Raw genomic sequence first — 55,067 nt, 5'->3', positions numbered from 1 at the left:
AGCTGGCCGTCGAGCGACTTCAGCTGCTCGATCTGTTCCGGCGTGCGACGCAGGATCCAGACCGGCTTGCCGCGCCATTCGACGGTCACGCGGTCACCGGGGGCCAGCTTGCTGATGTCGACTTCGACGGGAGCGCCAGCGGCGCGGGCCCGTTCGGAAGGCGCAAAAGTGCTGACGAACGGAACGGCGACCGCCGCGCCACCGACGGCACCAGCGCCGCAGGTGATGGCGATCCAGGTGCGTCGTCCTTGGTCGACGGCAGCGTCACTCATGGATGTCCTCGGGTGTTGCTCGGGAGGGGGGATTCGGGTCAACCCGTGATTCTAACCGACGCCGAAGGGACATCCTCCGCTCACCGGCGTGCTTGACGAGGCCAAGGCCCCGACCTACCGTGCCCGGGGCCCCGAAAGACCTTCGCGACCGAGGGCCGGACCACTTCAACGACAAGCAGGAGGGGGCTCGCATGAGCTTCGCATCGGAATTCAAGGAGTTCGCCACCAAGGGCAACGTCGTCGACCTCGCCGTCGGCGTGATCATCGGCGGCGCGTTCGGCAAGATCGTCGAGTCGCTGGTGGGCGACGTCATCATGCCGCTCGTGGGCAAGGTCTTCGGCGGGCTGGACTTCAGCAACTACTTCATCCCGCTGGCCGGACAGGCCGCCACGACGCTGGCCGAGGCCAAGAAGGGCGGCGCCGTGTTCGCCTACGGCAGCTTCATCACGGTGTCCGTCAACTTCGTGATCCTCGCCTTCATCATCTTCGTGATGGTCAAGCAGATCAACCGCATCAAGCGCAACGCACCGCCGCCGCCGCCCCCGGCCCCCGCGCCGACGCCCGAGGACGTGCTGCTGCTGCGCGAGATCCGCGACGCGCTCGCCCGCAAGGCGTAATCCGGGAGAGGGATGCGGCAGTTGCCGCATACTTGGGGACTCTCGTCGCGCGCATGAATCCCCACCCCGTCCACCGCCTGCCCGCCCCGCTAGAAGCCGCCGTCCAGCGCGTCAAGCTGGCGGCGCGGCAGGCCACCGAGCGCACCATCGAGAGCCTGGGGCTCGCCGCGCTCGCGTCGAACAACGCCTTCCAGCGCGACGGCCTGCTGGGCGCGCAGTTCGAGCTCAACCGCAAGTCCGCCGTCTTCGCGCTGGCGTTCAACGAGGAGTTCGACCGGCGCGTGCTGCGCGAGGTCGCGCCGCGCGCGAGCGAGGACTCGACGCAGAGCGCGAGCTGGGAGTCGCTGCGCCTCGTCGAGGACCGCGAGCTCGAGATCGAGGTCGCCGCGGAACGTTTCGGCCTGGAGACCGCGCACGCCTGCGAGTGGGAACTGCGTGAACTCGGCGCCTACGTCGGCGCGCTGCTCGAGGGCGCCCGCGGCGACCGCGAGCAGCGCAACCCGCTGCGCCCCGAGATCGTCGGCCACGCGATGTACCAGGCCATCGAGACCGTCTCCGAACGCCCCGAGGTGCGCGCCGCGCTGGCCAAGGAGATGGCGCGCTCGCTGGCGACGCTGCTGCGCACGGCCTATGCCGAGATCGTCTCCGACCTGCGCCGTGCCGGCATCCAGCCCGCGGGGCTGACGGTGCGCAACGCCGACTCGCGCAGCGGCGCGCCGAGCACCGGCTTCGGCGCCTCGGAGCGCTGCACCGAGTCCGAGCGCGCGGCCTTCTCCCCGGACGCCGACAGCCGCTGGAGCAGCCGCCGCGCCGGCGCCAGCCACTTCGCGCCGAGCACACGTTCCGGCGGCGCCGCGGCCGGCCGCGGCACGCCGCTGGGCGAGGTCGACCCGGCGATGATGGCGCTGATGCGCCGCATCGCCTACGCCGAGGCCGCGGCCATCGGCGAGCCCGCCGACGCCGGCGCCAACGGCGCCGCACTGCCCAACCTGATCCACGTCCACCGCGAAGAGCTGCGCCAGGCCGCCGCCGGGTCGCTGGACCTGACGGTCATCGACGTCATCGGCAGCCTGTTCGACCAGATCCTGTCGGACCCGAAGGTGCCGCCGCAGGTCGCGCGCCAGATCGCGCGGCTGCAGCTGCCGGTGCTGCGTGCCGCGCTCGGCGACCCGAGCTTCTTCTCGTCGCGGCGCCATCCGGTGCGCCGCTTCGTCAACCGCATCGCCTCGCTGGGCGCGGGTTTCGACGACATCGGCGACGACGGCGCGCAGCGTGTGCTGGCGCGCATCCGCGGCCTCGTCGACGAGGTCGTCGAAGGCGACTTCGACCAGCTCGAGGTCTACCAGAGCAAGCTCGCCGCGCTGGAGGCCTTCGTCGCCGAACAGGGCCGCGCCGAGGCCGGCGAGCAGGGTGCCGCCGATCTGCTCGCCGCCAAGGAAGACGAGCTGCGCCTGCGCCAGCTCTACGCCCAGCAGCTGCACGGCGAGCTGAAGGACCTGTCGGCGCCGCCGTTCCTGCGCGACTTCATCAGCCAGGTCTGGAGCCAGGTCGTCGTCGCCGCAAGCGCACGCGACGGCGCCGAGGCCGAGTCGGTGCGCCAGCTGCGCCAGGTCGGCCGCGAGCTCTTCATGAGCGTGCAGGCCAAGACCTCGTCGGCGCAGCGCAAGACCTTCCTCGCCGAGCTGCCCAAGCTGATGAAGGAGCTGGGCGAAGGGCTGGACCTGATCGGCTGGCCCGAAGCCTCGCGGCGCGAGTTCTTCGGCCGCCTGCTGCCGGCGCATGCCGAGTCGCTGAAGGCCACGCCGCTGCGGCCGCTGGACTTCAACCTGCTCGCGCGCGAGGTCGAAGGCGCGCTGCAGCGCCCGCTGCCGACACCCGAGGAGCTGCGCGGCGCGCCGGCCAACCTGCCGGTGCTCGACGACGTCATCGCCGAGCCGCGCTTCAGCCCCGAGGAAGCCGCCCGCGTGGGCCTGGTCGACGAGAGCCAGGTCGACTGGGACGGGCAGATCGACATCGTCGTCGGCGAGGACGCGCCGGTCAGCGCCGCCGACACCGCGATCGGCGGCCTGCCGCAGCCGTCGGAGCCGGTCGAGCCGACCGAGGGCCGCGCGCTGGCCGAGCACGTGCAGGTCGGCTTCGCCTACCGCATGCACATCGCCGATGCCTGGCAGAAGGTGCGCCTGGTGCACGTCAGCGCCGGGCGCACGTTCTTCGTCTTCCACCACGGCTCGCGCCACAAGGAGACGATCTCGCTGACCCACCGCATGCTGGTGCGGCTGTGCGAGACCGGGCGGCTGCGCGCCTTCGAGAACGCCTACCTGCTCGAACGCGCCACGGCGCGCGCGCGGCGCCAGCTCGCCGGCGTCGGCGGCGGCGCCTGAGTCAGCCGCCGCGCGCGGCCAGCGCCGCACGCGCCCAGCGGATCGCCGCCACGAGGCTGGCCGGGTCGGCCCGGCCCCGCCCCGCGATGTCGAACGCGGTGCCGTGGTCGGGGCTGGTGCGCACGAAGGGCAGGCCCAGCGTCACGTTGACGCCGTGCTCGACACCCAGGTACTTCACCGGGATCAGGCCGTGGTCGTGGGTCATCGCGACGACCAGGTCGAAGGCGCCGCGGCGCGCGCGCATGAACACCGTGTCCGGCGGGAACGGGCCCTGCGCGTCGATGCCTTCGGCGCGTGCGGCCTCGATGGCCGGGGCGATGATCTCGATCTCCTCGCGCCCGAACAGCCCGCCCTCGCCGGCATGCGGGTTCAGCCCGGCCACCGCGATGCGCGGCGCGCGCTGCCCCCAGGCGGCGGCGGCGGCATGCGCGATGCGCAGCGTGCGCAGCACGGCGTCGGGGGTGACGAGCTCGATCGCCTGGCGCAGCGCGACGTGGATCGTCACCAGCACCACACGCAGCTCCTCGTTGGCCAGCATCATGCGCACCGGCGGCAGTTCGCCGCCGTCGGCGGCCAGGGCCTGCAGCATCTCGGTGTGGCCCGGAAACGGCACGCCGGCGGCCGCCAGCGCCTCCTTGTGGATCGGCGCGGTGACCAGGGCCGAAGCCTCGCCGGCACGCACCCGGCGCACCGCCTCCTCGATGCAGGCCGCCGCCGCCGCTCCGGCACGGGCGTCGACACGGCCCCAGGGCAGCGCCGCCAGGCCTTCGGGCAGCGCGGGCGGCACCAGCACCGGCAGGCATCCCGGCGGCACCTCCGCGAGATCGGCCGGCGCGTCGATCACCGCGACCATGCCGGCGCCGGCACGGCGCAGCACCGCCGGGTCGCCGACGACGACGCAGCCGTCGGCCTCGCCCCGGCGGAAGGCCGCGGCGACGATCTCCGGCCCGACGCCGGCGGCGTCGCCCATCGTGATCAACAGCGGCGTGTTCATACCGGGTTGTCGATCTCGATGAAGCGGTGCTCCAGGCCGAAGTGCGCCGCCACCGCGGCGGCGGCGGCCGGCGCACCGTAGCGCTCGGTGGCGTGGTGGCCGCAGGCCAGGAAGGCGACGCCGGTCTCGTGCGCCAGGTGGGCCTGCTGCTCCGAGACCTCGCCGCTCAGGAAGGCGTCGGCGCCGGCGGCGATCGCGGCCTCGAAGTGGCCCTGGGCGCCACCGCTGCACCAGGCGATGCGCCGCAGCGGCCGGCCGTCGCCGGGCAGCAGCAGCGGCTCTCGCGAGAGCGCCTGCTCGACACGCGCCGCCAGCGCCGAGGCATCGGCGATGCCGGCGGCCGGGCCGATGAAGCCGATGTCCTGCTCGCCGAAACGGGCGTCGGCCGCGAGGCCCAGGCGCAGGCCGAGCTGGGCGTTGTTGCCGAGCTCGGCGTGGGCGTCCAGCGGCAGGTGGTAGGCGACGAGGCTCAGGTCGTGTTTCATCAGCCGGCGCACGCGCTCGCCCAGCCAGCCGGTCAGCCGCCCGTCCTGGCCGCGCCAGAACAGCCCGTGGTGCACGAACAGCAGGTCGGCGCCGGCGGCGATGCCGGCGTCGATGAACTCGCGGCTGGCGGTGACGCCCGAGACGATGCGCCGCACCTCGGCACGGCCCTCGACCTGCAGGCCGTTCGGCCCATAATCCCGGAACGCCTCGGGTTTCAGCAGCCCTTTGAGGAAGGCGTCGATCTCTTTCAGCTCGGCCACCGGCGCCGTCTCCTTCTCGTCCATGTTGCGCAGAACCTGGCTCGTATTCTCGCAGGCGGTCACCGTCGCGCTGGGCGGACTCTTCGTCGTCGAGACGCTCAAGCCCGACTGGCTGCCGCGCGGCGGCCCGGTCCTGCCGGGCGCGACGATCCTGCAGGCCCCGGCGCCGCTGAGCGCGGCCTCGGCCGCCGCCGGGCTGCACGCCGGCGGCTACAGCGCCGCGGCGCGGCGCGCCACGCCGGCCGTCGTCAGCATCGTCGCGACCAAGATGGCGCGGCGCAGCCCGCACGCCGACGACCCGCGCTTTCGCTTCTTCTTCGGCGACGAGGCGGCGCGCCCGCAGGCGCAGACCGGCCTGGGCTCGGGCGTCATCGCCTCGCCCGAGGGCTACCTGCTGACGAACAACCACGTCATCGAAGGCGCCGACGAGATCGAGGTCCAGCTCGTCGACGGCCGCCAGGTGCGTGCGCGTGTCATCGGCGCCGACCCCGAGACCGACCTCGCGGTGCTGAAGATCGAGCTCGACAAGCTGCCGATCATCGCCTTCGGCGACGCGCCCTCGCTGCAGGTCGGCGACGTCGTGCTGGCCATCGGCAACCCGTTCAACGTCGGCCAGACCGTCACCGCCGGCATCGTCAGCGCGCTGGGGCGCAACCAGCTCGGCCTGTCGACCTTCGAGAACTTCATCCAGACCGACGCCGCGATCAACCCCGGCAATTCCGGCGGCGCGCTGGTCGACGCGGCCGGCAACCTCGTCGGCATCAACACCGCGATCTTCTCGCGCAGCGGCGGCAGCATGGGCATCGGCTTCGCGATCCCCGTGGACATCGCGCGCCAGGTGATGGAGGCCATCGTCAGCGAGGGCCGCGTCACGCGCGGCTGGATCGGCGTCGAGCCGCGCGACCTGACGCCCGAGATCGCCAGGAGCCTGGGCCTGCCGGTGAACAACGGCGTGCTGATCACCGGCGTGCTGCAGGACGGGCCGGCCAGCCGCGGCGGCCTGCGCCCGGGCGACGTCGTCACCCGCATCGGCGACACCGCGGTGGGCAACACGACCGAGCTGATGTCGGCGGTGGCGGCGCTGCGGCCGCGCTCGGAGGCGCTGATCGCGGTGCAGCGCGGGGAGCGCGGGCTCGAGGTGCGGCTGGTGATCGGCGAACGCCCGGCGGCGATGCGCCGGGTGCCGCGCTGAAGCCCGGCCGGGCTCAGCTCGGCTTCTGGCTGCCGTCGGCCGCTTCCTCGGGCGCCTTGGTGTGCCGGATGAAGAGCTGCGCGGCGATGATGCCGGCCTCGTAGAGCAGGATCATCGGGATCGCCAGCGCCAGCTGCGAGATCACGTCCGGCGGCGTCACGACCGCGGCGACGATGAACGCGCCGACGATGAAGTAGCCGCGCGCCTTGCGCAGCTGGGCGATCGTGACGATGCCGATGCGCGCCAGCACGACCACCGCCACCGGCACCTCGAAGGCGACGCCGAAGACCAGGAACAGCGTCAGCACGAAGCCGAAGTACTCCTCGATGTCCGGTGCCGCGGTGATCGCGCTCGGCGCGAAGGCCTGGATGAACTTCGACATCCCCGGGATGACGATGAAGTAGCAGAAGGCCACGCCGACGATGAACAGGATGGTGCTGCTGATCACCAGCGGCAGCACCAGCTTCTTCTCGTGCGAATACAGCCCTGGCGCCACGAAGGCCCAGACCTGGTAGAGCACGATCGGCAGCGCCAGCATCAGCGCCGCCATCAGCGTGATCTTCAGCGGCACCAGGATCGGCGAGATGACGTTGGTGGCGATCAGCGTCGCGCCCTTGGGCAGGTGCGCGACCAGCGGCGCGGCCAGCAGGTCGTACAGCGCCGAGGGGCCGGGCCACAGGGCGAGCACGGCGAAGGCGATGCCGATCGCGATCAGCGCCCGGATCAGCCGGTCGCGCAGTTCGATCAGGTGGGAGACGAACGGGGCTTCGGTGCCGGCGAGTTCGTCGTCCTTGGGGTCCGGCGCGCTCATCGACGCGGCCCGAGACCGGGCGGACGGAAGCGCGCGACACGCGCCGCGCCGGACTGCGCGCGGGTGCGCACGCCGTGGCGCTGCTTGTACCAGAGCGGCGTGGCGCCGCGTTTCAGGCGCCAGTTCTTCTTCGGCGGCCGGTACTCGGGCACCGGGGTGGACAGCGCCTCGGTCGCCGTGGCCGGCGAGCCGCCGGACCAGGCGTCGGCGGCCTCGCGCCACTCGGACTCGACGGCGCTGCCGGCGGCCTGCACCTCACGCTGCACCGTCTGGCTGACGTCGCGCGCGGCGTCCTGGAACTGGTCTTTCATCTTGCGCAGCTCGTCGAGCTCGATCGAGCGGTTGACCTCGGCCTTGACGTCGGCGACGTAGCGCTGCGCCTTGCCGAACAGATGTCCGAGCGTGCGCGCCACCTTGGGCAGCTTTTCGGGCCCGATGACGATCAGCGCGACCGCGCCGATCAGCGCGATCTTGTCGAAACCGAAGTCGAGCACGGGATCAGTGCTTGGTCTTGGCGTCGACGTCGACGGTGTTGGCGTCGTTGCGCTGGGCCGTGGTCACCTGCTGCGGCGGCGCCGGCGGCGTGTCTTCGGCTTCGTTGGCGCCCTTGACGCCGTCCTTGAAGCCCTTGACGGCGCCGCCGAGGTCGGCGCCGATGTTCTTCAGCTTCTTCGTGCCGAAGATCAACACCACGACCAGCAGCACGATGAGCCAGTGCCAGATGCTGAAGGAACCCATGTCTTAACTCCTTTGGAGGAACCGCAAATTCTATGGCGAGTGCGCCGCGCCCCCCGGGGGGCGGCGAGATCAGCCCTTGGCCCAGGGCCGCGGGCCGCCCATCACGTGCATGTGCAGGTGGTAGACCTCCTGCCCGCCGTCGGGCCCGTTGTTGACGACGACCCGGAAGCCGTTGGTGACGCCCAGCTCACGCATCAGCTTCGGCGCCAGCGCCAGCATGCGGCCGAGCAGCGCCTCGTGCTCCGGGCCGGTGTCGGCCAGCGTCGCGACGTGTTCCTTGGGAATCACCAGCACGTGCACCGGCGCCCAGGGGTTGATGTCGTGGAAGACGAGCAGTTCGTCGTCCTCGTAAACCTTCTTCGCCGGGATCTGGCCGGCGGCGATCTTGCAGAAGATGCAGTTCGGGTCGTGCTTCATGCCGGAAGGGCCTGGTTGGAATTGAGCGCGCTCCAGCCGCGGACGATGCGGTAGAGGAACCAGATCGAGATCAGCATCCAGGCGATCCAGCCCGGAAAGACGAACAGCAGCCACAGCGGGATCGTCAGCAGGTAGGCCAGGCCGGCGAAGATCACGCTGCGGATGCGCCAGCGGAAGTGCGACTCCTGCCAGGAGCCCAGCGCGTCGCCGCGCTTGACGACGTCGATGACGAAGGCGATCAGCAGCAGCACGATGCTCGCCTGGATGCCGGGCACGACCGCGCTGACCGCGACGATCGCGTGCAGCAGGTAGCTCACGTGCCCCAGCGTCTTCAGCGAGGCCTCGCGCTCGGCGGCGGCCACGACATCGTTCGTCATCGTCATCCTCCTTCGGAACTCTCGCGCTGGCGCACCTTGCGCAGCGCGAACTCCTCCAGTCCGGAGAGTCCTTCGCGGCGCCGCAGTTCCGCCAGCACCTGCTCGGGCCGCAGCCCGAAGTGCGACAGCGCGACCAGGCTGTGGAACCACAGGTCGGCCACCTCGCCGACCAGGCGCTCGGGCACGCCGTCCTTGGCCGCCATGACGACCTCAGTGGCCTCCTCGCCGACCTTCTTCAGGATCGCGTCGGTGCCCTTATGGAACAGGCGCGCGACGTAGCTCTTGTCGGGGTCGCCGCCGTGGCGCGAGTCGATGACGTCGGCCAGCCGCGCCAGCGTGTCGTCGCCGGCAGCCGGCGACGCGGAAACGGGTTCGTTCATTTGTAGATGCTCTCGGGGTCCTTCAGCACCGGCTCCACCGTCTGCCAGGCCCCGTTCTCGTAACGCCGGAAGAAGCAGCTGTGCCGACCGGTGTGGCAGGCGATGCCCGGTTCGTGGCCGGTTTGCGTGACCTTCATCAGGATCACGTCGGCATCGCAGTCCAGGCGCAGCTCGTGCACGGTCTGCACGTGGCCCGACTCCTCGCCCTTGTGCCACAGGCGCTTGCGCGAGCGGCTCCAGTAGACCGCCTCGCCGCGGCGCGCGGTCTCGGCCAGGGCCTCGCGGTTCATCCACGCGACCATCAGCACGTCGCCGGTGGTCGCTTCCTGGGCGATCGCCGGCACCAGACCGTCGTCGCCCCATTTCACGCTGTCGAGCCAGTCCATGGGGGCAGTTTACGCAGCCGTGTGCGTCGGGCCGGTGAATCCCCGTTCCTCGGCAAACCACGCGAGCACCGGCACCGTGCCCGGCAGCACCGGCCTCACCTCGACCGGCAGCGTCTGCCAGGCCATCTGCTGGCGCTCGCGCATCTCGAACTCGCCTTGCCAGCGGTAGACCTTGCAGAAATGCAGCCGCACGCGGGCGTGCGGGTAGTCCATCAGCTCGATCTTCCAGGGCTCGGCCGGGCCGATCGTGATGCCGAGTTCTTCCTGCAGCTCGCGCCGCAGCGCCTCCTCGACCGTCTCGCCGGCCTCCAGCTTGCCGCCCGGGAACTCCCAGTGGCCGGCGTAGACCTTGCCTTCGGGACGGCTGGTCAGCAGGAAGCGGCCGTCGGGGGCCACGAGAACCCCGACCGCGACGTCCACCGGACGGCGCGGTTCAGATGACCCGCCGTCCACCGGCGTGCGCTCCGTCGCCTCAGCCATCGGCCAGCCTCCCGGCGTAGTCGCGTGCGAACTGCTGCGCGACACGGCCCGAGCGCGAACCGCGCTCCAGCGCCCAGACCAGCGACTCCTGGCGCGCCGCGGCGATGGCCTGCTCGCCGACGCCGAAGGCCTGCAGCCACTGCGCGACGATCGCCAGGTACTCGTTCTGCGAGAACGGGTAGAAGCTGATCCACAGCCCGAAACGCTCGGACAGCGAGATCTTCTCCTCGACGACCTCGCCCGGGTGCACCTCGCCGTCGTCGGTGTGCGTGTAGCTGAGGTTCTCGCGCATGTACTCGGGCAGCAGGTGGCGCCGGTTGCTGGTGGCGTAGATCAGCACGTTGTCGGCGGTCTGCGCCACCGAGCCGTCGAGCATGCTCTTCAGCGCCTTGTAGCCGGGCTCGCCTTCGTCGAAGCTGAGGTCGTCGCAGAAGACGACGAAACGTTCGGGGCGGTCGGCAACCAGGTCGACGATGTCGGGCAGGTCGACGAGGTCGGCCTTGTCGACCTCGATCAGGCGCAGGCCACGCGGCGCGTACTCGTTGAGGCAGGCCTTGATCAGCGAACTTTTCCCCGTGCCGCGCGCGCCGGTCAGCAGCACGTTGTTGGCGCCGCGGCCGGCGACGAACTGCTCGGTGTTGCGCACCAGGCGTTCCTTCTGGCCGTCGATCTCCTTCAGGTCGGCCAGGCGGATCGTCGCGACGTGGCGCACCGGTTCGAGCACGCCGGCGTTGCCGCGGCGGCGGTAGCGGAAGGCGGGCGACGCGGCCCAGTCGGGCGCGGCCGGCGGGTGCGGCAGCACCGACTCCAGCCGCGCGAGCAGCGATTCGGCGCGGGCGAGCAGCGCCTCCACGGAAGACGTCGGGATCATGGAACCGAGTGTAGGGGGCGCAGCGTGTCGTCGACGACGACCCAGGTCCGGTCGCCCGGGCGGTGCTCGACGGTGGCGCAGCCGGTGAAGGCGCCGAAGGCCGGCAGCACGCCGACCTCGGGCCCGAAGTGGAAACACGGCAGCCGCAGGCGGTCGTGCGCCGGGCCGCCGAGCGCCACCGCCGGGTGCAGATGGCCGCCGATGACGTAGGCGCCGGCGATCGGCTCGGGTTCGTGGGCCAGCGCCAGCGCGCCGACACGCAGCGGGCCGTCGACGCAGTCGATGCCCCAGTCCGGCGGCGGGTCGCCGGCGTGGCGGTCGTGGTTGCCGCGCACCAGCGTCAGCGCCAGGCCCGGATGGCGCGCGCGCCAGCGTGCCACGGCCTGCGCCGTGCCCGGCGTGCGCGAGCGCGACGAGTGGATCAGGTCGCCGAGGAAGACGATGCGTTCGGCGCCGGTGGCGGCGATGGCGGCGTCCAGCATCTCCAGCGTCCGGCTCGTGGTGCCCGCCGGCACCGGCACGCCCAGGCTGCGGAAACTCTGGGCCTTGCCCAGGTGGGCGTCGGCGACGAGCAGCATGCGCTCGGCTGGCAGGAAGGCACAGCGTTCGGGCAGCAGGACGAGCGCCTGCCCGGCAAGCTCGACGTGGACCACCGCGCGCTCAGGCGGCGAGGCGTTGCAGCGCCGGCTCGAGCAGCTCGGTCGGCGAGCGGCGGAAGCCCGAGCGTGCGTAGCGGTGCAGGCGGCCGACCGCGAACGCGACCAGCGCCGAGGCGATCGCGTTGGCGTCCACCGTGGGGGTCGCCGAGCCGCTTTCGTCGGCCGCGGCGCGCAGGCTCTGGCGCAGCTGCGACTCCAGGCGGTCGAAGAACTGGTTCATGCGCGCGGCCAGGCGCTCGTGCTCGAAGACCAGCGCGTCGCCGACCATCACCCGCGTCATGCCCGGGTTCTTCTCGCCGAACTGCAGCAGCACCGCGACGATGCGCCGCGCCTGCGCCGCGCCCGAAGGCTCGCGCTCGGCGATCTGGTTGACCAGCGTGAAGACGCTGGACTCGATGAACTCGATCAGCCCCTCGAACATCTGCGCCTTGCTGGCGAAGTGGCGGTACAGCGCCGCTTCGCTGACGTCCAGGCGCGCCGCCAGCGCGGCCGTCGTGATGCGTTCGGCGCCCGGCTGCTCGAGCATCTGCGCCAGCGTCTGCAGGATCTGCACGCGGCGCTCGCCGGGGCGCGGGCGCTTGCGCGCCGGCGCGGCGGTGGCGACCGCCGGCGTCACCGGCTCGGAGACCGTCGCCGGGGCCAGCGGGTCGGCGTGGGCGCTCTGGTCTTCCATTCGGGCGGCGAGAAGAGGATGTCGTGGGGGCGGGAGGGGACTTTGGGATTCTGGCATAGGGCCGCGCCGCGCTAGCCGCGCAGCAGCGTGGACAGGCGCACGATGCGCCGGTCGACGTACGGCGGCACCAGCGTCAGCCGCGAGGCGACCGGCATCGCCACGCGCGTGCGGCGCGCGAAACGCTGCATCCAGACCGTGCCCATGCCGATCGAGCGCGCCGCCTTCAGGTGGCCCAGCGTGTCCTCGACGAGGATGCAACGCCCGGGCGGCACCTTCAGCCGCGCGGCCACGCGGCGCAGCATGCGCGTATCGGGTTTGGGCCGCAGCTGGCCGAAGACACGCATGTCCTCGATCGGGATCACCCGCTCGAACAGGTGCGCGATGCCCAGCACGCCGAGCACACGCTGCGTGTACAGCGCCGGCGCATTGGTCAGCAGCACCTTGCGCCCGGGCAGCCGGGCCAGCGCGGCGAAGTCGTGAGCCTGGCCGCGCACCCGCTCCTCCAGCCCGGGCAGCCGGTGGGTCTGCTCGAGGAAGTGGGCGGCGTCGACGCCGTGGTGGCGCATCAGCCCGAGCAGCGTCGCGCCGTAGCGCAGCCAGTAGCGCCGGCGCAGCGCGTCGGCCTCGGCGCGGCTCAGGCCCAGCTCACGCTCGATGTAGTCGGTCATGCCGACGTTGAGCTGGCCGAACGCCGCGTGCGACGCGTCGTGCAGCGTGTTGTCCAGGTCGAACAGCCAGACCCGGTCGTGCGTGGCGCCGCTCAATGACTGCGGATCATCGTGCCGAAGGCCTGGTCGGTCAGGATCTCCAGCAGCGTCGCGTGCGGCACGCGGCCGTCGATGATGTGCACCGCGTTGACGCCGCTCTTGGCGGCGTCCAGCGCGCCGGCGATCTTCGGCAGCATGCCGCCGCTGATCGTGCCGTCGGCGAACAGGCCGTCGATCTCGCGGGCCGTCAGGTCGGTGAGCAGCGTGCCGTTCTTGTCCAGCACGCCCGGCGTGTTGGTCAGCAGCATCAGCTTCTCGGCCTTCAGCACCGTGGCCAGCTTGCTGGCGACGAGGTCGGCGTTGATGTTGTAGCTCTCGTTCTTCTCGCCGAAGCCGATCGGGCTGATGACGGGGATGAACTGGTCGTCCTGCAGCGCCTGCACCACCGAGGGGTCGATGGCGGTGATCTCGCCGACCTGGCCGACGTCGTGTTCGATCGACGGGTCGTTCTTGTCGAGCATCTTCAGCTTGCGTGCGCGGATCATGCCGCCGTCGCGGCCGGTCAGGCCCACGGCCTTGCCGCCGGCGGCGTTGATCAGGCCGACGATGTCCTGCTGCACCTCGCCGCCGAGCACCCATTCGACGACTTCCATCGTCTCCTCGTCGGTGACGCGCATGCCCTGGATGAAGGTGCCCTTCTTGCCCAGGCGCGACAGCGCCTCGTCGATCTGCGGGCCGCCGCCGTGCACGACGATCGGGTTCATGCCGACGAGCTTCAGCAGCACGATGTCCTCGGCGAAGTCCTGCTGCAGCGCCGGGTCGGTCATCGCGTTGCCGCCGTACTTGATGACCAGCGTCTTGCCGTGGTACTTGCGGATGTAGGGCAGCGCCTGCGCCAGGATCTCGGCCTTCTCGCGCGGGGTGATGTGGGCGGTGGGGGTCTCGGCGGTGGACATCGGCGGCTTTCCGTCGGCAGAAACAGGGGTGGCGGGCATTGTAGGGACGCGGTCCGCGCGCTGCCGGTTGCCCCGGAGGGCGCCCCACCCGGGCGCGTCGTACAGTCGGGCGCCATGAGTTCGCACCACCAGGATCTCTCGCCGTTCCTGCACCCGCATGCCTTCGCTGACGAAGGTGTCGCCCGGCGCGAGAAGGCGCTGCTGCAGGTCACCGTGCTGACGCTGGTGACGATGGCCGTCGAGGTCGGCGCCGGCTGGTGGACCGGCTCGCTGGCGCTGCTGGCCGACGGCTGGCACATGGGCACGCACGCGCTGGCGCTGGGCGGCGCGGTGCTCGCCTACCGGCTGGCCCGGCGCGCCGCGGCGCACGGCAGCTACGCCTTCGGCGGCTGGAAGATCGAGGTGCTGGCGGCCTACACCAGCGGCCTGCTGCTGCTGGCCGCCGCCGCCGGCATCGCCTGGGACGCGATCGGCACGCTGCGCGAGCCGCGCCCGATCGCCTTCGGCGAGGCGATGGGCGTGGCGGTGCTGGGGCTGGCCGTCAACCTCGTCAGCGCCTGGCTGCTGGCGCGCGGCGGGCACGACCACCACGGGCACGACCACCACGGGCATCACCACCGCCACGACGATCACGACGACGACCACGATCACGACGAGCATCCCCACGGCCATCCGCACGGCCACCACCACCACCACCACCACGACGCCAACTTCGGCGCCGCCTACCTGCACGTGCTGGCCGACCTGATGACCTCGGTGCTGGCGATCGCCGCGCTGGCCGGCGGGCTGTGGTTTGGCTGGCGCTGGCTGGACCCGGCGGTGGCGCTGCTGGGCGCGCTGGTCATCGGACAGTGGGCGCTGGGCGTCATGCGCCAGAGTTCGCGCGCGCTGGTCGACGCCACCGCCGACCCCGAGATCAGCCGTCGCATCCGCACGCTGATCGAGGCCGACGGCGACGCCCGGCTGTCGGACCTGCACGTCTGGCAGGTCGGCGCCCAGGCCTGGTCGGCCGCGATCGCGATCGTCGCCGACCGGCCGCTGCCGGCGGCCGTCTACCGCGCGCGGCTGGCCGAGATCGCGCCGCTGCGCCACGTGACGGTCGAGGTGCACCGCTGCGAAGGCTGCGGCGACGGCTGCCCGCGTGGATAGAGCCGTCTCACTAGAGTTATCGGATGCAGGCCGCCCGCCCTGCGTCCAAGATTGACGAGGGCACCCACGAACGACGACGAGGAGCGACGATGGCAACCAGGAAGGCCCCCACGGCAGCGAAGAAGGCCGCGGCCAAGACGGCGAAGCCCGCCCGCAAGACCGCAGCCGCCCAGCGCAGCGACAAGGCGATGGCCGGCGCGGTGCGCGACTCGGCGCAGCAGATCTGGCTGGCCGGCATGGGCGCGTTCGCCAAGGCACAGGAAGAAGGCGGCCGCGTCTTCGAGGCCCTGGTCAAGGAAGGCGTGCACCTGCAGCGCAAGACGCAGGCGGTGGCCGAGGAGAAGCTCGGCGAGGTCACCGACCGCATGACGGCGATGGCCGGCAGCGTCACCGCGCGCGCCGGGCAGAACTGGGACAAGCTCGAGGCGATCTTCGAGCAGCGCACCGCCAAGGCCTTGTCGCGCCTGGGCGTGCCGACGGCCAAGGACGTGCAGGCGCTGGTCGACCGGGTCGACGCGCTGGCCGCCGCGGTCGAGCGCCTGAACGCCGCCGCAGCCCCGGCCAGGCCCGCCGCGCCGCGCAAGACGGCGCGCAAGGCCGCCGCCAAGCCCGCGCCGGTGGCCGAAGCCCCGGCCGCAGCCGCCCCCGAAGCGCCCACCGAGGCGCCGGCCCCGGCGAAGAAGCGCGTGCGCCGCACCAAGACCGCCTGATCACCACCTCTGAACGGAGCGGGGCGCAGGCCCGCCACGGGCCGCATCGCCCCGGCAAGCGATGACGACACCCGACTCCAAGCGCATCGGCCTGGCCCTGGCCGGTGGCGGCCCGCTGGGCGCGATCTACGAGATCGGCGCGCTGTGCGCGCTCGACGAGTCCTTCGTCGGCGTCGACTTCACGCGGCTGGACGGCTACGTCGGTGTCTCGGCCGGCGGCTTCATCGCCGCCGGGCTGGCCAACGGCATCACGCCGCGCCAGCTCTGCACCTCGTTCATCCTCAACCAGGGGCCCAACGACGACGTCATCCACCCCGGGCTGTTCGTGCAGCCGGCCTGGCGCGAATACGCGCGCCGGCTGGCGATGCTGCCGGCGCTGGTGGCGCACGCCGCCTGGGACTACGCCTTCGAGCGGCGCTCGCTGCTGACCGCGCTCGAACGCCTGGGCCGCGCGCTGCCGGCCGGCCTCTTCGGCCACGAGGCGCTGGAGCGTCAGGTGGCGCGCATGCTGTCGGCGCCGGGGCGCAGCAACGACTTCCGCCAGGTCGCGCGGCCGCTGGTCATCGTCGCCACCGACCTCGACAGCGGCCAGTCGGCGCCCTTCGGCCGGCCGGGCTGGGAGCACGTGCCGATCTCGCGCGCGGTGGCCGCCAGCGCGGCGCTGCCGGGGCTGTTCCCGCCGGTGCCGATCGACGGCCGCTGCTACGTCGACGGTGCGCTGAAGAAGACGCTGCACGCGCGTGTGCTGCTCGACATGGACATGGACCTGGTGCTGTGCCTGAACCCGCTGGTGCCTTTCGAGTCGGGCCATGTCGGGCGCCACGCGACGCCGACGGCCCGCGCCGGCCAGCGCATCCCGCGCCTGGCCGACGGCGGCCTGCCGGTGGTGCTGAGCCAGACCTTCCGCACGCTGATCCACTCGCGGCTGGAGCTCGGCATGCGCGGCTACGAGCAGACCCATCCGAGCACCGAGATCGTGCTCTTCGAGCCCGACCAGCGTGACCCGGAGATGTTCCTGGCCAACACCTTCGGCTACTCGCAGCGCCGGGCGATGGCCGAACACGCCTACCAGCAGACGCGCGCCGACCTGCGCGCGCGCCGCGACGAGCTGGCGCCGCGGCTGGCCGCGCACGGCATCCGCCTGGACGACGCCGCGCTCGACGACGAGACGCGCCGGCTGGTCCCGCTGAAACGCCGCCGGCGGCCGGCGCGCGGCGCCACCGCGAAGGCGATGCGGCGGCTCGACGAGGTGCTCGACGATCTCGAGCGCCGGCTGGCCGCCGCGCGCTGACTCAGACCAGGTAACGCGCCTCGAGGTGGGCGCGGAAGTGCGCCGGGTTCAGCGTCTCGCCGCTGGCGCGGCGCGTCAGCTCGTCGGTGCTCCAGCGGCTGGCCGGCAGCCAGATGTTCTCGCGCAGCCAGCCGAAGACCGGCGCCAGCTCGCCGGCGGCGATGCGCTCGTCCAGGTGCGGCATCGCGCGGCGCATCGCCGCGAACCACTGCGCGGCGTACATCGCGCCCAGCGAGTAGCACGGGAAGTAGCCGATCAGCCCCAGCGGCCAGTGCACGTCCTGCATCGGGCCGTCCTTGAAGTTGCCGCGTGTGTCCACGCCCAGCAGCTCGGCCATCTTGGCGTCCCACAGCGCCGGGATGTCCTCGACCTCGATCTCGCCTTCGACCAGCGGGCGCTCGATCTCGTAGCGCAGGATCACGTGCGCCGGGTAGGTGACCTCGTCGGCGTCGACGCGGATGAAACCCGGCTTCACGCGCGTCAGCAGCTTCTGCAGGTTGGCCGGCGCGAAGGCCGGCTGCTCGCCGAAGGCCGCGGCGATGCGCGGCGCCAGGCCGGCGACGAACCCGGGGTGGCAGCCGAGCTGCATCTCGAAGGACAGCGACTGGCTCTCGTGGATGGCCATCGAACGCGCCTGCGCCAGCGGCTGGCCCAGCCACTCGCGCGGCAGGTTCTGCTCGTAGCGCGCGTGGCCGGTCTCGTGGATCGTGCCCATCAGGCTGCCGAGGAACTCGTCGTCGCGGAAACGCGTCGTCAGGCGCACGTCCTCGGGCACGCCGCCGCAGAACGGGTGCGTGCTGACGTCCAGCCGGCCGGCGTCGAAGTCGAAGCCCAGCAGGCGCATCGTCTCCTCGCACAGCCGGCGCTGCGCGTCGCGCGAGAACGGGCCTTCGGGCACCAGCACGGTCTCGCGCGACTGGCGCTCGACGACCTGGCGGATCAGCCCCGGCAGCCACTGGCGCAGCTCGCCGAAGACACGGTCGACCTGGGCCGTCGTCAGCCCGGGCTCGTAGCGGTCCATCAGCGCCTCGTAGCGCGACACGCCGAGATCGTCGGCCAGGCGCGAGGCCTCCTCGCGCGCCAGCGCGACGACCTCCTTCAGGTTGGGCACCAGGCCGGCCCAGTCGTTGGCCGGACGCTGCGTGCGCCAGGCGTGTTCGCAGCGTGCGGTGGCCATCTGCTGGCGCTCGACGAGCTCGGTCGGCAGCACGTTGGCGGCGCGCCACTGGCGGCGCATCTCGCCAAGGTTGGCGCGGCGCGCCTCGTCCAGCGGCTCGGTCTCGGCGGCTTGCAGGCGCGCGGCCAGCGCCGGGTCGGTGACCAGGCCGTGCAGCAGCGCCGCCATCTCGGCCATCGCCTCGGCACGCGCCTCGTTGCCCTTGGGCGGCATGTTGGCCGACTGGTCCCAGCTGGCGATGGACTGCAGGTGACCCAGGCGGTGCAAACGGGTCCAGGTGGCGGCGAGCGCGTCGTAGGCGGGCGTGGCGGTCATGCGGAGGTTCGGGAAACGGAGCGAGGCGTGATTTTCGCCGCCCGCGGTCAGTACGAGAGCTGGCCCGGGAAGGCCCAGACCAGCCCGGCGGTCATCACGAGGTAGCGCAGGAACTTGCCGATCGCCATGTAGGCCACGCAGGGCCAGAACGGCAGCTTCAGCCAGCCGGCCACCGCGCACAGCGGATCGCCGACGACCGGCAGCCACGACAGCAGGCAGGCCTTGGCGCCGAAGCGGCGCAGCCATTGCAGCGGCCGCGCCTCGCGCGGGCGGCGGTGCGTCGCGTGTTCGTAGGCGATCTCGCCGCCGTAGCCCATCCACCAGGTGATCGCGCCGCCGACGGTGTTGCCGGCGGTGGCCACGAGGATCGCGGGCCAGAACAGCGAGGGGTCGAGCTTGACGAGGCCGAAGACCGCGGGCTCGCTGCCCATCGGCAGCAGCGTGGCCGACACCAGGGCGACGACGAAGACCGTCGACAGGCCGTACTGCGGCAGCGCCAGCGCCGCCAGCAGCGCGGAGAACCATGCTTCCATCTCGGTGCGGATTATCCGCCGCCCTCGGCGCCGGCCCGGTGCCCCCGATGCCGACCGGTATACTCCTGCCTCCTTTTTCAGCACCCCCCGATGATGAGACTCGGCGCTTTCGAGCTGCCGAATCGCCTGTTCGTCGCCCCGATGGCCGGGGTGACCGACCGGGCGTTCCGCAAGCTGTGCAAGCGCCTGGGCGCTGGCTACGCCGTGAGCGAGATGATCACGTCGCGGCCGGACCTGCGCGACTCGCGCAAGACCTCGCGCCGCGCCGACCACACCGGCGAGGGGGCGCCGATCGCGGTGCAGATCGCCGGCACCGAGCCGGCGATGATGGCCGACGCCGCGCGCCACGAGATCGACCGCGGCGCGCAGATCGTCGACATCAACATGGGCTGCCCGGCCAAGAAGGTCTGCAACAAGTGGGCGGGCTCGGCACTGATGCAGGACGAGGCACTGGCGATCGCGATCGTCGAGGCCGTCGTCGGCGCCTGCGCGCCGCGCGGCGTGCCGGTGACGCTGAAGATGCGCACCGGCTGGTGCGCGGCGGAGCGCAACGCGCTGCGCCTGGCGCGGGCCGCCGAGGCCGCCGGCGTCGCGATGGTCACCGTGCACGGGCGCACCCGTGAACAGGGCTACCAGGGCCAGGCCGAGTACGACACGATCGCCGCGGTGAAGGCCGCGCTCGCCATTCCCGTCGTCGCCAACGGCGACATCGACTCGCCGGCCAAGGCCGCCGCGGTGCTCGCACGCACCGGCGCCGACGCCTTGATGATCGGCCGCGCCGCGCAGGGCCGGCCGTGGATCTTCCGCGAGATCGCGCACTACCTGGCCACCGGCACGCTGCTGGCGCCGCCGGCCACGCACGAGGTGCGCGGCTGGCTGCTCGAGCACCTCGAGGAGCACTACGCGCTGTACGGCGAGCACGCCGGCGTGCGCAGCGCGCGCAAGCACATCGGCTGGGCCGTGCGCGGCCTGCCCGGCGGCGAGGACTTCCGCGCCGCGATGAACACCATTGCCGAAGCCGGCGCGCAGTGGCGCGCCGTCGACGGCTTCTTCTCCGAACTGGCCGAACACCACCCGCAGCTGCCCTGCGCGACAGCCGCCAACGACGACCTCGCCGTCAGAAGCGCATGAGCAAGAAACACATCGACGAGTGCGTCCGCACGACGCTCGAGCAGTACTTCAAGGACCTCAAGGGGACCGAACCGCACGACATCCACGCGATGGTGCTGGCCGCCGTCGAGAAGCCGATGCTCGACGTCGTGATGCAGCACGCCGACGGCAACCAGAGCAAGGCTGCCGAGTGGCTGGGCATCAACCGCAACACGCTGCGCCGCAAACTCCTCGAACACAAGCTGATCTGAGACCACCGATGACCACCGCCCTCCTCTCCGTATCCGACAAGACCGGCATCGTCGACTTCGCGCGTGCGCTGCACGGCCTGGGCGTCAAGCTGCTGTCCACCGGCGGCACCGCCAAGCTGCTCGCCGAGTCCGGCCTGCCGGTCACCGAGGTGGCCGAGGTCACCGGCTTCCCCGAGATGCTCGACGGCCGCGTGAAGACGCTGCACCCGCGCATCCACGGCGGCCTGCTGGCGCGCCGCGACGTTCCGGCGCACATGGCGGCGCTGGCCGAGCACGGCATCGGCACGATCGACCTGCTGGTCGTCAACCTCTACCCGTTCGCGCAGGCGACAGCCAAGGCCGACTGCACGCTGGCCGACGCGATCGAGAACATCGACATCGGCGGCCCGGCGATGCTGCGCGCCGCGGCCAAGAACTGGACCGACGTCGCCGTCGTCATCGACCCGGCCGACTACGAGCGTGTGCTGGCCGAGCTGGCCACCGGCGCGACGACGCGCGCCACGCGCTTCATGCTCGCCAAGAAGGTCTACGCGCACACCGCGGCCTACGACGGCATGATCACCAACTACCTGACGGCGCTGGAACCCGGCGTCGAGGAGGCGCTGGAGGCCGTGCCGGCGAAGACCGAGTACCCGGCGGTCTTCAACCTGCAGCTGGCCAAGACCCAGGACCTGCGCTACGGCGAGAACCCGCACCAGAGCGCCGCCTTCTACCGCGACGCCCGGCCGGCCGAAGGCACGCTGTCGGGCTGGACGCAGCTGCAGGGCAAGGAGCTCAGCTACAACAACATCGCCGACTCCGACGCCGCCTGGGAGTGCGTGAAGACCTTCGACGTGCCGGCCTGCGTCATCGTCAAGCACGCCAACCCCTGCGGCGTGGCCGTCGGCGCCGACTGCGCCGAGGCCTATGCCAAGGCCTTCAAGACCGACCCGACCTCGGCCTTCGGCGGCATCATCGCCTTCAACCGCGAACTCGACGAGGCCGCCGCGCAGCTGGTCGTCAAGCAGTTCGTCGAGGTGCTGATCGCGCCGAAGATCACGCCGGAAGCGCGTGCGGTCTTCGCCGGCAAGCAGAACGTGCGCCTGCTCGAAGTGCCGCTGGCACGCGCGATGAACACGCTGGACTTCAAGCGTGTCGGCGGCGGCGTGCTGCTGCAGAGCCAGGACGCGAAGAACGTCGAGCCGGGCGAGCTGCGTGTCGTCACGACGCTGGCGCCGACGCCGGCGCAGATGGAAGACCTGCTGTTCGCCTGGAAGGTCGCCAAGTTCGTCAAGAGCAACGCCATCGTCTTCTGCGGCGGCGGCATGACGCTGGGTGTCGGCGCCGGCCAGATGAGCCGCATCGACAGCGCGCGCATCGCCGGCATCAAGGCCGGCAACGCCGGCCTGACGCTGCACGGCTCGGCGGTCGCCAGCGATGCCTTCTTCCCGTTCCGCGACGGCCTGGACGTCGTCGTCGACGCCGGCGCGACCTGCGTCATCCAGCCGGGCGGCTCGATGCGCGACCAGGAGGTCATAGCCGCCGCGAACGAACGCGGCATCGCGATGGTCCTGACCGGCACGCGCCACTTCCGGCATTGAGTGGAGCCCCCGGCCGCCTGGCGGCCGCCCCCCCGAGGGGGCCGAGCGGGGACGCTGCCCGTCCAGTGGACGGACAGCGCCACGCGAGGAGCCGGGCCACTGGCCCGGCGCGGCTTGCAAAGCTCCGAACCCGACCGGGAGACCCGGGTCGGGTTCGGCCCGCTCCGGAGGCGCCGCTCCCCCTGACCGCCTGCGGCGGTCTGTCCCCGGGGGGACCGTGCGGGCAGCTTATCGCCTGACCATCATGACCTGTACACGCGATGCCGTGATGCGCCCGTTCGCGGCGCCTGGCCTGCACCGCTAGCATCCCGCCATGGCCTCGAAAGCCGACCTGATGGGCTTGCTGCTGACGGCGCTCGTGCGGCTGATCACCGGCGCCCAGGGGCACTGGAAAGGCTGCCCGCCGAAGGCGGAGCAGCGCATCTACTTCGCCAACCACCAGAGCCACCTGGACTGGATGCTGATCTGGGCGGCGCTGCCCAGCGACCTGCGCGCCACGACGCGCCCGATCGCCGCACGCGACTACTGGACCTCGTCGAAGTTCAAGGCCTGGCTGACGCGCGAGGTGTTCCACGCCGTCTACGTCAGCCGCCAGCGCAGCGAGGACCAGGACCCGCTGGAGCCGCTGGTCGCGGCGCTGGACCACGGCGACTCGCTGGTCATCTTCCCGGAGGGCACACGCAGCAACAAGGGGCTGCCGCAGCCGTTCAAGACCGGGCTCTACCACCTTGCCGAACAGTTCCCGAACGTGCAGCTGATCCCCGCCTGGATCGACAACGTGCAGCGCGTGATGCCCAAGGGCGAAGTGGTGCCGGTGCCGATCCTGTGCACCGTGACCTTCGGCGCGCCGATCCAGCTCGAGCCGGGCGAGGACAAACGCGCCTTCCTCGACCGCGCCCGCGAGGCCGTCGTCGCGCTGCGCCCGCACGCCAGCTGACATGGGACATCTTCGAGCGCTCACCGTGGATCAGCAGGTCGGCCTGCTGTTCGTCATCCTGTTCGGCGCGCTGGTCGTCGTCAGCGCGGTCTCGGGGCTGGTCATGCTGCGCCGCTCCGACCAGGAGGGCAGCCACTGGCACCAGCGTGTCAAGGCCGAGCTGCGCGCGATCTGGGCCGGCGCGATCGTCTTCTGGCTGGCCTGGGTCTCCGGCGCGATCGGCGCGACGCTGCTGTTCGCCGTCTTCTCGTTCTTCGCGCTGCGCGAGTTCATCACGCTGGCGCACACCCGGCGCAGCGACCACCGCAGCCTGATCCTCGCCTTCTTCGTGGTGCTGCCGGCGCAGTACCTGCTGGTCGGCTTCCGGACCTTCGACCTGTTCACGGTCTTCATCCCGGTCTACGTGTTCATCGCGATCCCGGTGATCAGCGCGCTGGCCGGCGACCCGGAGCGTTTCCTCGAACGCAACGCCAAGATCCAGTGGGGCGTGATGGTCTGCATCTACGGCCTCAGCCACGCCCCGGCGCTGCTGCTGCTGGAGTTCAAGAACTACGAGGGGCGCGGCGCCTTCCTCGTGTTCTTCCTGGTCGTCGTCGTCGCCACCGCGCAGCGCACGCAGGAAGGCGCGGCGCGCTGGCTGCGCCGCCGGCCGGTGGCACGCCACATCGACCGGTCGTTCTCGTACCGCGCCTGGGCCATCGGCGCGACCACCGCCGCCATCGTCGGCGCGGCGCTGTACTGGACGACGCCGTTCAAGGCCGGCCAGGCGCTGGCGATGGCCTTCATCGCCGCCGGCGCCGGCAGCTTCGGCGACTTCGTCATGAAGGCGCTGAAGAAGGACGCCGGCGTGCCGTCCTGGGGCAACCGCAGCGCGATCACCGGCGCCGTCGGCCTGCTCGACCGTGTCGCGCCGCTGTGCTTCGCCGCGCCGGTGTTCTTCCATTCGGTGCGCTGGTACTTCCAGTTCCGCGGTTAGGCCGTGCCCGACCCCGTCTGCAGGCGGGGATTGGGCTGGCTACACTGCCGCGGGGCCGCCTTGGCGGCGGCGACCGAGGAGAAGCCGTTGATCATCCGCGTAGGCATCGTCGACGACCACGCCATCGTGCGCACCGGGCTGCGCCAGTTCCTGTCCGAGCAGGTCGACCTGCGTGTCACCGGCGAGGCCGCCAACGGCGCCGAGGCGCTGGACCTGGTGCGCCGCGGCGACGTGGACGTGCTGCTGATGGACCTGTCGATGCCCGGCCAGAGCGGCGTCGACGCGCTGGCGGCGATCCGCGCCCGCGCTGCCGAGCTGCCGATCCTGATCCTGAGCGGCTTCCCCGAGACGCACTACGCGACGACGCTGCTGCGCCAGGGCGCCAGCGGCTACCTCAACAAGGAGTGCGACCCGGACGAGATCGTCAAGGCGATCCGCACCGTCGCGCGCGGCCGGCGCTACATCACCAGCCAGGTCGCCGAGCTGCTCGCCGACACGATGGCCGGCGGCCTGGACAAGCTGCCGCACGAGGCGCTGTCCGAACGCGAGCTGCAGGTCTTCCTGCGCCTGGCCAAGGGCGAGACGGTGGGCCACATCGCCGAGAGCATGTTCCTCAGCGTCAAGACGGTCAGCACCTACCGCACCCGGGTGCTGGAGAAGCTCAAGCTCGCCAGCAACAGCGACCTCACCTACTACGCGCTGAAGAACGGGCTGATCCAGTAGCCCGGCCGCGGCCAGGGCGTCTGAGATACTGCGCCGCCGCCCGGCGGCCCGCCCCATGCGCATCCTCGGAATCGACCCCGGTCTCCAACGCACCGGCTTCGGCGTCATCGACGCCGACGGCCCGCGGCTGGCCTACGTCGCCAGCGGCGTCATCGACACCGCCGAGGCGCCGCGCGGCGACCTGCCGCAGCGCCTGAAGATCATCTTCGAGGGCGTCGCCGAGGTCGTCTCGCGCTACGAGCCGCAGGCCGCGTCGGCCGAGATCGTCTTCGTCAACACCAACCCGCAGAGCACGCTGCTGCTCGGCCAGGCGCGTGGTGCGGCGCTGGCGGCGCTGGTCTCGGCCGGGCTGCCGGTGGCCGAGTACACCGCGGTGCAGATGAAGAAGGCCGTCACCGGCCACGGTCTGGCGTCCAAGGAGCAGATCCAGGAGATGGTGCGCCGGCTGCTCGCCCTGCCCGGCGTGCCCGGCAAGGACGCCGCCGACGCGCTGGGCATCGCCATCGCGCACGCCCACGCCGGCGGCACGCTGGCCGCGCTGGCCGAGGCCACGCCGCTGGCGCGCCGCGCCCACGCCCAGTACCGCCGCGGCCGCGCCTACCGCGCCGCGCCCCACCGGAGATGCCGATGAGCCCGAACACCGCCGCAGACCCCGTCAGCACACGCTGGATCGACATCGCGCCCGGCTTCGCCGCCTACCTGGCGCTGCCGCCGGCGGGCCGCGGGCCGGCCCTGGTGCTGCTGCAGGAGATCTTCGGCGTCAACACGCACATCCGCGCCGTCGCGCGGCAGTGGGCGCTGGACGGTTTCGTCGTGCTCGCGCCCGACCTGTTCCACCGCCGCGCGCCACGCGTCGAGCTGGCCTACTCCGGCGACGACCACGCGCAGGGCCTGGCGCTGCACCAGGGCTACACCCACGCGGAGCAGCTCGCCGACGTCGCCGCCGCGATGGCCGCGGCGCGCGCCCTGCCCGAGGTCGCGGGCCGGCGCTGCGGCGCGCTCGGCTTCTGCATGGGCGGGCGGCTGGCCTACTTCGCCGCCGCGACCGCCGGCGCCGACGCCGCGGTCGCCTACTACGGCGGCCGCATCCAGGACCACCTGGCGCTGGCGCCGCAGGTCGGCGTGCCGATCCAGTTCCACTACGCCGGCGACGACGAGTACATCCCGCCGCCGGCCGTCGACGCGGTGCGTGCCGCCTTCGCGGGCCACGCCGGCGCCGAGGTCCACGTCTACCCCGGCACGCCGCACGGCTTCAACTGCTGGGCGCGCACCAGCTACGAGCCGCGTGCCGCGGCGCTGGCGCACGGGCGTGCGCTGCAGTTCCTGGCCGCGACGCTGAACGGCTGATCAGCGGCGGATCAGCGGCCGAGGCGCGGCTCGGCGTCGTGTTCGTCGCGCGCCAGCAGCATCAGCGTCTGCGGGCCGGCGACACCGTCGACCGCCAGGCCGCGGGCGCGCTGGAAACCGGCGATGCGCCGCGCCAGCGAGGCCGCGTCGGTGGCGGTCTCGGTGTCGAGCGCCTGCAGCAGCGCCGTCCACGCGGTGTCGGACGGCGGCCGCCACAGCGTCGTGAAGCCGCCGTGCCACCAGCGCGCCAGCTTCAGCAGCGGCACATGCTCGCGGCGCTCGGCGATCTGCAGCGTCGCCGTGTCCTCGTCCAGCGCCACCAGCAGCGCGTAACCCGGCCGGCCGCGTTCGTCGGCCAGATGCAGCAGGCCGGGACGGTCGAGCTGACGCAGCGTCGACAGCGGCACCCGGCCGCTCCAGCAGGCCAGGCCGGCCGCCGCCGCAGCCGCCGCGCAGGGATCGCCGACGACACGCCCCAGGCCCCACAGCCGGGCCAGCCGGCGCCGCGCGCCGACCTCGTCGGCACCGTCGCCGCTGAACCAGGCGTAGTCGTGCACCGCCGGCAGCAAGGCCTGCGGCGGCAGCTCGGCGCGTGCCGCCAGCGGGCTCGGGGCCGCTGCCGGCGACGCCGGTTCGGCCGGCGGCAGCGTTGGCGAGGGCGGCGCGGCCACCGGGGCGACCGCCGGTGCGGCCACGGGTGCGGAGGCGAACGCGGCGGGTGCGGGGGCCGCGGCCACCGTCGCGCCCGGCGCCCGAGCCGCCGGAGCCACCACGGCCGCCGCCGCCGGCGGCGCGGCATCGCGCCAGGACAGGGCGCCCAGCGCCGCGGCCAGCACCAGCCCGGCGCCGGCGACGAAGGCCCAGGGCGCCACACGCGCCGGGGCGCCGCCCGGCGCGGCGATCACGGCCGACGGCGGCGTCGCCGGCCGCACCGGCGGGCCGGCGACGTCGTGCGCGGCGCGTTCGAGCCGCACGACGTCGACACGCCGCTGCCCGGCCTCGGCGGCGAGCGCCAGCGCGCGGTCGCAGAGCACGTTGACACGCCGCGGCACGCCGCCGCTGAAGCGGTGCACCAGGCCCAGCGCCTCGCCGTCGAACGGCAGCGCCCCCTGCAGCCCGGCCACGCGCAGCCGGTGCTCGACATAGGCCGCCGTCTGCGCCTCGGTCAGCGCGCCCAGGTGGGCGCGCACGACGATGCGCTGCGCCAGCGGCTCGAGCTCCGGGCGCGCGAGCATGCCGCGCAGCTCGGGCTGGCCGATCAGCAGCACCTGCAGCTTGCGGCCGCTGGAGTCCAGGTTGGTCAGCAGGCGCAGCTGCTCCAGCACCTCGTGCGACAGCGCCTGCGCCTCGTCGATGACGATCAGCGTGCGCCGGCCCTGGGCATGGGCCAGCAGCAGGTGGCCGTGCAGCGCGTCGATCATGTCCACCGGGCCGTCGGCGGCCGGCAGCTCGACGTGCAGGTCCTCGAAGACACGGGCGATCAGCGCGTCGACGCCGAGCTTCGGGTTGACGACGCTGGCGACGTCGACGTTGGACGGCAGCTGCTCCAGGAACGTGCGCCAGAGCGTCGTCTTGCCGGCGCCGATCTCGCCGGTCAGCAGCACGAAGCTCGCGCCGCGCGCCAGCCCGTAGTTCAGCAGCTCCAGCGCCTCGCGGTGCTGCTCGCTGGGGTAGAGAAACCGCGGGTCCGGCGCGATCGAGAACGGCTCGCGGGACAGCCCGAAGAAGGACTCGACGATCATGGCGCGGCGAGCATAACCGCCGCGCCGAGCGCTACAGCATCAGCGCCAGGCGCTCGAGGATCAGCACCGCGAAGAAGCCGATCGCCGCCAGCACCGTCCACTTGACGATGACGATGCCGCGCCGGCGCCAGCCGGTCTGGCCGGTGGCGATGTACATCGCGAAGCACAGCAGCCCGGCCAGCAGCAGCAGGCCGAAGACGAGGCGGAAGATCAGCATCGGCCGCGTGTCACCAGGCCGGCGCCAGCTCGGCGAAGCCGCGCGGGGCGTCGCTCTCGCGCTCGAAGCTGACGATCTCGTAGGCCGTGCTGTCGGCCAGCAGCTTGCGCAGCAGCTTGTTGTTCAGCGCATGGCCGCCCTTGAAGGCGGTGTAGCTGGCCAGCAGCGGCTGGCCGGCGACGTGCATGTCGCCGATCGCGTCGAGGATCTTGTGCTTCACGAACTCGTCGTCGTAGCGCAGGCCGTCGGCATTGAGCACGCGGTACTCGTCGACGACGATGACGTTGTCCATGCTGCCGCCCAGGCCCAGCCCGCGCGAACGCATCATCTCGACGTCCTTCGTGAAGCCGAAGGTGCGCGCGCGCGCGATGTCGGTCTTGTAGCGGCCGCTGCCGAAGTCGAACTCGTGGCGCTGGCCGGTGGCGTCGAGCGCCGGGTGGTGGAACTCGATCTCGAAGCTCAGCTTGTAGCCGTGGTACGGCTCCAGGCGCGCCCACTTCAGCGTCGGGCCCTCGCCTTCGCGCAGCTCGACCGGCTTCTTCACGCGCAGGAAACGCTTGGGCGCGTTCTGCAGCTGGATGCCGGCGCTCTGCAGCAGGAAGACGAAGCTCGCCGCCGAGCCGTCGAGGATCGGCACCTCCTCGGCGGTGATGTCGATGTAGACGTTGTCCAGGCCGAGACCGGCGCAGGCCGACAGCAGGTGCTCGATGGTCTGCACCTTGGGCGCGCCGGGGTCGCCGCCGGGGCTGATCGTCGTCGCCATGCGCGTGTCGCAGACGGTGTCGGGACGCACCGGGATGTCCACCGGCACCGGCAAATCGATGCGGCGGAAGACGATGCCGGTGTCCGGCGGGGCCGGGCGAAGGGTCAGCTCGACCTTCTGCCCGCTGTGGACGCCGACGCCCACGGCCCTCGTGAGGCTCTTCAGGGTGCGCTGCTGGATCATGTCCGTATTGTCCCGCATGGCGCTCGCCCCGGGCCGGCACGGGTCAACATCGCCTCGATTGGCAACATTGATGAAATTGTTGACAACGTGCGCTCAAGCCGCTCGCCCCCCGGACCGATAGACCCGTTAGTTCCGAATGGTCGACGAGGGCTGGCATGACTGTTTTCCGTGATCTCCGCATCGGCGTGCGCCTGGGCGCCGCCTTCGTCGCCGTGCTGCTGCTGATGGTGGCGACGCTGGCGCTGGCCGGCTGGACGATGTCCGGCATGCACACGCGCACCGAGCACATCACCGTCACCGAGTACCGCAAGGTGGCGCTGGTCGGCGCGGCGCTGGACAACGTGCGCGGCAGCATCGGCCGCGTGATGCAGATCGTCGGCGACACCAGCCCCGAACGCCTGGCCAAGGCACGCGAACGGTTGGAGGTCAACGTCAAGGCCTTCGACGACGCGATGGCCGAGCTCAAGCCGCTGCTCGACGATGCCGAGGCGGTGGCCTTGTTCGACAAGGCCGAGGCCGCGCGCCAGCGCTACAAACAAGAGGTCGCCGAGGTCTTCAAGACGGTGGAGAACGCCGACGAAGGCGCCGCCGCGGCGCAGCTCTTCGGCCAGACCTACGACTCGCTGCACGCCTTCGCCGGCGCGCTGCGCGAGCTGCAGAAGTTCAGCCAGACGGCAATGAAGGACGCCACCGCCGAGGACGCTGCCGCCTACGACCGGGCGCGCGTGATGATGATCGTCGCGGCGCTGATCGCGCTGGCCACCGGCGCGCTGCTGGCCTGGCTGATCACGCGCTCGATCACGGTGCCGCTGAACGCCGCCGTCGCCGTGGCCGACCGTGTCGCCGCCGGCGACCTGAGCAGCCGCATCCCCGAAGGCGGGCGCGACGAGACCGGCCGATTGCTGACCGCGCTGGCGCGCATGAACGCGGCGCTGGTGCAGCTCGTCGGCGAACTGCGTGGCGCCGCCGACTCGATCGCCACCAGCAGCGCCGAGATCGCCACCGGCAACGCCGACCTGAGCCGGCGCACCGAATCGCAGGCCAGCAGCCTGCAGCAGACCGCGGCGTCGATGGAGGAACTGGCGTCCACCGTGCGCTCCAACGCCGAGACCGCCGGCGAGGCCGCGCGCCTGGCCGCCGAAACCAGCACCGGCGCCGGCGCCGGCGGCGAGGCGATGCAGCGTGTCGTGGAGACGATGCAGGCCATCGGCAGCAGCTCTCAGCGCATCGGCGACATCATCGGCACGATCGACGGCATCGCCTTCCAGACCAACATCCTGGCGCTCAACGCGGCCGTCGAGGCGGCCCGCGCCGGCGAGCAGGGCCGCGGCTTCGCGGTGGTGGCCGGCGAGGTGCGCCTGCTGGCCCAGCGCAGCGCCGAGGCGGCGCGCGAGATCAAGACGCTGATCGGCCAGAGCCGCGACACCGTCGAGTCGGGCAACCGGCTGGTCGCCGATGCCGGCGAGCGCATCACCGCCATCGTCGCCCAGGTCGAGCGTGTCAGCACGCTGGTCGGCGAGATCGGCAACGCCAGCGCCGAGCAGCGTTCGGGCATCGACCAGGTCGGCCAGGCCGTGACGACGCTGGACGACGTGACGCAGCAGAACGCCGCGCTCGTCGAGCAGAGCGCCGCGGCCTCCGACAGCCTGCACCGCCAGGCCGAGGCGCTGCAGGCGCTGGTGGCGCGTTTCCGCCTCGAGGCGGCCTGATCAGCGGCGCAGCGTGCGCACCCAGCGCGCCGCGTCTTCGCGCAGCGCCGCCAGGTCCAGCCCGGGAATCGCGTCGTCCTCGACGACGACACGCCCGGCGACGACCAGCGCCTTCAGCGGCGTGCGACCGCCGCTGACCACCGGCGCCACCGCCCGGTCGTGCAGGCCGAAGTGGCGCGGCTCGCGCGGGTCGTAGACCGCGAAATCAGCGCCCTGCCCCACGGCCAGCGTGCCGACGCCGTCCAGCCCCAGCACCCGCGCGCCGCCGGCGGTGCCGACGTGCACCACGTCCTCGACCGTCATCGCCCCGGCATGGCCGCCGGGCTGGCCGGCGAAGCGGCCCGAACGCGGGTCGGCGCGGTGCGTCAGCCAGCAGGCATGGGCTTCGCTGAACATGTCGCAGGCTTCGTTGGACGCCGCACCGTCGACCGCCAGGCCGACCGGCACGCCGGCGGCCAGCGCCTCGGGAATGCGCGCGATGCCCGAACCCAGCCGCGCGTTGCTCTGCGGGCAGTGCGCGATGCCGGTGCCGGTCTCGGCGCAGCGGCGCAGCTCGGCGTCGTCCAGATGCACCATGTGCGCGTACCAGACGTCCGGGCCCAGCCACTCGTGGCGTTCGGCGAACTCGATCGGCGAGCAGCCGTGGTGCTCGCGTGCCCAGCGCAGGTAGTCGTCGGTCTCCGACAGATGGCTGTGCAGGCGCAGCCCCAGACCGCGCGCATGGCGCGCGATCTCGCGCAGTTCGCCCGAAGTGCAGCTGGTGTGCGGCGTCGTGATCGCGCTGACGACACGCCGCATCGCGTGCGGCGAGGGGTCGTGGAAACGCGCCGCGTCGTGTTCGACACCGGCCAGGAACTGCTCCAGCGTCTCGGGCACGGCTTCGGGCGGGGCGTCGGCGCTGGGCAGCGTCTGGCCGCCGCGGCAGAGCACGAAACGCAGGCCCAGACGCTCGGCCTCCTCGAAGCAGACCGCCGACGGGTCGTAGTCCATGCCCGGGTAGACGTGGTACTGGTGGTCGGCCACCGTGCCGCAGCCCGACAGCGCGAGTTCGACGAGGCCGACACGCACCGCGGTGCGGAACGCGTGCTCGTCGCGGAAGCCGGCGCGGTACGGCACCGTCACCGCGCCCAGCCAGGGCACGAGCGGCAGGTTGATGGCCTCGGGGATGGCCTTCAGCAGGCTCTGGAACAGGTGGTGGTGGGTGTTGACCCAGGCCGGGTAGACGATGCAGCCGGCGGCGTCGAGCACACGTTCGCCGGGCTCGGCGGCCAGCGTGCCGATGGCGGCGACGCGGCCGGCGCGCACACGCAGGTCCACCGGCCCGCGCACGCGCATCGTGTCGCGGCGGCCGGTCCACAGTTCGGCGGCGCCGCGGACGAGGAAGTCGGTCATGGGGAGGAGGCAGGGACGGGAATACGGCCGCGAGTATCCGCCCGCCGCGCCGCCCGCCCCGTGCGCCAGCTCAGCCGGACAGCGTGGTGCGGCGGTACATCTCGGCCAGGTGCTCGCCGGCGGTGATCGGCGCGTAGCGCGCCGGGTGCGCGGCGTCGACGCAGGTTGGCAGCGGCGCGACCAGCGCGTCGGCGTCGAGGTCGAAGAAGTAGGCGATCGACCAGCGCTCGATGCCGACGCGGCGCGGCACGACGCGGTGCATCGTCGAGCGCCAGCGGTCGTTGGTCCAGCGCCGCGTCATGTCGCCGATGTTGACGACGAAGGCGCCGGGCACCGGCTCGACGTCGAGCCAGCGGCCGTCGGCGCGCTGCACCTGCAGGCCGCCGGCGTCGTCCTGCGCCAGCAGCGTCAGCGCACCCCAGTCGGTGTGTGCGCCGCAGCCGAGCTGCCCGGGCAGCACGACGGCCGGCGCCGGCGGGTAGTGCAGCAGACGGGTGACGCAGTTCGGGCGCCGCGTGTACACGTCGAAGTGGCGCGGCGGCAGCGACAGCGCCAGCTCGAACAGCCCCATCATGCGCGCCGCCAGCGTGCGCAGCGCCGCCGCGTAGGCGTCGAGCGCGGCGCGGAAGCCCGGCACCAGCGCCTCGTCGGGCCACTGGTTCGGGCCCAGCGCCTCGACACCGAGGTAGAAGCTCTCCTTCAGGTCGGCCGGGCGGTTGGGGTCCAGCGCCTGCCAGCCCACCGGGTCGAAGCCGCGGTGCAGCGGCCAGCGGTCGATGTGCCAGCGGCACTTGACGGCCTCGGGCAGCGCGAAGAAGCGCCGGCTGGCGTCGAAGGCCGCGGCGACGACGTCGGCCGGCACGCCGTGGCCGGTGACGGCGACGAAGCCGTCGGCGCGCAGCGCGTCGTCCAGGCGGCGCGCCAGCTCGGCCGGCGGCGCGGATTCGAGGTCCAGCAACAGGATCGTCATCGCCTCTCCGGTGTCAGAACTGCACGAAGCTCAGCCCCAGGCCGACGCTGTTCTGGCGGAAGTTGTAATCGGTCAGCGTCTCGCCGTAGCCGCTGAACAGCTGGAAGTACCAGCGCAATCCGTTCGGCTGGTCGGAGAACACCGGGTAGGTGTAGTCGAACTGGAAGGCGCCGGTGCGGCCCTCCTTCAGCGTCGTGCGGTACAGCAGCGACGCGGCGTGCGGCCCCGAGGCCCAGCCGAGCGTGAAGTCGGCGCGGCCGCGGTAATGCACCAGATCGGGGTTGTCGTCGTCGGCACGCGACTCCGACAGCCGGTGGGCGATGCGCGCCTGCAGCGTCCACGGCCCGCGCTCCAAGCCGGCGCCGAGATAGGTGCGGTTCCAGCTGCGCGACAGCGGGTCGCTCTGGCCGTTGGACTGGTGCGCCAGGCCGAGTTCGGTGAACCGCCAGCGCCAGCCCAGCGGCAAGCGCTGCAGCCCCTGCGGCGTCGGCACCATGTAGATCAGCTCGGGCTCGTAGTCGGCGTTGCGGAAGGGCTTGGAGTCGGTGGTGTTCCAGATCTGCCACAGCACCTGCTGGGTGTAGCCGAACCACAGGTCGGCGTCGGGCAGCAGCAGCCCCTGCGCCAGCTTGGCGCGCACCGACAGCTGGAACTTGGCCTCGACGTTGCGGTAGTTGGGCTGGTCGAGCTCGGGCTGGGTCGGCGTCTTCGGACGCCGGTTGATGCGGTCGGTGTAGTGCACCGGCATCACGTAGCTCGGCCGGTAGCCGGTGAAGTTGAAGATGCCGCGCTTGTCGGCGCGGTCGAGCTCCCAGAAGCGCGACAGCAGGCTGGTCTCGCGCGGTTCGGCCGGGTCGGCGACCGGCGCGCCGCGTGCGGCCAGCAGCGTCGGCGGCGCCTCGGCGGCCGGCGGCGGCGCCACCGGCGCGCGGCCGGCGAGGCGGTCGTAGCAGGCCAGGCGGTCGGGGGCGGCGGCGATCTCGACGCAGGCGGCCAGGCGCGCGTCGGGCGTCTGGGCGACGGCGGCGGCACAGGCGCAGAGCAGCGGCACGGGCAGGAGGCGGACGGACATGGACAGTCGGGCGAGGTGTCGAGGCGGCGCAGCTTAAAGCCCGCGCGGCATGCCGGCGACGGCGCATGCAAGGCCGGGGCCATGGCCGCCGGCGCCGCGATCGTGCGTGCGGTGCGGGCGCCTCAGCCGGAGGCGGCCGGCCGCAGCGGCACGCGGGTCTCGAACTTCGAGCAGTGCATCGCGAAGGTGCTCTTGAAGTTGCGCACGTTGTGGTGCGACGCGAAGGCGGCGCGCGTGAACGCGTGGTACTCCTGCATCGACGCCGCGGTGACGACGAGCAGGAAGTCGAACTCGCCCGAGACCTCGTAACAGGCCTGCACCGCCGGCTCGGCCGCCATGCGCTGCTCGAACTGGCGCAGCAGCGCATCGTTCTGGCGGTCCAGCTCGACCGAGACGAAAGCCGTCAGCGGCCGGCCGACCCGCTGGCGGTCGACGATCGCCACCTGGCGCAGCAGCACGCCCGAGGCGCGCATCGCGGCGATGCGGCGCTGGCAGGTCGCCGGCGACGAGCCGGCCCGGGCGGCCAGCGTGCGCATCGGCAGCGTGGCGTCGTCTTGCAGCAGGTCGAGCAGGCGCAGGTCGAGCGCGTCGAGCTCGGAAGGTGACATCGGGGCACGGGCATTCACGGCGCCGACCTTAGCACCGCGTTCGTGCCCGCCGCCTGGGCCCGGAGACCGCCGTCTCCCTCCTGAATCTCCGATGCAAGCGATCAAATTTCACACTTCTATCTTTTATAGGATCAAAAAAGCCACCGAAACTAGCGCCAGCATCAAAGCACAGAGGGATAGTGCGCGATGGAGACGTTCAAATGATCGAGCGCATCACGCTGAGCCAGCGTCTTGCCCTGGCCTTCACGCTGCTGCCGGCGGCGATGCTGGTGCTGGCGCTGCTGTCGGCACACGACCTGACGCGGGCCACCGAGCGCCTGCGGGGCTACGTCGCCGGGGCCGAGGCCCGCGCCGCACTGGCCGCCGACATGCACATCGCCGTCGAGCAGCGGGCCATCGCGGCGCGCAACATGCTGCTGCTCGACGACGCCGCCGACATCGCCCGCGAAGGCACGGCGGCGCGCGAAGCCCACGAGCAGGTCGCCCGCATCCTGGACGACCTCAAGCGCCACGTGCACGACGACGCCGACACCAGCGACGAGGCGCGCCGCCTGGTCGCCCGCATAGAAGACGTCGAACGCCGCTACGCGCCGGTGGCGCTGCAGGTCGTCGCACTCGCCGCGCAAGGCCGGCGCGACGAAGCCCGGCTGATGATGAACCGCGACTGCCGGCCGCTGCTGGGTGAACTGGCGCAGGCCGCGCACGACTACGACGACCTCGCCAAGCGCCAGAGCGCCGACGCCGTGGCTTCGGCGCTGGCCGAGGCCGAAGGGCAGCGCCTGGTGCTGGTCGGCTTCAGCACGCTGGCGCTGATCGGCGCGGCCGTCGCCGGGATCGCGCTGCGGCGCTCGATCGTGCGGCCGCTGGCCCAGGCCGTCGGCGTCGCCGAGGCGGTGGCCGACGGCGACCTGACGCACCACATCGAGGCCCGCGGCCGCGACGAGATCGCCGCGCTGATGCGCGCGCTGGCGACGATGAGCGACAAGCTCCAACACGTCGTGCGCCAGGTGCGCGACGGCAGCGACTCGATCGCCGTCGGCACGCGCGAGATCGCCGTCGGCAGCGCCGACATCAGCGCCCGCACCGAGACCCAGGCCAGCGCGCTGCAGCAGACCGCCGCGACGATGGACCAGCTCGGCTCGACGGTGCGCCACAACGCCGACCGCGCCGGCCAGGCCGACCAGCTCGCGGCGCGGGCGTGCACGATCGCCGGCCGCGGCGGCGAGGCGATGCAGCAGGTGGTGCACACGATGGGCGAGATCGAGGAGCGCTCCAGGCGCGTGCTCGACATCGTCGGCGTCATCGACGGCATCGCCCACCAGACACGGCTGCTGGCGCTCAACGCCGCGGTCGAGGCCGCGCGTGCCGGCGACCACGGCCGCGGTTTCGCCGTCGTCGCCGGCGAGGTGCGCACGCTGGCCCAGCGCAGCGCCGTCGCGGCACAGGAGATCAAGGCGCTGGTCACCGACAGCGCCGCGCGTGTCGAGCAGGGCAGCGGCCGGGTGCGCGACGCCGGACAGACGCTGCAGGAACTGACCGACGCCATCCGCCATGTCGGCACCATCGTCGCCGAGATCCGCAGCGGCAGCGAAGAGCAGGCCAGCGGCGTGCACCAGGTCGGCGAGGCGATGGCGCAGATCGACAGCGCGACGCAGAACAACGCCGCGCTGGTCGAGGAAAGCGCCGCCGCCACCGAGCGGCTGCGCGACCAGGCGGCACGCCTGGCCCAGCTGGTCTCGGTGTTCCGCGTCGCCGGCACGCCGGCCTGAGGAGGCGGCCATGCACACCTCCGGCGCCGACACGGCACGCAGCACGCTGCTGATCGTCGACGACAACCCGGCCATGATCCAGTTGATGGCCCGGCTGCTGACCGGCGTCGGCCAGCTGCGCTACGCGAAGGACGGCCCGTCGGCGCTGGCCCAGATCCGCCGTGCACCGCCCGACCTGGTGCTGCTGGACGCCGAGATGCCCGGCATGTCGGGCTACGAGGTCTGCGCCGAGCTGCAGCGCGACCCGGCGCTGGCCGCGGTGCCGGTGATCTTCGTCACCGGCCACACCGGGCCGGAGTTCGAGCTCAAGGGGCTGGAGACCGGCGCGGTGGACTTCATCACCAAGCCGGTCAGCGAGCCGCTGCTGCTGGCGCGCGTGCGCACGCAGCTGCGCATCAAGCGCCTCACCGACGAGCTGCGCGCGGTGGCGGCCACCGACGCGCTGACCGGGCTGCTGAACCGGCGCAGCTTCGACCGCGTGCTCGAACGCGAGTGGCGCCGCTGCGTGCGTGCGCCGCAGCCGATGGCGCTGGTGGCGCTGGACGTCGACCACTTCAAGCGTTTCAACGACCGCTACGGCCACCCTGCCGGTGACGCCTGCCTGCGCGCCGTCGCCGAGGTGCTGCGGGAGACCGCCGGGCGCCCCGGCGACGCCGTCGCGCGCATCGGCGGCGAGGAGTTCGCGATCGTGCTGCCGCAGACCGACCGTGGCGGCGCGACCATCGTCGCCGAGCGCGTGATGCAGGGCCTGCGCGAGCGGGCGCTGGCGCACGAGGACTCGCCCACCGCCGGCATCGTCAGCACCAGCCTGGGCGTCGCCTGCCTGGACGCCGACAGCGCGCTGTGGCCGGGTGCGAGCGAAGCCGCGGCGACCGCGATCGCCGACCGTGCCGACGAACTGCTGCGCTGCGCCGACCAGGCGCTTTATGCCGCCAAGGCCGCCGGGCGCGCGCGCGCCTGGCTGCAGGACTACGCCGACCTGGGCACTCCCGGGCGCCCGCACGAGATCGCCACATGCACGCTGCCGCCGCCCCGGGTGTCGCCCGCCGCCTCGACCTGAGGTCCTGGCGCCGGCCGCTGCTGGCGGCCGCGCTGACGCTGGCCCTGGCGCTGGCCGGCGCGACGCTGGCCTGGCAGCAGCAGGCGCGCCAGAACGCGGCCGAAGCCGACGCCGCCTTCACGAAGCTGGCCGAGCGCGTCGCCGTCGAGATCCACAAGCGCATGGACCGCTACGAGTACGGCCTGCGCGCGGCACGCGGCGCCTACGCCGCTGCCGGCGCGCAGGCGATGCGGCGCGCCGACTTCCGCCGCCACAGCCTGACCTGGGACCTGGCGCGCGAGTTCCCGGGAACACGCGGCTTCGGCATCGTGCGCCGCGTCGCCGAGGACGAGGTGCCGGGGTTCGTCGCGGCGCAGCGCCGCGACGGCTGGCCCGACTACCAGGTGCAGTCGCTGGCGCTGCATTCGGGCGAGCTCTACCTGATCCAGTTCTTCGAGCCGGTGGAGCTCAACCGCGTCGCGCTCGGTCTGGACATCGCCTCGGAGCCGCGGCGCCTGGACGCCGCGGTGAGCGCGATGCGCAGCGGCCAGGTGACGATCAGCGCTCCGGTCACGCTGCTGCAGGAGCCGGCGCGCCGGGCACGGTCGTTCCTGATGCTGCTGCCGATCTACCCTGCCGGTGCCGACGTGTCGACGCCGCAGCGCCGCGAAGCGGCGGCGCTCGGCTGGGCGTACACGCCGCTGGTCATCGACGAGGTGCTGGCCGACCTGCCCGACAGCAGCCTGTTCGGTTTGCGCATCGACGACGGCGACCTGACCCAGGACGAAGGTTTCTACGACAGCATCGCAGGCCAGCGGGGGGACGGGCTGCCGCGGCACGCGCTGCGCCTGGCGATGTTCGGCCGCGAGTGGCAGCTGCAGCTGCAGGCGCGGCAGACCTTCGTCGACGGGCTGAAGCAGCCGTCGCCACGCGCCGAGTTCCTCGAGGTGCTGCTGCTGGGCAGCGTCTGCGCGACGCTGGCTGCGGTGCTCACGCGGCTGCTGCACCGCGGGCGCAGCCAGCGCCTGGAACAGGCACGGCGGGCGGCCATCGTCGAGGACTCGAACGACGCGATCATCGTGCAGACGCTGGACGGCACGATCACCGACTGGAACAGCGGCGCCGAGCGCCTGTTCGGCTACACCGCGGCCCAGGTGCTGGGCCACCGGGCGACCGAGCTGCTGGTGCCGCCGGACCGCGAAGCCGAGGATCACGGGCTGCTGGCCACCGTGGCGCGCGGCGACCGCGTCAAGGTCTTCGAGACCGAACGCCGCCACCGCGACGGCACGCTGATCGAGGTCTCGATCACCGCGTCACCGATCCGCGGCCCCGACGGACGCTGCGTCGGCTCGGCCAAGACGATCCGCGACGTGCGCGACGCACGCGCTGCCGAACGCCGCGTGCGCGAACTCAACGCCACGCTGGAAGACCAGGTGCGCGAGCGCACAGCACTGCTCGAGGCCGCGCGCCACGACCTGCAGATGGTGCTCGACGCCACCTCGTCGATGATCGGCTACTGGGACTCGGGGCTGCGCAATCGTGTCGCCAACCGTGCCTACGGCGACTGGTTCGGCATCGAGCCCGAGCGTGTTCACGGCATGCCGATGCACGAGGTGCTCGGCCAGGCGCTGTACGAGCAGAACCTGCCGCGCATCCAGTCCGCGCTGGCCGGCGAAAGCTGCCGCTTCGAGATCACGACCCCGCCGATGGCGCACCGCGGCGCGCGCCACGCGCTCGTGCAGTACGTGCCGGACGTCGACGCCGACGGGGGCGTGCGCGGCTTCTACTCCTTCGTGCACGACGTCACCGAGCTCAACGAGAGCCGGTTGCGCCTGGCCGCGGCGCAGCGCGACAACGCCGCGCTGCTGCAGACGCTGGACCGCCACGCCATCGTCTCGGTGGCCGACCGCGCCGGGCGCATCGTCGAGGTCAACGAAGCCTTCTGCCGCGTCTCGGGCTACCGCGCCGACGAGCTGATCGGCCAGAACCACCGCATCGTCAACTCGGGCCAGCACGACAGCACGTTCTGGACCGGCATGTGGCGCACGATCGCCTCCGGCCACAGCTGGCACGGCGAGGTCTGCAACCGCGCCAAGGACGGCTCGCTGTACTGGGTCGACTCGGTGATCGCGCCCTTCCTGGACGCCGAGGGCCGGGTCGAGAAGTACGTGTCGATCCGCACCGACATCAGCGACCGCAAGCGCGCCGAGCAGGCGCTGCAGCGCACGCTGACGCTGCTGCGCACGGTGCTCGAGGCCTCGACCCAGGTGTCGATCGTCGCCACCGGGGCCGACGGCCGCGTCAACGTCTTCAACAAGGGCTCCGAGCTGCTGCTGGGCTGGAGCGCCGCCGAGGCCGGCAGCGCGCCGCAGGCCCCGGACTTCGTCGAACTCGACGACGGCCGGGCGGTGGACGCCGGCACCGGTTTCGCGGCCATCGCCGCACGCTCCGGGCAGGCGCCGGGAGAGCGGGTCTACCGGCGGCGCGACGGCAGCCGCGTGCCGGTGTCGCTGGCCGTCACGCCGATGCTCGACGCCGCCGGGGCGCCCGCCGGCTACCTGGGCATCGCACACGACATCAGCGCACGCCAGCGCCAGGAGCGTTCGCTGCACGAGGCGATGCAGCAGGCACGCCAGGCCAACCGTGCCAAGAGCCAGTTCCTGGCCAACATGAGCCACGAGATCCGCACGCCGCTGAACGCCGTCATCGGCCTGGCCTACCTGCTGGGCCGCACGCCGCTGCAGGGCGAGCAGGCCGACATGCTCGGTCGCATCCAGCTCGCCAGCAACGCGCTGCTGGCGCTGATCAACGACGTGCTCGACCTGTCCAAGATCGAGGCCGGCGAGATGGCGCTGGAGCGTGTGCCGTTCGATCTCGGCCGGCTGGTGCGCGACGTCGCCGCGCTGATGGGCCTGCAGGCCCAGCAGAAGGGCATCGAGTTCGTCGTCGACACCGGCGGCCCGCTGCCCCCCGGCGTCGAGGGCGACAGCACGCGGCTGCGGCAGGTGCTGATCAACCTCGTCGGCAACGCGATCAAGTTCACCGAACGCGGCAGCGTGCGCCTGCTGCTGCGGCACCGGCTGTCGGCGCCCGGGCGGCTGCAGGTCGAGTTCGCGGTCGAGGACACCGGGATCGGCATCCCGCAGGCGGCGCAGGCGGGGCTGTTCGAGCCCTTCGTGCAGGCCGACGCGTCGACGACGCGGCGCTTCGGCGGCACCGGGCTGGGCTTGTCGATCGTGCGCCAGCTGGTCGCGCTGATGGACGGCACGCTGACGCTGGACAGCGAGCCCGGCCGCGGCAGCCGCTTCGGCGTCGTGCTGGACCTGCCGGTCGTCGACTCGATGGAAGCCCCGGCCGAGGAGTCCGACGTTGCGGGCAGCGGCCTGGAGGGCCTGCGCGTGCTGGTCGTCGACGACAGCAGCGTCAACCAGGACGTCGCGCGCCGCCTGCTCGAAGGCGAAGGCGCCCGCGTGCAGCTCGCCGGCAACGGGCTGCAGGCCGTCGAGCGGCTGGAGGCCGGCCCGGCCGACTTCGACATCGTGCTGATGGACGTGCAGATGCCGGTGCTCGACGGCCTAGACGCCACGCGGCGCATCCGCGGCGTGCTCGGCCTGGACACGCTGCCCATCGTCGGCCTGACCGCCGGCGTCTCGCGCAGCGAGCAGGCGCGAGCCCGCGCCGCCGGCATGAACGAAGTCATCGGCAAACCCTTCGACCCGCCGGCGCTGGTCGCGGCGCTGCGCCGCGTCGTCTGGGGCACGACGTCAGCACCACCCGCGGCGCCGGCGGCGCTGGTGCCGCTGCCGCCGGACTGGCCGAGCATCGACGGCGTCGACGCCGCGGCAGCCTGCCGCCGGCTGCGTGGCGACACCGGGCTGCTGCGCACGATGCTGAAGCGCATCGTCGAACACGCCGACGTCCTGAGCCAGATCGCCCGCGACCCGACCACCGCCCGGGCCCGGCTGCACGACCTGAAGGGCCTGGCCGGCACGATCGGTGCGGAAGCGCTGCAACGCGCCGCCTCGAGCGCCGAACACGCCTGCCGCCGGCTGGTGGACGCCGAGGAGGCGGATCAGCCCCCCGCCGGCAGCCTGCCGCCGGCCGAACTCGAGGCGCTGATCGACGCCGTGGCCGGCGAGGCCGCCCGGCTGCGCGCCGCGGCCGCCGCCTTCATCGACGCCGTGCCGGCACGCGCAGCGAGCGCGCGGCCGCTGCAGGCCGGCGAACTGGCCGAGCTGCTGGCACTGCTGGCCCAGGGTGACCTGAGCGCGGTCGAACGGGTCGAGTCGCTGGCCGGCACGCTGTCTGCGGCCCTGGGTGACACGGGTTTCAGCGCCCTCGAGCGCGAGGTGCAGAACCTGGAGTTCGAGGCCGCGGCAGCCCTGCTCGCCGGGCTGGTGCCGAGCGAGGACTGAGACAGCGGCGCGCCACGGCGCCGCAACACGGGACGTTTCGATCACGCGGCGGCCGATCAGCGAGCGCCGGTCTCGTGCAGCGGCCCCAACAATGGAGGCCCGCCCACGCCGCCGCACGCCGATGGACCTCGCCACACCCGCCCCCGACGCCGAAACCACCTGGCGCCGCTGGCGCCACGACTTCCACCGTTTCCCCGAGACCGGCTTCGACGAACACCGCAGCGCCGAACGTGTCGCGCAGGTGCTCTCGCTGCTGGGCCTCGAGGTCGAACGCGGCATCGGCGGCACCGGCGTCGTCGGCACGCTGCGCCGCGGCCACGGGCCGGGCATCGTCGCGCTGCGCGCCGACATGGACGCGCTGGCGATCACCGAGCACGCGCCGGGCCGTGACTACGCGTCGCAACACGCCGGCCGCATGCACGCCTGCGGCCACGACGGCCACATGGCGATGCTGCTGGCGGCGGCGCAGCTGCTGGCCGAAGGCGGCGGCTTCGACGGCACGGTGCGTTTCGTCTTCCAGCCGGCCGAGGAACACGGCCGCGGCGCCGCGGCGATGCTGGCCGACGGGCTGCTGGAGCGCTTTCCGTTCGACGAGATCTACGGCGTGCACAACATGCCGGGGCTGCCGGCCGGGCAGATCGCCACACGCGTCGGCGGCCTGATGGCCAGCGAGGACAACTTCGTCATCCGCGTGCACGGCCGCGGCGGCCACGCGGCGCGGCCGCACCAGCTGGTCGACCCGCTGGTCGTCGGCGCCGAGATCGTGCTGGCGCTGCAGACCGTCGTCGCACGTTCGGTCGACCCGCAGCAGCCGGCGGTGCTGTCGTGCACCGAGTTCCACACCGACGGCATCCGCAACGCGGTGCCGTCCGAGGTGGTGATCCAAGGCGACACGCGCAGCTACGCGCCGGAGGTCCAGGCGCTGCTGGAGCGCCGCATCCGCGAGCTGGCCGACGGCATCGCGCAGGCCCACGGCGCACGCTACGAGGTCGAGTACACGCACGAGTTCGCGCCGACGATCAACCACGCCGCGCCGGTGGCCGCGGCGCTGCAAGCCGCGCGCCGCGTCGTCGCGGCCGCACAGATCGACGGCGACACGCCGCCGGTGATGGCGTCCGAGGACTTCGGCCGTTTCCTGCTGCACCGCCCCGGCGCCTTCGTCTTCCTCGGCAACGGCGCCGGCAGCGAACCCGGCGCGACACCGCTGCACAACGCCGGCTACGACTTCAACGACGCGCTGCTGCCCGTCGGCGCACGCTGGTTCGCCGAACTCGTGCGCCTGCGCCTGCCCGCCCACGCCTCCGAGACCCGCCCGTGATCGTCCACAACCCGCAGGCCACGCGCCGCCCTTACGACGCCGAACTCGCGGCGCTGCTGAACGCCGACGCCGCCCGCGACGCCCGCGAGGCGCTGGCCCACTGGCCGCTGCTGGCGCGCCAGCCGACGCCGCTGTGGTCCCTGCCCGGCCGCGCCACGGCGCTGGGCCTGGCCGCCGTCGACCTGAAGGACGAGAGCCGGCGTTCGCCGCTGGCCAGCTTCAAGGCGCTGGGTGCGCCGTATGCGCTGCTGCGCCTGGTGCAGCGCCGCTTCGACGGCGCCGGCTGGAATGCCGTCGATCTCTTCGCTGGCCACCACGCCGCCGCGCTAGCCGGTTTCACCGTCATCGCCGCGACCGACGGCAACCACGGCCGTGCACTCGCCGCCGCGGCGCAGAGCCTGGGCTGCCGCTGCGTCATCGTGCTGCACGCCCAGGTGAGCCGCGAGCGTGAAGACGCGATCGCCGCCTTCGGCGCCGAGATCGTGCGCATCGCCGGCGACTACGACGATTCGGTCGTCGAAGCCGCGCGCCTGGCCGCGGCCAACGGCTGGGAGGTCGTCTCCGACACCTCGTACGAAGGCTACGAAGCCGTGCCGCGCGACGTGATGCAGGGCTACGCCGTCATCGCCGACGAGGTGCTGGAGCTGGTCGACACACCCTACACCCACGTCTTGCTGCAAGGCGGCGTCGGCGGGCTGGCCGCGGGCATCGTCAGCCGGCTGTGGCAAGCCGCCGGTGCGGCGCGGCCGCGGTTCATCGTCGTCGAGCCCGAGCAGGCCGACTGCCTGCTGCAGAGCGCGCTCGCCGGCCGCGCGGTGCGCGCCAGCGGCAGCACCGACTCGCTGATGGCCGGGCTGGCTTGCGGCGAACCGTCGCCGCTGGCCTGGCGTTTCCTCGCGCCGGCGGTCGACACCTTCATGACCGTGCCCGACGAGGCCGCCGCGCAGGCGATGCGCGAACTGGCCGACGGCGCACACGGCGACCTGCCGCTGGTCGGCGGCGAATCGGGGGTCGCCGGGCTGGCGGCGCTGCAGGCGCTGTGCGCCGACCCGGCGGCGCGTGAGCGGCTGGGGCTGGACCGCCACGCCCGTGTGCTGCTGATCAACAGCGAAGGTGCGACCGCGCCGGGTGTCTACGCCGGGCTCGTCGGCCGCGATGCCAACGAGGTGCTCGGCGCGCAGCAGCAGCGCCTGGCGCGGGACGGCATCGCCGCCGACCGTCTCGTGGCGCGGCTGGCCGAACACGCCGAGATCGGCGCCACACCCAACGGCGGCGTCTGCCGCCTGGCGCTGAGCGACGCCGACCGCGACGGCCGCGACCGCCTCGTCGCCTGGATGCACGAGCTGGGGCTCGTGGTGCAGGTCGACCGCATCGGCAACGTCTTCGGCACGCGCGCCGGCCGCGATCCGGGCGCGGCGCCGGTGATGACCGGCTCGCACCTCGACACGGTGGCCACCGGCGGGCGTTACGACGGTGTCTACGGCGTGATGGCGGCGCTGGAAGCCGTGCGCCGGCTCGACGAGCTGGGCATCACGACGCGCCGGCCCATCGTCGTCGCCGCGTTCACCAACGAAGAAGGCGTGCGCTACCAGCCCGACATGCTGGGTTCGCTGGTGCACGCCGGCGGCCTGGCGCTGCCCGACGCGCTGGACACCGTCGGCATCGACGGCACACGCCTGGGCGACGAGCTCGCGCGCATCGGCTACGCCGGCGATCTCGATGTCGGCACGATCCGCCCGCACGCCTTCGTCGAGCTGCACATCGAGCAGGGGCCGGTGCTGGAAGCCGAAGGCGTGGCCATCGGCGCCGTCGCCGACCTGCAGGGCATCTCCTGGCAGGAGATCACCGTCGAGGGCCAGTCCAACCACGCCGGCACGACGCCGATGCGGCTGCGCCGCGACGCCGGCGCCGCGGCGGCCGAGATCGTGGTCTTCGTGCGTGAGCTGGCGCTGCGTTTCGGCGAGCCCCAGGTCGCCACCGTCGGCCGGCTGCGCCTGCACCCGGACCTGATCAACGTGATTCCGGCACGCGCGACGCTGACGGTGGACCTGCGCCACACCGACGAAACGACGCTGCAGCAGGCCGAAGCTGAACTGGCAACCTTCCTCGAAGGCCTGGCCACCGAACGCGGCCTGACGGTGTCGTCCCGAAGGCTGGCGCGTTTCGAGCCAGTGGTCTTCGACGCCCGCCTGGTGCGCACGATCGAAGCCGCCGCCGCGGCGCGTGGTTACGGCGTGCGCCGCATGACGTCGGGCGCCGGCCACGACGCGCAGATGATGGCGCGCATCGGCCCGGCGGCGATGATCTTCGTGCCCAGCGCCGGCGGCCTGAGCCACAACCCGCGTGAACACACGCCGGCCGAACAGCTCGCGCAGGGTGCGAACGTGCTGCTGGACGTGTTGCGGCGGCTGGCCGGCTGATGCCGGCCAGCGCGCGCGATCAGGCCGTCACGGCCTGGATCGCGGTCAGCGCGATCGTGTAGACGATGTCGTCGACGAGCGCGCCGCGCGACAGGTCGTTCACCGGCTTGCGCAGGCCCTGCAGCATCGGGCCGACCGAGACCACGCCGGCCGAGCGCTGCACCGCCTTGTAGGTCGTGTTGCCGGTGTTGAGGTCCGGGAACACGAACACGTTGGCGCGGCCGGCCACCGGCGAGTTCGGGGCCTTCTGGCGGCCCACGCTCTCCACCGAGGCGGCGTCGTACTGCATCGGGCCGTCGATGGCCAGCTGCGGGCGGCGCTCGCGCACGATGCGCGTCGCCTCGCGGACCTTGTCGACGTCGGCGCCGGTGCCCGAGGACCCCGTCGAGTACGAGATCATCGCCACACGCGGCTCGATGCCGAAGGCGGCGGCGCTGTCGGCCGACTGCATCGCGATCTCGGCCAGCTCCTCGGCGCTCGGGTCGGGGTTGATCGCGCAGTCGCCGTAGACCAGCACCTGGTCGGGCATCAGCATGAAGAACACCGACGAGACGATCGACGAACCCGGCGCGGTCTTGATCAGCTGCAGCGCCGGGCGCACCGTGCTCGCCGTCGTGTGCACCGCACCCGAGACGAGGCCGTCGACGTCGCCGGTGGCCAGCATCATCGTGCCGAGCACGACGGTGTCCTCCAGCTGCATCGCCGCCTGGCCCGGGGTCAGGCCCTTGGACTTGCGCAGCTCGACCATCGGCGCGACGTAACGCTCGCGCACCACGTCCGGGTCGAGGATCTCGACCGTGTCGGGCAGCTCGATGCCGTGCAGCGTGGCCGCGGCGCGCACCGCGTCGGGCGCGCCCAGCAGCACGCAGCGCGCGATGCCCTTGCGCGCGCAGATCGCCGCGGCGGCCAGCGTGCGCGGCTCGTCGCCCTCGGGCAGCACGATGCGCTTGTGCGCCGCACGCGCCTCGCGGATCAGCGCGTGGCGGAACATCGGCGGCGTCATCGTCGCCGAGCGCGGCACCGCCGCGGCCACGGCCAGCACCGAGACGTCGAGGTGGTCGGCGGCGTGCTCGACCAGGCGCTCCATGCGCTCCAGGTCGTCGGGGCGCACGCGGCGGTCGAGGCTGGCCAGGCGGGTGGCGGCCTCGAAGGTCTGCAGCTCGGTGCGCAGGATGTTCAGGCCGGCACGGCGCGGCTCGAGGAAGCTCTTCAGCTCGGGCGCGAGCTGCTCGCCGCAGGTCAGCAGCACGCCGGCGATCGGCATGCCGGTGGCCTTGGCGAAGCTGGTGGTCAGCACGACGTCGGCGCGGTCGCCCGGCGTGACGACCAGCGTGCCCGGGCCCAGGCGCACGACCAGGTGCTCGGGGCTGCGCGCCGCGACGACGACGTTCTGCAGCCGCGCGCCGGCCAGGTCGCCGGCCTCGACGATCTCGAAGCCCAGCTCCTCGACGACGTCGGCCATGCGCGGCGCGGCCAGCGACGGCTCGTCGGGCACGACGCCGAGCACCGGCGCCGCGGTGTCGGGCACCTCGTCCAGCCCGGCCGGGGCGCGCGAGACGACGACGCCCATCGGCGCCGCGCCGTCGCGGCCGAAGCGGTGGGTGACGTCGGCGATGCGGTCGGCCAGCGTCGGGCCGCCGTCGACGCTGCCCGGCACCACCGGCACGATCTCGGCGCGCAGCGCCTTGGCGACGGCCAGGTCCAGGTCGGCGACGAGCGGGTGGCCGTCGTCCAGCGTCGCGCCTTCGACGACGACGACGTCGGCCGTCTCGGCCACGGCGTGCACCAGCGCGACGACGTCCTCGAGCAGGGTGTCGAGTTCGCCGGAGCGTGTCATCGCCTCGGCGGTGTCCATCGGCAGCGCGGCCGGCGTGTCCAGGCCGAACAGGCGGCGCGCGAAGCCGACCGAACGGTCCTCGCCGTCACGGCCGACGCCGGGGTCGGCGATCGGCTTGACGAAGCCGGCGCGCACGCCGGCGGCCTGCAGCGCGCGCACGAAACCGAGCGCGACCGAGGACACGCCGACGCCCGGGGCGGTCGGCACGACATAGACCAGGCGGGTATGGCGGGGGCTCTGCATCACGCCACCTCCGCGGCCGAGGCCGACAGGCCGAAGGCGATGGCCGCCGTGTCGCGCGCGATCGTGCCCTCCTCGTCGGTGGGCACGACGATCGCCGCCGGCCGGTGCGAGCGGCTGATGACGGCGCAGGCGCCGCCGCGCGTGACGTCGTTGCGTTCGGGGTCGAGGTCCAGGCCGAAGATCGCCAGGCGCTCGAGCACCTTGGCGCGCACGTGGGCCGAGTTCTCGCCGATGCCGCCGGTGAAGACCAGCGCGTCCAGGCGCGGCAGCGACGCGGCCAGCGCGCCGACGGTGCGCGCGATGCGGTAGCAGAACACGTCCAGCGCGATCTGCGCGCCCTCGTGGCCGGCGGCCGCGGCCTGCTCCAGCGTGCGGCAGTCGTTGGACAGCTCGGACAGGCCCAGCAGGCCGCTCTTCTTGTTGATCATCGTGTCGACGGCGTCGAGGTCGAGCCCGGCGCGGCGGGCGATGTACAGCAGCGCGCCGGCGTCGACGTCGCCGCAGCGCGTGCCCATGACGAGGCCCTCGACCGGCGTCAGCCCCATCGAGGTGTCGACGCTGCGGCCGTTGCGCACCGCGGTGGCCGAGGCGCCGTTGCCCAGGTGCAGCACGACGAGCGCGTTGTCGGTCGGGTCGAGCTCCAGGCGCTCGATGGCGCGCTGCGACACGCAGCGGTGCGAGGTGCCGTGGAAGCCGTAGCGGCGCACGCCGTAGTCGCGGCGGTACTGCTGCGGCAGCGCGTAGAGGTAGGCCTCGGGCGCCATCGTCTGGTGGAAGGCGGTGTCGAACACCGCCACCTGGCGCGCCGCCGGCAGCGCGGCCATCGCCGCGCGGATGCCGATCAGGTTGGCCGGGTTGTGCAGCGGCGCCAGCTCGGCGCAGGCCTCGATGTCGGCCAGCACTTCGGCGCTGACCTCGGCCGACTGCGTGAAACGTTCGCCGCCGTGCACGACGCGGTGGCCGACGGCGGCCACACGTTCGAGCAGGCCGCGAGCGGCCAGGAAGGCGAGCAGCGCATCCAGCGCCTCGCGGTGGCCGCCGCCGGCCAGCGGCGTGACGGTGCGTTCGCCGTCGGCGTCGAAACGGATGCGCGCGTCAGGCGAGTCCAGGCACTCGGCCAGGCCGCCGAGCAGGGCTTCGGGTTCGCGCGGGTCGTAGAGCGCGAACTTCAGGGACGAGGAGCCGCAGTTCACGACCAGGGTGAGCGGCGAGGAGATGGGCATCGGAAGTCTTTCGGACAGGAACCAGCAGACCCGCCCCCGCGAAGGGGCGGAACTCGAATCGCGCTGATCGCCTGCTGGGAAGGGCGCCCATCTCGGGACTGACTCGCGGCATGACGACACTCCTGTCTGCCTGCGGGCGAACCGGGATCAAGTTGCGGGCCCACGTAAACCCGCATTCCGGCAGCCCCGATATATAACCTGTCCGAGGCCGGCGCGGAATGGGCGCCGGGGGTGGATACGTCAAGCGATGACGATTCAGGCGCACTCCGTGCGCCGCCGTTCAGGCCGGGCTGGCGAGCTTGAGCCCGACGATGCCGGCGACGATGAGTCCCAGGCTGGCCAGCCGCCCGGCGCTGGCCGGCTCGCCGAAGAGCACGATGCCCAGCAGCGCCGTGCCGACCGCGCCGACGCCGACCCAGACCGCGTAGGACGTGCCCACCGGCAGCGACTTCATCGCCACGCCCAGCAGCAGCACGCTGACCGTCATCGCCGCCAGCGTGAGCACGCTGGGCAGCGGCCGCGTGAAACCCTCGGTGTACTTCAGCCCGATGGCCCAGGCCACCTCGAACAGACCTGCGACGACGAGCAGAACCCACGCCATGCGACTCTCCTGACCAGATCGGATGCCCCGGGCGGAGCCCGGCGAGGCGCCGATGATCCACCGGAAGGCGGCCGGCACGATCCAGGCAGTGCCCGGATGGCGTCAGTCTCGTCCCGCCTCGAACGCACGTCCCCGGGGCAGGGGCGGCGAATCCAGGCCGAGCGCGCCAGGATCCTGCTGTCAAAATGCCGAGCCTGTCGTCCCCGCGAGCCCGCATGCCGCTCCTCGTTGTTTCTGCCCGCCGGGCTCGCCTGGCCCTGGCATGCACCTCCCTCGTCGCCACCGGTGCCGCACTGGCCGGCGGCGCAGCGTCGCCCGACGTGTCGATGCTGGCCGGTGCCTGCGGCAACTGCCACCGCCCCGGCCCGGCGACGTCCTCGCCGGCCAGCATTCCCAGCTTGCAGGGACTCACCGAAGCGCAACTGCGCCAGCGCCTCACGGCCTTCCGTGCCGGCCAGGTGCCCGACGCCACGGTGATGCCGCGCCTGATGCGGGCGCTCGGCGACGACGAGATCGCCGCGCTGGCACGCTGGTTCGCCCAGGGGACGGCACGATGAGGCCGCTGTCGCGTCGCGGCCTGCTGGGCCAGGCCGCCGCCGCCGGCGCCGCGCTGGCGATGCCGGCCTTCGTGCGGGCGCAAGGCGCGTCGGCGCGGGTCGTCGTCGTCGGCGGCGGCTTCGGTGGCGCCACTGCGGCGCGCCAGCTCAAGCGCCTGGCGCCCAAGGTCCAGGTGACGCTGGTCGAGCCGGCGAGCCGCTTCGTTACCTGCCCGTTCAGCAACCACTACCTCGCCGGGCTGCGCGACTGGGAGAGCCTGGGCCACGGCTACGACGGCCTGCGCGCCGCCGGCATCGAAGTCGTGCAGGCGCTGGCCGACGACGTCGACACCACGGCGCGCACGCTGACGCTGTCCACCGGGCAGCGCCTGGCCTGGGACCGTCTCGTGCTGTCGCCCGGCGTCGAGATGCGCTGGGGCGCGCTCGACGGCTACGACGAAGCCGCCACCGAGCGGGCGCCGCACGCCTGGAAGGCCGGGCCGCAGACGCAGCTGCTGCGCCGCCAGCTGCAGGCGATGGACGACGGCGGCGTCTTCGTGATGGCCATCCCCGACAACCCGTTCCGCTGCCCGCCGGGGCCTTACGAACGTGCGGCGCTGGTGGCGCACTACTTCAGGCAGCACAAGCCGCGCGCCAAGATCCTGCTGCTCGACGCCAAGGACAACTTCTCGAAGAAGGCGCTGTTCCAGCAGGGCTGGAAGGCGTTGTACGGCTCGATGATCGAGTGGGTCGGCCAGTCCGACGACGGCCAGGTGATGCGTGTCGACGCCAAGGCGCTGAGTGTCGAGACGAGCTTCGGCCGCGTCGTCAAGGCCGCGGTGCTGAACGTCATCCCGCCGCAGAAGGCCGGGCGCATCGCCGAACGTGCCGGCGTCACCGACGCCAGCGGCTGGGTGCCGGTGAAGGCCGAGAGCTTCGAGAGCCGGCGCGTGGCCGGTGTCTACGTCGTCGGCGACGCGACGATCGCCGCACCGATGCCGAAGTCCGGTTTCGCCGCCAACATGCAGGGCAAGATGGCGGCGGCGGCGATCGCCGCCGACTTCGCCGGCCGCACGCCGCCGCCGGCGGCCTACGTCAACACCTGCTACAGCCTCGTCGGGCCGGACTACGGCATCTCGGTCGCCGGCGTCTACCGCGCCGAAGGCGGCCGCATCGTCGAGGTGGCCGATGCCGGCGGCGTCAGCCCGCTGGACGCCGGCCCCACCTTCCGCGCCGCCGAAGCGCACCACGGCGCCGCCTGGTACGAGGCCATCAGCACCGACATCTGGGGCGCCTGAACACACCGCCGGACCACCACCGAACCCCGCAGAGGAGACCCGCATGAAACGACGCAACTTCCTGATCACGCCGCCGGCCGCCGCGCTGGCCGGCATGGCCGCGGTGCCGGGCCTGGCGCAGGCCGCGCCGATGATCATCACGCCGCAGTCGACGATCATCCCGCGCGAAGGCGCCAAGCCGCGCATCGTCATCTGCGGCGGCGGCTGGGGCGGGCTGACCGCCGCGCGCTACCTGCGCGAGCTGATCCCGACCTCCGACGTCGTGCTGCTGGAGCGCAACCCGACCTTCTGGTCCGGGCCGATGAGCAACAAGTGGCTGATCGACATCGTCGGCACCGACTTCGTCAACCACGACATGCTCAAGCCGGCCAACGCCTACGGCTACAAGCTGCTGCAGACCGAGGTCACAGGCGTCGACCGCGACCGCCGCCGCGTGCTGACGGCGCACGGCCAGGTCGAGTACGACTTCCTGATCCTGTCGGGCGGCATCCGCAACGACTACGAGGCCTGGTACGGCAACGACCGCCGCGCCATCGAGCACACGCGCACGCACTTCCCGTCGGCCTACATCCCGAACGCCGAGATGTTCGCGCTCAAGCGCAAGGTGCAGGAGTTCAAGGGCGGCACGCTGGTGATGACGCTGCCGCCGCCGCCGCACCGCTGCCCGCCGTCGCCGTACGAACGCGCCTGCCTGATCGCCTGGCACATCAAGAAGCACAAGATCCCCGGCAAGATCGTCATCCTCGACCCGAAGCCGCGCATCGCGCCGATCGGCATGGGCTACAAGGCCGCCTTCGAGGAGCTGTACCCGGACATCATCACCCACGTGCCCAACGCCAAGGTGCAGGAGGTGGACCCGTTCAACAAGCGCATCAAGACCGCGGCCGGCGAGTTCCGCTTCGACGACGCGATCCTGATGCCGCCGCACCAGGCCGCCGACATGGTGTGGAACGCCGGCCTGATCGGCCAGGACGCGGCCGGCAAGCCCACCGGCTGGGCCGACATGCACCCGCGCCTGTTCCACGCGCGCAGCGACGACCGCGTCTACTTCGTCGGCGACCTGATGGGCCCGATCTCCGACCAGTTCGGCCACTACCCGAAGAGCGGCCACGTCGCCAACTACGTCGGCCGCATCGTCGCGCAGAACATCGCCGAGCGTGTCGCCGGCAAGCCGGTCGTCGCGCGCCTGCCCGACAACCTCTGCTACATGATGGTCAACGCCGATCCGCAGGAGGAGATCTCGGTGAAGTTCGAGTACGAGGTCGACGCCACCGGCAAGGTCATCCAGACGCAGATCGACATGGACGTGCGCAACCAGGAGATCGTCAAGGAGGACTTCGACTGGATCCGGCAGCGGTTCCAGGACTTCCTGGCGATCTGAGCGGCACGATGAAACGTCGTGACTTCGTCATCCGCGGGGCTTCGCTGGGCGGCGCGCTGGCGCTGCCGGCGGCCGCCACGGCGGCTGCGGGCGCCGCGCCGGCCGGGCTGCTGGCACCCGACCCGGCGGGTTTCCGCCAGGCCATCGAGAGCTTCATCGGCGGCGCCACCGTCGTCGAGGAGGGCCTGCTGCTCGACGTGCCGGCGCTGGGCGACAACCCGGCCGCGGTGCCGGTCAAGGTGCGCGTGACGCGCCCGATCTCCGAGCAGCTGTATTGCGAGGAGATCGTCGTGCTCGGCGACCTGAACCCGGCGCCGCTGGCCTGCCGCTTTCGCTTCACGCCGGCCACCGGCACCGCCGAGGCGGCGTTTCGCATCCGCCTGAGCCAGAGCCAGACCGTGCACGCGCTGGCGCGCATGAGCGACGGCCAGGTGCTGGCCGCACGCCAGGCGGTCGAGGTCGGCTCCAGCGGCTGCGGCATGTGAGGCAACTGACATGACCGCACCGCCCCGCATCTGGATCAGCAACCCGCGCCCCGCACCCGGCGAAATCGTGCGCGTGCGCGCCCAGGTCGAGCACGTGATGGAAAGCGGCCTGCGCGCCGACCCCGAGGGCCGGCTGCGGCCACGCGACATCGTGCGCCGCTTCGAGGCGCGCCTGGGGCCGACGCTGCTGCTCGTCTGGGAACCCGGCATCGCCGTCGCCCAAAACCCCTACATCGAGTTCACCTTCGCCGCGCGCCACGGCGGCGAGCTGGTGCTGAGCTGGGTCGACGACCGCGGCCAGACGCAGGAAGTGCGCCGGCCGGTCGAGCTGAAGCCCGCAGAGGGTTGAGGCGCAGCACGGCCGCGGCCCCATAATCCCCCCATGCCCGCCCGCCTCCCGCACTCCCTACGCCTATGCCTGACGCTGGGCCGGGATCCGCACGTGCGCGCGGCTGACACGACCCCGTTCGCGGGTCGCTAGACACTCCCCCAGATCCCGGCCTCGAAGCGGCACCCGCCAGGGCACCGCAGGGGAGCGTCGTGCCGTTCGCCGGCATCCGCAGCACGTTCCCCCCGCCCTGTCGTCCGTAGACCCGCGTCCGCACGCCGCCCGCTCGAGGGCCGCGCGGCGCACCGCTTCGAGGCCCCGATGCTGCAAGCCCCCGAGACCAAGTACCGCCCCTATCCCGCCCCCGTGATGGACAGCCGCCGCTGGCCGTCGCAGACGCTCGTCCAGGCGCCCGTCTGGCTGTCCACCGACCTGCGCGACGGCAACCAGGCGCTGTTCGAGCCGATGAACGCCGAGCGCAAGCTGCGCCTGTTCGAGCTGCTGGTCGGCGTCGGCTTCAAGGAGATCGAGGTCGGCTTCCCGGCCGCGTCGGCCACCGACCATGCCTTCGTGCGCCGCCTGATCGACGAGCAGCGCCTGCCCGCCGACGTGACGCCGATGGTGATGACCCAGGCGCGTGAAGACCTGCTGGTGCGCACCGTCGAGTCGCTGCGCGGCGCGCGCCGCGCCATCGTGCACCTCTACAACGCCACCGCGCCGCTGTGGCGCCGCGTCGTCTTCGGCATGGGCGTGGACGAGGTGCTGGCCTTCGTCGACCGCCACGTGCGCCTGCTGCGCACGCTGACCGACGCCGCGCCCGAGACCGAATGGGTGCTGCAGTACTCGCCCGAGACCTTCTGCATGACCGAGCCCGAGGTGTCGCTGGCCGCCTGCACCGCGGCGCTGGAAGCCTGGGACGCCGGCCCCGGCCGCCCGGTGATCCTGAACCTGCCGACGACGGTGGAAGTGGCCACGCCCAACGTCTTCGCCGACCAGATCGAGTGGATGCACCGGCGCCTGCCGCGCCGCCAGCACGTCGTGCTGTCGATCCACCCGCACAACGACCGCGGCACCGGCGTGGCCTGCGCCGAACTCGCGCTGCTGGCCGGCGCGCAGCGTGTCGAAGGCACGCTGTTCGGCAACGGCGAGCGCAGCGGCAACGTCGACCTGGTGACGCTGGCGCTGAACCTCTACGCGCTGGGCGTGGCGCCGGGGCTGGACTTCTCGGACATCGGCCACGTCGCGCGCGAGGTCGAGGCCTGCACCGGCCTGCCGCTGCACCCGCGCCACCCGTACGCCGGCGACCTCGTCTTCACGGCCTTCTCGGGCTCGCACCAGGACGCCATCCGCAAGGGCATGGCGGCGCAGGAGCCGGGCGGCCTGTGGCAAGTGCCCTACCTGCCGGTGGACCCGCAAGACCTGGGCCGGACCTACGACGGCCTGATCCGCGTGAACAGCCAGTCGGGCAAGGGCGGCATCGCCTGGCTGATGGAGCGCCACCACGGCCTGGCGATGCCGCGCCGGATGCAGGTGGAGTTCAGCAGCGTCGTGCAGGCGCACGCCGACGCCGCCGAAGCCGAGGTCGACGCCGACACGCTGTGGCAGCTGTTCGACGCCGCCTACCTGGCGCCGACGGCCGCCGGCGGCGCGCTGGCCTGGCACGGCCACACGCTGGTGGCGGTGCCGGGCGGCGTGGAGATCACGCTGGACGTCACCGGCGCCGACGGCACGGCGCGCCGCCTCGTCGGCCGCGGCGCCGGCC

54 protein-coding genes and 1 pseudogene (2 of these 55 cut by a window edge) are annotated in these 55,067 nt (G+C 72.5%); 27 read left to right on the top strand and 28 right to left on the bottom strand.

What is annotated here, in order from left to right; translation table 11 throughout:
* Positions 1-272 carry the beginning of a ubiquinol-cytochrome c reductase iron-sulfur subunit gene (petA, locus tag LOC65_RS18600; RefSeq protein ID WP_230248657.1) on the bottom strand. Its footprint begins 325 nt before the window's first position, so the window shows 272 of its 597 coding nt (coding positions 1-272); it begins with the start codon at positions 270-272; its stop codon lies beyond the left edge, outside the window.
* A gap of 191 nt (positions 273-463) precedes the next feature.
* Between petA and mscL the strand changes: the two genes are divergently transcribed.
* Together mscL and LOC65_RS18590 are read left to right on the top strand one after the other, a co-directional pair.
* Positions 464-889, top strand: coding sequence for a large conductance mechanosensitive channel protein MscL (mscL, locus tag LOC65_RS18595; protein ID WP_009856615.1), 426 nt, complete (start codon positions 464-466; stop codon positions 887-889).
* A gap of 53 nt (positions 890-942) precedes the next feature.
* Positions 943-3,270 carry a DUF1631 family protein gene (locus LOC65_RS18590; protein WP_230248656.1) on the top strand — a complete coding sequence of 776 codons (2,328 nt, stop codon included), beginning with the start codon at positions 943-945 and terminating at the stop codon, positions 3,268-3,270.
* Position 3,271: 1 nt separating this feature from the next.
* Here the strand turns inward: LOC65_RS18590 and pdxA are convergent, their stop codons facing one another.
* Together pdxA and LOC65_RS18580 are read right to left on the bottom strand one after the other, a co-directional pair.
* Entirely contained in the window at positions 3,272-4,264 is a 993-nt protein-coding gene (pdxA, locus tag LOC65_RS18585) for a 4-hydroxythreonine-4-phosphate dehydrogenase PdxA (protein ID WP_230248655.1), read from the bottom strand.
* Positions 4,261-5,034 carry a Nif3-like dinuclear metal center hexameric protein gene (locus tag LOC65_RS18580; protein ID WP_009856612.1) on the bottom strand — a complete coding sequence of 258 codons (774 nt, stop codon included), beginning with the start codon at positions 5,032-5,034 and terminating at the stop codon, positions 4,261-4,263. Before LOC65_RS18580 ends, pdxA begins: the two co-directional genes overlap by 4 nt.
* Before the next feature lies 1 nt (position 5,035).
* Here LOC65_RS18580 and LOC65_RS18575 point away from each other — a divergent pair, with 1 nt between their 5' ends.
* Positions 5,036-6,202, top strand: a complete 1,167-nt coding sequence (locus LOC65_RS18575; protein ID WP_029718660.1) for a S1C family serine protease — start codon at positions 5,036-5,038, stop codon at positions 6,200-6,202.
* A gap of 13 nt (positions 6,203-6,215) precedes the next feature.
* Here the strand turns inward: LOC65_RS18575 and tatC are convergent, their stop codons facing one another.
* From tatC to argB, 13 genes are all read right to left on the bottom strand, one after another.
* Positions 6,216-7,013 carry a twin-arginine translocase subunit TatC gene (gene tatC / locus LOC65_RS18570; protein ID WP_230248649.1) on the bottom strand — a complete coding sequence of 266 codons (798 nt, stop codon included), beginning with the start codon at positions 7,011-7,013 and terminating at the stop codon, positions 6,216-6,218.
* Positions 7,010-7,507, bottom strand: a complete 498-nt coding sequence (gene tatB / locus LOC65_RS18565; protein WP_009856609.1) for a Sec-independent protein translocase protein TatB — start codon at positions 7,505-7,507, stop codon at positions 7,010-7,012. The genes tatC and tatB overlap by 4 nt, the downstream gene beginning before the upstream one ends.
* A 4-nt stretch (positions 7,508-7,511) precedes the next feature.
* A complete protein-coding gene (gene tatA / locus LOC65_RS18560) occupies positions 7,512-7,751 on the bottom strand; it encodes a Sec-independent protein translocase subunit TatA (protein WP_009856608.1) in 240 nt (79 codons plus the stop codon).
* A 69-nt stretch (positions 7,752-7,820) separates the two neighbouring features.
* Positions 7,821-8,168 carry a histidine triad nucleotide-binding protein gene (locus tag LOC65_RS18555; RefSeq protein WP_164963341.1) on the bottom strand — a complete coding sequence of 116 codons (348 nt, stop codon included), beginning with the start codon at positions 8,166-8,168 and terminating at the stop codon, positions 7,821-7,823.
* A complete protein-coding gene (locus tag LOC65_RS18550; RefSeq protein ID WP_230248647.1) occupies positions 8,165-8,545 on the bottom strand; it encodes a hypothetical protein in 381 nt (126 codons plus the stop codon). The genes LOC65_RS18555 and LOC65_RS18550 overlap by 4 nt, the downstream gene beginning before the upstream one ends.
* A gap of 2 nt (positions 8,546-8,547) precedes the next feature.
* Entirely contained in the window at positions 8,548-8,925 is a 378-nt protein-coding gene (locus LOC65_RS18545) for a phosphoribosyl-ATP diphosphatase (RefSeq protein ID WP_009856605.1), read from the bottom strand.
* Entirely contained in the window at positions 8,922-9,311 is a 390-nt protein-coding gene (hisI, locus tag LOC65_RS18540) for a phosphoribosyl-AMP cyclohydrolase (RefSeq protein WP_043815435.1), read from the bottom strand. The genes LOC65_RS18545 and hisI overlap by 4 nt, the downstream gene beginning before the upstream one ends.
* Before the next feature lie 9 nt (positions 9,312-9,320).
* Positions 9,321-9,791 carry an NUDIX domain-containing protein gene (locus LOC65_RS18535; RefSeq protein ID WP_230248645.1) on the bottom strand — a complete coding sequence of 157 codons (471 nt, stop codon included), beginning with the start codon at positions 9,789-9,791 and terminating at the stop codon, positions 9,321-9,323.
* Positions 9,784-10,662, bottom strand: a complete 879-nt coding sequence (locus LOC65_RS18530; protein ID WP_230248644.1) for an ATP-binding protein — start codon at positions 10,660-10,662, stop codon at positions 9,784-9,786. Before LOC65_RS18530 ends, LOC65_RS18535 begins: the two co-directional genes overlap by 8 nt.
* The gene (gene pdeM / locus LOC65_RS18525; RefSeq protein ID WP_009856601.1) at positions 10,659-11,315 is read right to left on the bottom strand and encodes a ligase-associated DNA damage response endonuclease PdeM; all 657 of its coding nucleotides are present in this window, start codon (positions 11,313-11,315) and stop codon (positions 10,659-10,661) included. The genes LOC65_RS18530 and pdeM overlap by 4 nt, the downstream gene beginning before the upstream one ends.
* A gap of 7 nt (positions 11,316-11,322) precedes the next feature.
* Positions 11,323-11,994, bottom strand: coding sequence for a nucleoid occlusion factor SlmA (slmA, locus tag LOC65_RS18520; RefSeq protein WP_009856600.1), 672 nt, complete (start codon positions 11,992-11,994; stop codon positions 11,323-11,325).
* 71 nt (positions 11,995-12,065) lie between these two features.
* A complete protein-coding gene (locus LOC65_RS18515; protein WP_164963342.1) occupies positions 12,066-12,758 on the bottom strand; it encodes a pyrimidine 5'-nucleotidase in 693 nt (230 codons plus the stop codon).
* On the bottom strand, positions 12,755-13,657 hold the full coding sequence (gene argB / locus LOC65_RS18510) for an acetylglutamate kinase (protein ID WP_009856598.1): 903 nt from the start codon (positions 13,655-13,657) through the stop codon (positions 12,755-12,757). Before argB ends, LOC65_RS18515 begins: the two co-directional genes overlap by 4 nt.
* Before the next feature lie 114 nt (positions 13,658-13,771).
* Between argB and dmeF the strand changes: the two genes are divergently transcribed.
* From dmeF to LOC65_RS18495, 3 genes are all read left to right on the top strand, one after another.
* Positions 13,772-14,806 (top strand): CDF family Co(II)/Ni(II) efflux transporter DmeF, encoded by a 1,035-nt coding sequence (gene dmeF, locus LOC65_RS18505; RefSeq protein ID WP_230248643.1) that lies wholly within the window; start codon positions 13,772-13,774, stop codon positions 14,804-14,806.
* A gap of 89 nt (positions 14,807-14,895) precedes the next feature.
* Entirely contained in the window at positions 14,896-15,516 is a 621-nt protein-coding gene (locus LOC65_RS18500; RefSeq protein WP_164963344.1) for a phasin family protein, read from the top strand.
* Positions 15,517-15,577: 61 nt separating this feature from the next.
* Positions 15,578-16,807, top strand: a complete 1,230-nt coding sequence (locus LOC65_RS18495) for a patatin-like phospholipase family protein (RefSeq protein WP_230248638.1) — start codon at positions 15,578-15,580, stop codon at positions 16,805-16,807.
* Position 16,808: 1 nt separating this feature from the next.
* Here the strand turns inward: LOC65_RS18495 and LOC65_RS18490 are convergent, their stop codons facing one another.
* Together LOC65_RS18490 and LOC65_RS18485 are read right to left on the bottom strand one after the other, a co-directional pair.
* Positions 16,809-18,299, bottom strand: a complete 1,491-nt coding sequence (locus LOC65_RS18490; RefSeq protein ID WP_230248636.1) for a carboxypeptidase M32 — start codon at positions 18,297-18,299, stop codon at positions 16,809-16,811.
* A gap of 47 nt (positions 18,300-18,346) precedes the next feature.
* A complete protein-coding gene (locus tag LOC65_RS18485) occupies positions 18,347-18,832 on the bottom strand; it encodes a YqaA family protein (protein ID WP_009856593.1) in 486 nt (161 codons plus the stop codon).
* Positions 18,833-18,925: 93 nt separating this feature from the next.
* On the opposite strand from LOC65_RS18485, the gene dusB reads away from it, so the two are divergent.
* From dusB to LOC65_RS18445, 8 genes are all read left to right on the top strand, one after another.
* On the top strand, positions 18,926-19,963 hold the full coding sequence (gene dusB / locus LOC65_RS18480; RefSeq protein WP_230248759.1) for a tRNA dihydrouridine synthase DusB: 1,038 nt from the start codon (positions 18,926-18,928) through the stop codon (positions 19,961-19,963).
* A complete protein-coding gene (locus LOC65_RS18475; RefSeq protein ID WP_009856591.1) occupies positions 19,960-20,193 on the top strand; it encodes a Fis family transcriptional regulator in 234 nt (77 codons plus the stop codon). The genes dusB and LOC65_RS18475 overlap by 4 nt, the downstream gene beginning before the upstream one ends.
* An 8-nt stretch (positions 20,194-20,201) precedes the next feature.
* On the top strand, positions 20,202-21,773 hold the full coding sequence (purH, locus tag LOC65_RS18470; protein ID WP_230248635.1) for a bifunctional phosphoribosylaminoimidazolecarboxamide formyltransferase/IMP cyclohydrolase: 1,572 nt from the start codon (positions 20,202-20,204) through the stop codon (positions 21,771-21,773).
* 313 nt (positions 21,774-22,086) lie between these two features.
* The gene (locus LOC65_RS18465; RefSeq protein ID WP_164963348.1) at positions 22,087-22,710 is read left to right on the top strand and encodes a 1-acyl-sn-glycerol-3-phosphate acyltransferase; all 624 of its coding nucleotides are present in this window, start codon (positions 22,087-22,089) and stop codon (positions 22,708-22,710) included.
* 1 nt (position 22,711) lies between these two features.
* Complete coding sequence (locus LOC65_RS18460; RefSeq protein WP_029718664.1) at positions 22,712-23,686, top strand: phosphatidate cytidylyltransferase; 975 nt, start codon at positions 22,712-22,714, stop codon at positions 23,684-23,686.
* Between the two features lie 90 nt (positions 23,687-23,776).
* A complete protein-coding gene (locus LOC65_RS18455; RefSeq protein WP_230248758.1) occupies positions 23,777-24,409 on the top strand; it encodes a response regulator transcription factor in 633 nt (210 codons plus the stop codon).
* 55 nt (positions 24,410-24,464) lie between these two features.
* Positions 24,465-25,040, top strand: a complete 576-nt coding sequence (ruvC, locus tag LOC65_RS18450; RefSeq protein ID WP_230248634.1) for a crossover junction endodeoxyribonuclease RuvC — start codon at positions 24,465-24,467, stop codon at positions 25,038-25,040.
* Positions 25,037-25,756, top strand: coding sequence for a dienelactone hydrolase family protein (locus tag LOC65_RS18445; RefSeq protein WP_230248632.1), 720 nt, complete (start codon positions 25,037-25,039; stop codon positions 25,754-25,756). The genes ruvC and LOC65_RS18445 overlap by 4 nt, the downstream gene beginning before the upstream one ends.
* An 11-nt stretch (positions 25,757-25,767) precedes the next feature.
* On the opposite strand, the gene LOC65_RS18440 is transcribed toward LOC65_RS18445, so the two are convergent.
* From LOC65_RS18440 to lpxC, 3 genes are read right to left on the bottom strand one after another with little or no spacing between them, the layout of a single operon-like run.
* Positions 25,768-27,498, bottom strand: coding sequence for an ExeA family protein (locus LOC65_RS18440; RefSeq protein ID WP_230248630.1), 1,731 nt, complete (start codon positions 27,496-27,498; stop codon positions 25,768-25,770).
* 31 nt (positions 27,499-27,529) lie between these two features.
* The gene (locus tag LOC65_RS18435) at positions 27,530-27,715 is read right to left on the bottom strand and encodes a hypothetical protein (protein WP_009855943.1); all 186 of its coding nucleotides are present in this window, start codon (positions 27,713-27,715) and stop codon (positions 27,530-27,532) included.
* Positions 27,716-27,725: 10 nt separating this feature from the next.
* The gene (gene lpxC, locus LOC65_RS18430) at positions 27,726-28,661 is read right to left on the bottom strand and encodes a UDP-3-O-acyl-N-acetylglucosamine deacetylase (RefSeq protein WP_009855944.1); all 936 of its coding nucleotides are present in this window, start codon (positions 28,659-28,661) and stop codon (positions 27,726-27,728) included.
* Between the two features lie 155 nt (positions 28,662-28,816).
* Here lpxC and LOC65_RS19535 point away from each other — a divergent pair, with 155 nt between their 5' ends.
* Positions 28,817-30,370 carry a methyl-accepting chemotaxis protein gene (locus tag LOC65_RS19535; RefSeq protein WP_310736948.1) on the top strand — a complete coding sequence of 518 codons (1,554 nt, stop codon included), beginning with the start codon at positions 28,817-28,819 and terminating at the stop codon, positions 30,368-30,370.
* Here the strand turns inward: LOC65_RS19535 and LOC65_RS18415 are convergent, their stop codons facing one another.
* From LOC65_RS18415 to LOC65_RS18400, 4 genes are all read right to left on the bottom strand, one after another.
* Positions 30,371-31,762: an amidohydrolase family protein gene (locus LOC65_RS18415; RefSeq protein WP_230248629.1), complete on the bottom strand. Its 1,392-nt coding sequence runs from the start codon at positions 31,760-31,762 to the stop codon at positions 30,371-30,373.
* Positions 31,763-31,832: 70 nt separating this feature from the next.
* Complete coding sequence (locus tag LOC65_RS18410) at positions 31,833-32,732, bottom strand: isopenicillin N synthase family oxygenase (protein WP_230248628.1); 900 nt, start codon at positions 32,730-32,732, stop codon at positions 31,833-31,835.
* A 13-nt stretch (positions 32,733-32,745) separates the two neighbouring features.
* Positions 32,746-33,804: a phospholipase A gene (locus LOC65_RS18405; protein WP_164963353.1), complete on the bottom strand. Its 1,059-nt coding sequence runs from the start codon at positions 33,802-33,804 to the stop codon at positions 32,746-32,748.
* 122 nt (positions 33,805-33,926) lie between these two features.
* Complete coding sequence (locus LOC65_RS18400; RefSeq protein WP_230248627.1) at positions 33,927-34,412, bottom strand: Lrp/AsnC family transcriptional regulator; 486 nt, start codon at positions 34,410-34,412, stop codon at positions 33,927-33,929.
* A gap of 200 nt (positions 34,413-34,612) precedes the next feature.
* Between LOC65_RS18400 and LOC65_RS18395 the strand changes: the two genes are divergently transcribed.
* The 6 genes and pseudogenes from LOC65_RS18395 to LOC65_RS18370 all read left to right on the top strand — a co-directional run bounded on the left by LOC65_RS18395 (position 34,613) and on the right by LOC65_RS18370 (position 45,373).
* On the top strand, positions 34,613-36,181 hold the full coding sequence (locus tag LOC65_RS18395) for a methyl-accepting chemotaxis protein (protein WP_230248625.1): 1,569 nt from the start codon (positions 34,613-34,615) through the stop codon (positions 36,179-36,181).
* 10 nt (positions 36,182-36,191) lie between these two features.
* Positions 36,192-37,241, top strand: coding sequence for a diguanylate cyclase (locus LOC65_RS18390; RefSeq protein ID WP_230248624.1), 1,050 nt, complete (start codon positions 36,192-36,194; stop codon positions 37,239-37,241).
* The gene (locus LOC65_RS18385; RefSeq protein ID WP_230248623.1) at positions 37,196-41,635 is read left to right on the top strand and encodes a PAS domain S-box protein; all 4,440 of its coding nucleotides are present in this window, start codon (positions 37,196-37,198) and stop codon (positions 41,633-41,635) included. Before LOC65_RS18390 ends, LOC65_RS18385 begins: the two co-directional genes overlap by 46 nt.
* Positions 41,636-41,756: 121 nt before the next feature.
* Positions 41,757-42,953: an amidohydrolase gene (locus LOC65_RS18380; protein ID WP_230248622.1), complete on the top strand. Its 1,197-nt coding sequence runs from the start codon at positions 41,757-41,759 to the stop codon at positions 42,951-42,953.
* Positions 42,950-44,110, top strand: a pseudogene (locus tag LOC65_RS18375) (diaminopropionate ammonia-lyase); the annotation flags it as partial. The gene LOC65_RS18380 and the pseudogene LOC65_RS18375, both read left to right, overlap by 4 nt.
* Before the next feature lie 33 nt (positions 44,111-44,143).
* Positions 44,144-45,373 carry a M20 family metallo-hydrolase gene (locus LOC65_RS18370; protein WP_230248757.1) on the top strand — a complete coding sequence of 410 codons (1,230 nt, stop codon included), beginning with the start codon at positions 44,144-44,146 and terminating at the stop codon, positions 45,371-45,373.
* A 19-nt stretch (positions 45,374-45,392) separates the two neighbouring features.
* Here the strand turns inward: LOC65_RS18370 and pta are convergent, their stop codons facing one another.
* The 3 genes from pta to sugE form a co-directional block, all read right to left on the bottom strand.
* A complete protein-coding gene (gene pta, locus LOC65_RS18365) occupies positions 45,393-47,453 on the bottom strand; it encodes a phosphate acetyltransferase (RefSeq protein ID WP_009855319.1) in 2,061 nt (686 codons plus the stop codon).
* The gene (locus LOC65_RS18360; protein WP_164963357.1) at positions 47,453-48,676 is read right to left on the bottom strand and encodes an acetate/propionate family kinase; all 1,224 of its coding nucleotides are present in this window, start codon (positions 48,674-48,676) and stop codon (positions 47,453-47,455) included. Before LOC65_RS18360 ends, pta begins: the two co-directional genes overlap by 1 nt.
* A gap of 280 nt (positions 48,677-48,956) precedes the next feature.
* Positions 48,957-49,277 (bottom strand): quaternary ammonium compound efflux SMR transporter SugE, encoded by a 321-nt coding sequence (sugE, locus tag LOC65_RS18355; protein ID WP_009855317.1) that lies wholly within the window; start codon positions 49,275-49,277, stop codon positions 48,957-48,959.
* A gap of 215 nt (positions 49,278-49,492) precedes the next feature.
* Between sugE and LOC65_RS18350 the strand changes: the two genes are divergently transcribed.
* From LOC65_RS18350 to LOC65_RS18325, 6 genes are all read left to right on the top strand, one after another.
* Positions 49,493-49,834, top strand: coding sequence for a hypothetical protein (locus LOC65_RS18350; RefSeq protein ID WP_230248621.1), 342 nt, complete (start codon positions 49,493-49,495; stop codon positions 49,832-49,834).
* A complete protein-coding gene (locus LOC65_RS18345; protein ID WP_230248619.1) occupies positions 49,831-51,111 on the top strand; it encodes an NAD(P)/FAD-dependent oxidoreductase in 1,281 nt (426 codons plus the stop codon). Before LOC65_RS18350 ends, LOC65_RS18345 begins: the two co-directional genes overlap by 4 nt.
* Positions 51,112-51,154: 43 nt before the next feature.
* A complete protein-coding gene (locus LOC65_RS18340; RefSeq protein ID WP_230248618.1) occupies positions 51,155-52,492 on the top strand; it encodes an FAD-dependent oxidoreductase in 1,338 nt (445 codons plus the stop codon).
* A gap of 8 nt (positions 52,493-52,500) precedes the next feature.
* Positions 52,501-52,977 (top strand): thiosulfate oxidation carrier protein SoxY, encoded by a 477-nt coding sequence (locus tag LOC65_RS18335; protein ID WP_230248617.1) that lies wholly within the window; start codon positions 52,501-52,503, stop codon positions 52,975-52,977.
* 10 nt (positions 52,978-52,987) lie between these two features.
* On the top strand, positions 52,988-53,326 hold the full coding sequence (locus LOC65_RS18330; protein ID WP_230248615.1) for a thiosulfate oxidation carrier complex protein SoxZ: 339 nt from the start codon (positions 52,988-52,990) through the stop codon (positions 53,324-53,326).
* 300 nt (positions 53,327-53,626) lie between these two features.
* Positions 53,627-55,067 carry the 5' portion of a 2-isopropylmalate synthase gene (locus LOC65_RS18325; RefSeq protein ID WP_230248614.1) on the top strand. 236 nt of this gene lie beyond the right edge of the window, so 1,441 of the gene's 1,677 nt are visible here — the first part of the coding sequence; its start codon is at positions 53,627-53,629; the stop codon falls past the right edge of the window.

Source organism: Rubrivivax sp. JA1055 (assembly GCF_020966565.1).
GTDB lineage: Bacteria > Pseudomonadota > Gammaproteobacteria > Burkholderiales > Burkholderiaceae_C > Rubrivivax > Rubrivivax benzoatilyticus.
This window is presented reverse-complemented; position numbering and strand designations above follow the sequence as displayed.

What these genes read in the sequence shown, in the direction of transcription:
- hisI (WP_043815435.1), bottom strand. Translation starts at nt 9,311, where the DNA reads ATGGACTGGCTCGACAGCGTGAAATGGGGCGACGACGGTCTGGTGCCG.
- LOC65_RS18475 (WP_009856591.1), top strand. Translation starts at nt 19,960, where the DNA reads ATGAGCAAGAAACACATCGACGAGTGCGTCCGCACGACGCTCGAGCAG.
- LOC65_RS18380 (WP_230248622.1), top strand. Translation starts at nt 41,757, where the DNA reads ATGGACCTCGCCACACCCGCCCCCGACGCCGAAACCACCTGGCGCCGC.
- LOC65_RS18415 (WP_230248629.1), bottom strand. Translation starts at nt 31,762, where the DNA reads ATGACCGACTTCCTCGTCCGCGGCGCCGCCGAACTGTGGACCGGCCGC.
- LOC65_RS18340 (WP_230248618.1), top strand. Translation starts at nt 51,155, where the DNA reads ATGAAACGACGCAACTTCCTGATCACGCCGCCGGCCGCCGCGCTGGCC.
- LOC65_RS18495 (WP_230248638.1), top strand. Translation starts at nt 15,578, where the DNA reads ATGACGACACCCGACTCCAAGCGCATCGGCCTGGCCCTGGCCGGTGGC.
- LOC65_RS18335 (WP_230248617.1), top strand. Translation starts at nt 52,501, where the DNA reads ATGAAACGTCGTGACTTCGTCATCCGCGGGGCTTCGCTGGGCGGCGCG.
- purH (WP_230248635.1), top strand. Translation starts at nt 20,202, where the DNA reads ATGACCACCGCCCTCCTCTCCGTATCCGACAAGACCGGCATCGTCGAC.
- LOC65_RS18465 (WP_164963348.1), top strand. Translation starts at nt 22,087, where the DNA reads ATGGCCTCGAAAGCCGACCTGATGGGCTTGCTGCTGACGGCGCTCGTG.
- lpxC (WP_009855944.1), bottom strand. Translation starts at nt 28,661, where the DNA reads ATGATCCAGCAGCGCACCCTGAAGAGCCTCACGAGGGCCGTGGGCGTC.
- argB (WP_009856598.1), bottom strand. Translation starts at nt 13,657, where the DNA reads ATGTCCACCGCCGAGACCCCCACCGCCCACATCACCCCGCGCGAGAAG.
- LOC65_RS18555 (WP_164963341.1), bottom strand. Translation starts at nt 8,168, where the DNA reads ATGAAGCACGACCCGAACTGCATCTTCTGCAAGATCGCCGCCGGCCAG.
- LOC65_RS18400 (WP_230248627.1), bottom strand. Translation starts at nt 34,412, where the DNA reads ATGTCACCTTCCGAGCTCGACGCGCTCGACCTGCGCCTGCTCGACCTG.
- LOC65_RS18545 (WP_009856605.1), bottom strand. Translation starts at nt 8,925, where the DNA reads ATGAACGAACCCGTTTCCGCGTCGCCGGCTGCCGGCGACGACACGCTG.
- LOC65_RS18360 (WP_164963357.1), bottom strand. Translation starts at nt 48,676, where the DNA reads ATGCCCATCTCCTCGCCGCTCACCCTGGTCGTGAACTGCGGCTCCTCG.
- sugE (WP_009855317.1), bottom strand. Translation starts at nt 49,277, where the DNA reads ATGGCGTGGGTTCTGCTCGTCGTCGCAGGTCTGTTCGAGGTGGCCTGG.
- LOC65_RS18435 (WP_009855943.1), bottom strand. Translation starts at nt 27,715, where the DNA reads ATGCTGATCTTCCGCCTCGTCTTCGGCCTGCTGCTGCTGGCCGGGCTG.
- dusB (WP_230248759.1), top strand. Translation starts at nt 18,926, where the DNA reads ATGAGACTCGGCGCTTTCGAGCTGCCGAATCGCCTGTTCGTCGCCCCG.
- LOC65_RS18460 (WP_029718664.1), top strand. Translation starts at nt 22,712, where the DNA reads ATGGGACATCTTCGAGCGCTCACCGTGGATCAGCAGGTCGGCCTGCTG.
- tatA (WP_009856608.1), bottom strand. Translation starts at nt 7,751, where the DNA reads ATGGGTTCCTTCAGCATCTGGCACTGGCTCATCGTGCTGCTGGTCGTG.
- LOC65_RS18350 (WP_230248621.1), top strand. Translation starts at nt 49,493, where the DNA reads ATGCCGCTCCTCGTTGTTTCTGCCCGCCGGGCTCGCCTGGCCCTGGCA.
- LOC65_RS18440 (WP_230248630.1), bottom strand. Translation starts at nt 27,498, where the DNA reads ATGATCGTCGAGTCCTTCTTCGGGCTGTCCCGCGAGCCGTTCTCGATC.
- LOC65_RS18405 (WP_164963353.1), bottom strand. Translation starts at nt 33,804, where the DNA reads ATGTCCGTCCGCCTCCTGCCCGTGCCGCTGCTCTGCGCCTGTGCCGCC.
- LOC65_RS19535 (WP_310736948.1), top strand. Translation starts at nt 28,817, where the DNA reads ATGACTGTTTTCCGTGATCTCCGCATCGGCGTGCGCCTGGGCGCCGCC.
- LOC65_RS18410 (WP_230248628.1), bottom strand. Translation starts at nt 32,732, where the DNA reads ATGACGATCCTGTTGCTGGACCTCGAATCCGCGCCGCCGGCCGAGCTG.
- tatC (WP_230248649.1), bottom strand. Translation starts at nt 7,013, where the DNA reads ATGAGCGCGCCGGACCCCAAGGACGACGAACTCGCCGGCACCGAAGCC.
- LOC65_RS18590 (WP_230248656.1), top strand. Translation starts at nt 943, where the DNA reads ATGAATCCCCACCCCGTCCACCGCCTGCCCGCCCCGCTAGAAGCCGCC.
- LOC65_RS18490 (WP_230248636.1), bottom strand. Translation starts at nt 18,299, where the DNA reads ATGACCGCCACGCCCGCCTACGACGCGCTCGCCGCCACCTGGACCCGT.
- LOC65_RS18580 (WP_009856612.1), bottom strand. Translation starts at nt 5,034, where the DNA reads ATGGACGAGAAGGAGACGGCGCCGGTGGCCGAGCTGAAAGAGATCGAC.
- pta (WP_009855319.1), bottom strand. Translation starts at nt 47,453, where the DNA reads ATGCAGAGCCCCCGCCATACCCGCCTGGTCTATGTCGTGCCGACCGCC.
- LOC65_RS18345 (WP_230248619.1), top strand. Translation starts at nt 49,831, where the DNA reads ATGAGGCCGCTGTCGCGTCGCGGCCTGCTGGGCCAGGCCGCCGCCGCC.
- LOC65_RS18445 (WP_230248632.1), top strand. Translation starts at nt 25,037, where the DNA reads ATGAGCCCGAACACCGCCGCAGACCCCGTCAGCACACGCTGGATCGAC.
- LOC65_RS18395 (WP_230248625.1), top strand. Translation starts at nt 34,613, where the DNA reads ATGATCGAGCGCATCACGCTGAGCCAGCGTCTTGCCCTGGCCTTCACG.
- LOC65_RS18535 (WP_230248645.1), bottom strand. Translation starts at nt 9,791, where the DNA reads ATGGCTGAGGCGACGGAGCGCACGCCGGTGGACGGCGGGTCATCTGAA.
- mscL (WP_009856615.1), top strand. Translation starts at nt 464, where the DNA reads ATGAGCTTCGCATCGGAATTCAAGGAGTTCGCCACCAAGGGCAACGTC.
- slmA (WP_009856600.1), bottom strand. Translation starts at nt 11,994, where the DNA reads ATGGAAGACCAGAGCGCCCACGCCGACCCGCTGGCCCCGGCGACGGTC.
- LOC65_RS18500 (WP_164963344.1), top strand. Translation starts at nt 14,896, where the DNA reads ATGGCAACCAGGAAGGCCCCCACGGCAGCGAAGAAGGCCGCGGCCAAG.
- LOC65_RS18330 (WP_230248615.1), top strand. Translation starts at nt 52,988, where the DNA reads ATGACCGCACCGCCCCGCATCTGGATCAGCAACCCGCGCCCCGCACCC.
- LOC65_RS18550 (WP_230248647.1), bottom strand. Translation starts at nt 8,545, where the DNA reads ATGACGAACGATGTCGTGGCCGCCGCCGAGCGCGAGGCCTCGCTGAAG.
- LOC65_RS18385 (WP_230248623.1), top strand. Translation starts at nt 37,196, where the DNA reads ATGCACGCTGCCGCCGCCCCGGGTGTCGCCCGCCGCCTCGACCTGAGG.
- LOC65_RS18485 (WP_009856593.1), bottom strand. Translation starts at nt 18,832, where the DNA reads ATGGAAGCATGGTTCTCCGCGCTGCTGGCGGCGCTGGCGCTGCCGCAG.
- LOC65_RS18390 (WP_230248624.1), top strand. Translation starts at nt 36,192, where the DNA reads ATGCACACCTCCGGCGCCGACACGGCACGCAGCACGCTGCTGATCGTC.
- LOC65_RS18530 (WP_230248644.1), bottom strand. Translation starts at nt 10,662, where the DNA reads ATGATCCCGACGTCTTCCGTGGAGGCGCTGCTCGCCCGCGCCGAATCG.
- pdxA (WP_230248655.1), bottom strand. Translation starts at nt 4,264, where the DNA reads ATGAACACGCCGCTGTTGATCACGATGGGCGACGCCGCCGGCGTCGGG.
- dmeF (WP_230248643.1), top strand. Translation starts at nt 13,772, where the DNA reads ATGAGTTCGCACCACCAGGATCTCTCGCCGTTCCTGCACCCGCATGCC.
- ruvC (WP_230248634.1), top strand. Translation starts at nt 24,465, where the DNA reads ATGCGCATCCTCGGAATCGACCCCGGTCTCCAACGCACCGGCTTCGGC.